The 57,266-nt window shown below is 66.0% G+C and carries 48 protein-coding genes and 1 pseudogene (1 of these 49 running past the window's edge); 29 read left to right on the top strand and 20 right to left on the bottom strand.

The window, feature by feature from the left end; translation table 11 throughout:
• Positions 1–595, bottom strand: partial view of a caspase family protein gene (locus tag I6F33_RS24410; protein ID WP_225144355.1) — the start only. Its footprint begins 1,229 nt before the window's first position; only the first 595 of its 1,824 coding nucleotides appear in the window; it begins with the start codon at positions 593–595; its stop codon lies beyond the left edge, outside the window.
• A gap of 165 nt (positions 596–760) precedes the next feature.
• Here I6F33_RS24410 and I6F33_RS24405 point away from each other — a divergent pair, with 165 nt between their 5' ends.
• From I6F33_RS24405 to I6F33_RS24395, 3 genes are all read left to right on the top strand, one after another.
• Positions 761–1,204, top strand: a complete 444-nt coding sequence (locus tag I6F33_RS24405) for an RbsD/FucU family protein (RefSeq protein ID WP_225144354.1) — start codon at positions 761–763, stop codon at positions 1,202–1,204.
• A 31-nt stretch (positions 1,205–1,235) separates the two neighbouring features.
• Positions 1,236–1,727 carry an AAA family ATPase gene (locus I6F33_RS24400; protein WP_346657211.1) on the top strand — a complete coding sequence of 164 codons (492 nt, stop codon included), beginning with the start codon at positions 1,236–1,238 and terminating at the stop codon, positions 1,725–1,727.
• Between the two features lie 85 nt (positions 1,728–1,812).
• Positions 1,813–2,172, top strand: coding sequence for a hypothetical protein (locus I6F33_RS24395; RefSeq protein WP_036015565.1), 360 nt, complete (start codon positions 1,813–1,815; stop codon positions 2,170–2,172).
• 120 nt (positions 2,173–2,292) lie between these two features.
• Here I6F33_RS24395 and I6F33_RS24390 read toward each other — a convergent pair whose 3' ends face one another.
• Positions 2,293–3,729, bottom strand: coding sequence for a hypothetical protein (locus tag I6F33_RS24390; RefSeq protein ID WP_225144352.1), 1,437 nt, complete (start codon positions 3,727–3,729; stop codon positions 2,293–2,295).
• Between the two features lie 75 nt (positions 3,730–3,804).
• On the opposite strand from I6F33_RS24390, the gene I6F33_RS24385 reads away from it, so the two are divergent.
• A complete protein-coding gene (locus I6F33_RS24385; protein ID WP_225144351.1) occupies positions 3,805–5,001 on the top strand; it encodes an MFS transporter in 1,197 nt (398 codons plus the stop codon).
• On the opposite strand, the gene dgcA is transcribed toward I6F33_RS24385, so the two are convergent.
• Positions 4,971–5,966 (bottom strand): N-acetyl-D-Glu racemase DgcA, encoded by a 996-nt coding sequence (gene dgcA, locus I6F33_RS24380; RefSeq protein WP_225144350.1) that lies wholly within the window; start codon positions 5,964–5,966, stop codon positions 4,971–4,973. The two genes, I6F33_RS24385 and dgcA, sit on opposite strands and share 31 nt — an antisense overlap.
• A 130-nt stretch (positions 5,967–6,096) precedes the next feature.
• Between dgcA and I6F33_RS24375 the strand changes: the two genes are divergently transcribed.
• From I6F33_RS24375 to I6F33_RS24365, 3 genes are read left to right on the top strand one after another with little or no spacing between them, the layout of a single operon-like run.
• Positions 6,097–7,230 (top strand): ABC transporter permease, encoded by a 1,134-nt coding sequence (locus tag I6F33_RS24375; protein WP_036015553.1) that lies wholly within the window; start codon positions 6,097–6,099, stop codon positions 7,228–7,230.
• A 2-nt stretch (positions 7,231–7,232) separates the two neighbouring features.
• On the top strand, positions 7,233–8,015 hold the full coding sequence (locus I6F33_RS24370) for an ABC transporter ATP-binding protein (RefSeq protein ID WP_036015555.1): 783 nt from the start codon (positions 7,233–7,235) through the stop codon (positions 8,013–8,015).
• A gap of 28 nt (positions 8,016–8,043) precedes the next feature.
• On the top strand, positions 8,044–8,910 hold the full coding sequence (locus I6F33_RS24365; protein ID WP_036015558.1) for an MlaD family protein: 867 nt from the start codon (positions 8,044–8,046) through the stop codon (positions 8,908–8,910).
• Positions 8,911–9,054: 144 nt separating this feature from the next.
• Here I6F33_RS24365 and I6F33_RS24360 read toward each other — a convergent pair whose 3' ends face one another.
• A complete protein-coding gene (locus I6F33_RS24360) occupies positions 9,055–14,823 on the bottom strand; it encodes a negative regulator of septation ring formation (protein ID WP_225144349.1) in 5,769 nt (1,922 codons plus the stop codon).
• A gap of 397 nt (positions 14,824–15,220) precedes the next feature.
• Here I6F33_RS24360 and I6F33_RS24355 point away from each other — a divergent pair, with 397 nt between their 5' ends.
• Positions 15,221–15,595 (top strand): Hpt domain-containing protein, encoded by a 375-nt coding sequence (locus tag I6F33_RS24355; protein WP_225144348.1) that lies wholly within the window; start codon positions 15,221–15,223, stop codon positions 15,593–15,595.
• 165 nt (positions 15,596–15,760) lie between these two features.
• A complete protein-coding gene (locus tag I6F33_RS24350) occupies positions 15,761–16,081 on the top strand; it encodes a 2Fe-2S iron-sulfur cluster-binding protein (protein WP_008143731.1) in 321 nt (106 codons plus the stop codon).
• A gap of 29 nt (positions 16,082–16,110) precedes the next feature.
• Here I6F33_RS24350 and I6F33_RS24345 read toward each other — a convergent pair whose 3' ends face one another.
• Entirely contained in the window at positions 16,111–16,578 is a 468-nt protein-coding gene (locus I6F33_RS24345) for a thioesterase family protein (protein ID WP_225144347.1), read from the bottom strand.
• A gap of 182 nt (positions 16,579–16,760) precedes the next feature.
• Between I6F33_RS24345 and I6F33_RS24340 the strand changes: the two genes are divergently transcribed.
• From I6F33_RS24340 to I6F33_RS24330, 3 genes are all read left to right on the top strand, one after another.
• Positions 16,761–17,789, top strand: a complete 1,029-nt coding sequence (locus I6F33_RS24340) for an NAD(P)/FAD-dependent oxidoreductase (RefSeq protein ID WP_036015581.1) — start codon at positions 16,761–16,763, stop codon at positions 17,787–17,789.
• Positions 17,790–17,962: 173 nt separating this feature from the next.
• A complete protein-coding gene (locus tag I6F33_RS24335) occupies positions 17,963–18,556 on the top strand; it encodes a DUF2147 domain-containing protein (RefSeq protein ID WP_225144346.1) in 594 nt (197 codons plus the stop codon).
• Between the two features lie 257 nt (positions 18,557–18,813).
• Positions 18,814–19,167: a hypothetical protein gene (locus I6F33_RS24330; protein ID WP_057028767.1), complete on the top strand. Its 354-nt coding sequence runs from the start codon at positions 18,814–18,816 to the stop codon at positions 19,165–19,167.
• Between the two features lie 56 nt (positions 19,168–19,223).
• Here the strand turns inward: I6F33_RS24330 and I6F33_RS24325 are convergent, their stop codons facing one another.
• From I6F33_RS24325 to I6F33_RS24315, 3 genes are all read right to left on the bottom strand, one after another.
• The gene (locus I6F33_RS24325) at positions 19,224–19,493 is read right to left on the bottom strand and encodes a hypothetical protein (RefSeq protein ID WP_225144345.1); all 270 of its coding nucleotides are present in this window, start codon (positions 19,491–19,493) and stop codon (positions 19,224–19,226) included.
• A 192-nt stretch (positions 19,494–19,685) separates the two neighbouring features.
• Positions 19,686–21,050 carry a cell wall metabolism sensor histidine kinase WalK gene (locus I6F33_RS24320; RefSeq protein WP_225144344.1) on the bottom strand — a complete coding sequence of 455 codons (1,365 nt, stop codon included), beginning with the start codon at positions 21,048–21,050 and terminating at the stop codon, positions 19,686–19,688.
• Positions 21,047–21,727, bottom strand: a complete 681-nt coding sequence (locus I6F33_RS24315) for a response regulator transcription factor (RefSeq protein WP_036015597.1) — start codon at positions 21,725–21,727, stop codon at positions 21,047–21,049. Before I6F33_RS24315 ends, I6F33_RS24320 begins: the two co-directional genes overlap by 4 nt.
• Positions 21,728–22,081: 354 nt before the next feature.
• On the opposite strand from I6F33_RS24315, the gene I6F33_RS24310 reads away from it, so the two are divergent.
• The gene (locus I6F33_RS24310; protein ID WP_225114190.1) at positions 22,082–22,969 is read left to right on the top strand and encodes a MipA/OmpV family protein; all 888 of its coding nucleotides are present in this window, start codon (positions 22,082–22,084) and stop codon (positions 22,967–22,969) included.
• Between the two features lie 3 nt (positions 22,970–22,972).
• Positions 22,973–23,713, top strand: coding sequence for a hypothetical protein (locus I6F33_RS24305; RefSeq protein ID WP_036015600.1), 741 nt, complete (start codon positions 22,973–22,975; stop codon positions 23,711–23,713).
• Between the two features lie 47 nt (positions 23,714–23,760).
• On the opposite strand, the gene garD is transcribed toward I6F33_RS24305, so the two are convergent.
• The 7 genes from garD to I6F33_RS24270 form a co-directional block, all read right to left on the bottom strand.
• The gene (gene garD / locus I6F33_RS24300; protein ID WP_225144343.1) at positions 23,761–25,302 is read right to left on the bottom strand and encodes a galactarate dehydratase; all 1,542 of its coding nucleotides are present in this window, start codon (positions 25,300–25,302) and stop codon (positions 23,761–23,763) included.
• 112 nt (positions 25,303–25,414) lie between these two features.
• On the bottom strand, positions 25,415–26,863 hold the full coding sequence (locus tag I6F33_RS24295) for an aldehyde dehydrogenase family protein (RefSeq protein WP_036044516.1): 1,449 nt from the start codon (positions 26,861–26,863) through the stop codon (positions 25,415–25,417).
• Positions 26,864–26,886: 23 nt separating this feature from the next.
• The gene (gene gudD / locus I6F33_RS24290) at positions 26,887–28,245 is read right to left on the bottom strand and encodes a glucarate dehydratase (RefSeq protein WP_109143165.1); all 1,359 of its coding nucleotides are present in this window, start codon (positions 28,243–28,245) and stop codon (positions 26,887–26,889) included.
• A 24-nt stretch (positions 28,246–28,269) separates the two neighbouring features.
• Positions 28,270–29,214 carry a 5-dehydro-4-deoxyglucarate dehydratase gene (gene kdgD / locus I6F33_RS24285; RefSeq protein ID WP_225144342.1) on the bottom strand — a complete coding sequence of 315 codons (945 nt, stop codon included), beginning with the start codon at positions 29,212–29,214 and terminating at the stop codon, positions 28,270–28,272.
• A 123-nt stretch (positions 29,215–29,337) separates the two neighbouring features.
• Entirely contained in the window at positions 29,338–30,243 is a 906-nt protein-coding gene (locus I6F33_RS24280) for a LysR substrate-binding domain-containing protein (protein ID WP_036015611.1), read from the bottom strand.
• Positions 30,244–30,717: 474 nt separating this feature from the next.
• Positions 30,718–32,664, bottom strand: coding sequence for a hypothetical protein (locus I6F33_RS24275; protein WP_225144341.1), 1,947 nt, complete (start codon positions 32,662–32,664; stop codon positions 30,718–30,720).
• 99 nt (positions 32,665–32,763) lie between these two features.
• Entirely contained in the window at positions 32,764–33,846 is a 1,083-nt protein-coding gene (locus I6F33_RS24270) for a YbhN family protein (RefSeq protein ID WP_225144340.1), read from the bottom strand.
• Between the two features lie 430 nt (positions 33,847–34,276).
• On the opposite strand from I6F33_RS24270, the gene I6F33_RS24265 reads away from it, so the two are divergent.
• Both I6F33_RS24265 and I6F33_RS24260 read left to right on the top strand, forming a co-directional pair.
• A complete protein-coding gene (locus I6F33_RS24265; RefSeq protein WP_036015620.1) occupies positions 34,277–34,783 on the top strand; it encodes a ferritin-like domain-containing protein in 507 nt (168 codons plus the stop codon).
• Positions 34,784–34,992: 209 nt separating this feature from the next.
• Complete coding sequence (locus tag I6F33_RS24260; RefSeq protein ID WP_225144339.1) at positions 34,993–37,392, top strand: EAL domain-containing protein; 2,400 nt, start codon at positions 34,993–34,995, stop codon at positions 37,390–37,392.
• A gap of 4 nt (positions 37,393–37,396) precedes the next feature.
• On the opposite strand, the gene I6F33_RS24255 is transcribed toward I6F33_RS24260, so the two are convergent.
• Positions 37,397–37,831, bottom strand: coding sequence for a hypothetical protein (locus I6F33_RS24255; RefSeq protein WP_225144338.1), 435 nt, complete (start codon positions 37,829–37,831; stop codon positions 37,397–37,399).
• A gap of 76 nt (positions 37,832–37,907) precedes the next feature.
• Between I6F33_RS24255 and I6F33_RS24250 the strand changes: the two genes are divergently transcribed.
• Together I6F33_RS24250 and I6F33_RS24245 are read left to right on the top strand one after the other, a co-directional pair.
• Entirely contained in the window at positions 37,908–38,489 is a 582-nt protein-coding gene (locus I6F33_RS24250) for a hypothetical protein (RefSeq protein WP_225144337.1), read from the top strand.
• A gap of 63 nt (positions 38,490–38,552) precedes the next feature.
• On the top strand, positions 38,553–39,152 hold the full coding sequence (locus tag I6F33_RS24245) for a YdcF family protein (protein ID WP_225144336.1): 600 nt from the start codon (positions 38,553–38,555) through the stop codon (positions 39,150–39,152).
• Positions 39,153–39,155: 3 nt separating this feature from the next.
• On the opposite strand, the gene I6F33_RS24240 is transcribed toward I6F33_RS24245, so the two are convergent.
• Positions 39,156–40,499, bottom strand: coding sequence for a PLP-dependent aminotransferase family protein (locus I6F33_RS24240; RefSeq protein ID WP_109143172.1), 1,344 nt, complete (start codon positions 40,497–40,499; stop codon positions 39,156–39,158).
• A gap of 185 nt (positions 40,500–40,684) precedes the next feature.
• On the opposite strand from I6F33_RS24240, the gene I6F33_RS24235 reads away from it, so the two are divergent.
• Complete coding sequence (locus I6F33_RS24235) at positions 40,685–40,915, top strand: DUF1127 domain-containing protein (RefSeq protein WP_225144335.1); 231 nt, start codon at positions 40,685–40,687, stop codon at positions 40,913–40,915.
• Positions 40,916–41,174: 259 nt separating this feature from the next.
• On the opposite strand, the gene I6F33_RS24230 is transcribed toward I6F33_RS24235, so the two are convergent.
• Both I6F33_RS24230 and I6F33_RS24225 read right to left on the bottom strand, forming a co-directional pair.
• Entirely contained in the window at positions 41,175–41,600 is a 426-nt protein-coding gene (locus I6F33_RS24230) for a universal stress protein (protein ID WP_036015633.1), read from the bottom strand.
• Positions 41,601–41,655: 55 nt separating this feature from the next.
• Complete coding sequence (locus I6F33_RS24225; protein ID WP_036015636.1) at positions 41,656–42,192, bottom strand: histidine phosphatase family protein; 537 nt, start codon at positions 42,190–42,192, stop codon at positions 41,656–41,658.
• A 93-nt stretch (positions 42,193–42,285) separates the two neighbouring features.
• Here I6F33_RS24225 and I6F33_RS24220 point away from each other — a divergent pair, with 93 nt between their 5' ends.
• The 9 genes from I6F33_RS24220 (at position 42,286) to I6F33_RS24180 (ending at position 55,957) form a co-directional block, all read left to right on the top strand.
• Entirely contained in the window at positions 42,286–43,743 is a 1,458-nt protein-coding gene (locus I6F33_RS24220; protein ID WP_225144334.1) for an FAD-binding oxidoreductase, read from the top strand.
• 87 nt (positions 43,744–43,830) lie between these two features.
• Positions 43,831–44,343 carry a peptide-methionine (R)-S-oxide reductase MsrB gene (gene msrB, locus I6F33_RS24215; RefSeq protein ID WP_036015643.1) on the top strand — a complete coding sequence of 171 codons (513 nt, stop codon included), beginning with the start codon at positions 43,831–43,833 and terminating at the stop codon, positions 44,341–44,343.
• Positions 44,344–44,635: 292 nt separating this feature from the next.
• Entirely contained in the window at positions 44,636–46,888 is a 2,253-nt protein-coding gene (locus tag I6F33_RS24210; RefSeq protein WP_225129429.1) for a flagellar hook-basal body complex protein, read from the top strand.
• 34 nt (positions 46,889–46,922) lie between these two features.
• Positions 46,923–48,806 (top strand): flagellar hook-associated protein FlgK, encoded by a 1,884-nt coding sequence (gene flgK, locus I6F33_RS24205; RefSeq protein ID WP_225144333.1) that lies wholly within the window; start codon positions 46,923–46,925, stop codon positions 48,804–48,806.
• Positions 48,807–48,827: 21 nt separating this feature from the next.
• A complete protein-coding gene (locus I6F33_RS24200) occupies positions 48,828–50,711 on the top strand; it encodes a flagellar protein (RefSeq protein WP_225144332.1) in 1,884 nt (627 codons plus the stop codon).
• A 73-nt stretch (positions 50,712–50,784) separates the two neighbouring features.
• Entirely contained in the window at positions 50,785–51,570 is a 786-nt protein-coding gene (locus I6F33_RS24195; RefSeq protein WP_225144331.1) for a hypothetical protein, read from the top strand.
• Positions 51,571–51,580: 10 nt separating this feature from the next.
• The gene (locus I6F33_RS24190; protein ID WP_225144330.1) at positions 51,581–53,209 is read left to right on the top strand and encodes a hypothetical protein; all 1,629 of its coding nucleotides are present in this window, start codon (positions 51,581–51,583) and stop codon (positions 53,207–53,209) included.
• A 1-nt stretch (position 53,210) separates the two neighbouring features.
• Positions 53,211–54,464 carry a RimK family alpha-L-glutamate ligase gene (locus I6F33_RS24185; RefSeq protein ID WP_225144329.1) on the top strand — a complete coding sequence of 418 codons (1,254 nt, stop codon included), beginning with the start codon at positions 53,211–53,213 and terminating at the stop codon, positions 54,462–54,464.
• Complete coding sequence (locus tag I6F33_RS24180) at positions 54,461–55,957, top strand: aspartate aminotransferase family protein (protein WP_225144328.1); 1,497 nt, start codon at positions 54,461–54,463, stop codon at positions 55,955–55,957. Before I6F33_RS24185 ends, I6F33_RS24180 begins: the two co-directional genes overlap by 4 nt.
• A gap of 73 nt (positions 55,958–56,030) precedes the next feature.
• On the opposite strand, the gene flbT is transcribed toward I6F33_RS24180, so the two are convergent.
• Positions 56,031–56,471 carry a flagellar biosynthesis repressor FlbT gene (flbT, locus tag I6F33_RS24175; RefSeq protein WP_036015664.1) on the bottom strand — a complete coding sequence of 147 codons (441 nt, stop codon included), beginning with the start codon at positions 56,469–56,471 and terminating at the stop codon, positions 56,031–56,033.
• A 320-nt stretch (positions 56,472–56,791) separates the two neighbouring features.
• On the opposite strand from flbT, the pseudogene I6F33_RS24170 reads away from it, so the two are divergent.
• Positions 56,792–57,266: pseudogene (locus I6F33_RS24170) on the top strand (flagellin); the annotation flags it as partial.

Below are 57,266 nucleotides of genomic sequence, written 5' to 3'. Positions count from 1 at the left end.
CGACGATCGAGCCGTTCGGCGCATCGACGATTGCCAAGCCTCGGCCGGCGTCGTTGATTTCAGGGAAAGGGTTGTTGCGGCAGGCATCGAGGATGACGATGCGCATGCGGCTCGGGATCGTCTCCAGCGTCGACATCACGTCGACGAGGCGCAGCGAATTGTTGACCAGCTCGGTCGGGCTGGAAACCTTGGCGTCGACCGGAACGAGATAGTTCTCGCCGGCGAGCTGCACGCCGTGACCGGCGTAATAGACCATCGCCACCGTGTTCGGACCGCGCGAGGCGACCTTGGCGGAGAAGTCCTGGACGACGCGGAGCATGTCGTTCTGGGTCAAGTCGGTCGCGGCGACCACTTCGAACCCGGCGGAGTTCAGGAACTGCGCCATCGACTGGGCGTCATCGTCGGGATTCGCAAGCTGCGGCGCGTTCTGGTAGTTCGCATTGCCGATCACCAGCGCCACCCGCTGCTCCGGGCCTTGCAGGGCGGTGGGGGCAGGCTGAACCGGGGCGACTTGCGCGGAAACGGGCCCGCAGGCGAAGCCGAACAGGCTTCCCAGCAGGCTCGCCGTCATGAAAAAGGGCTTTAGGCGGAACATGGCGTGCTCCTTTGGCACTCATCTCGATGCGAGATTGGTTGCGCGCAAGCTTGGCCGCGTTCGAGCCTTGCGGTCCGTGATCCCTGTCACCATGCTGGCCTCCGTGATCTGAATCACGCTCGGAACCTGCTATGGTTAGCGATCGATTGGGAGGACGTCCGCCACATGCTGAAATCGATCGATCCGATCCTCACCCCCGATTTGCTCTGGCTGCTCGCCGCGATGGGCCATGGCGACGACCTCGTGTTCGTCGACGCCAATCACCCCGCCACCCGGATCGCGCAGAGCACCTCATCGCAGCGCCTGATCCAATTGCCGGGCATGACGATGGAAACTGCCATCCGGGCCATCATGTCGGTCTATCCGCTCGACGATTTCGATCCCGATCCGGTGCGTGTGATGATGCCGGTCGACGATCCCGACCGCGTGCCCGAGGTGCAGCGCGCCGTGCTCGCGGAGATCGCACGTGCGGCTGGCCGGCCGGTCACGCCCGGCAAGCTCGCGCGTCCCGATTTCTATCGCGCGGCAGCGGCAGGCCGTGGCGTCGTGCAGGTCGGTGACAGCAGGGGCTATGGCTGCTTCCTGATCAGGAAGGGCGTGATCAGTTAGGAATATCATGAAGCATCCATCCTCACTGATCGTGTTCGGCGGCCTTCCAGGTACCGGCAAGACGACGATCGCTCGCGAACTCACCGCCAGGCTGGCGGCGACCTATCTTCGTATCGATGCGATCGAGCAGCCATTGCAGGACGCAGGTTTCATCGTCGGCGCAGCAGGCTATGCCGTTGCCAACACGCTTGCCGCCGAAAACCTCAAGCTCGGGCGCATCGTCATCGCGGACTGCGTCAATCCCGTGCTGGCAAGCCGCGCCGGATGGCGGCAGACTGCCTTGCGAACCGGCGCAGGCATCGTCGAGATTGAAGTGATTTGCAGCGAACCGGCGTTACACCGGCAGCGCGTGGAAAACCGGCTGCCCGACATTGACGGTCACAAGGTTCCAACCTGGGATGACGTCGTGAGCCTGACTTACGAGCCGTGGGATCGGGAGCACTTGGTGCTCGATACGGCCGAGAGTTCGCTCGACCATGTCCTGGACCGCGTTGAAGCGCATGTGCGCGACAAGATCGGCTAGTCGTCTTACTGGCGTTTGGTGGGACGAAACGCCTCGCACTCGAATTTGAGTGGCCTTCTCGCATCCGCCTGTCTATCGTCGATTCATGTCTCGCCTTCTGTGTCTCTTCGTTGCTGTCGTTCTGTCGCTGCTGCCCGCCGTCGCACCCGCCGAGCCCGTGCAAAAGCGCCCCAAGCCGGTCTGGAAGGGCTACGGCTTTCTGCCGGGCTATCGGCAGCCGCTCAGCAACAGCATCCCGCTCTACAAGCAGAAAGACGCCATGCGCCGCCTGTCGCGCGCCGACCGTCGCCATTGGTACATCGACCCGGTTCCGCAATATTATCGCTGGGACGGCGAGTGGCACTATTTCGGCCGCCCCGGATTCAACGGCGGCCGCTACAACGGCGGCAGCTATGGCCCGTGCTGGACGCGCACGCCGATCGGTCCGATCTGGAATTGCGGGTGAGGCGCTGACGTCGCCTACGCGTCATTGCGAGCGCAGCGAAGCAATCCAGAATCCTCCGCGGAGACAGCCTGGATCGCTTCGCTGCGCTCGCAATGACGGTGTGGGGGGAGTGCGCGCCCCTTACGAAAAGAACGCGATCTTCTCGGCCTGGGTCATGCGGCGGATCGGGGCGAGCGGGTCGTTGGCCGGTGCGCGGGGTTTTTGCAAGATGCCGCTGGCGAGGATGGTGGCGCCGAGCGAGGCGTCGGACATGGACGCGGACATGGACGCGGGCAGGGGCGAGGGCATCGGCAGCGTCGCGGTCGGGGCTGCCGCCAATGATGCTGCGGCCGCCACGGCGGGCGCCTGCTGCTCCATCACTTCGGCGGCGGCTTCCGCGATGGCGTCGGTGAGGCGCGCGAGCGAGTCCAGCGCGATCGGCGCGTCCGCGGCGGGCTCTTCGGCGATGGCTGCGAGGACAGGCTCGGCTGCGACCGGCTCCGGCTGTTCGGTAGCAATGGACGCCACGACATCCGAGGGCGCGGGCTCCGGCGTCGCGGCTGCCATCTCCACCGGCTCGATGATCTCGTCAAACTCGGGATCGGGCGCGGCCATCTCCATCGCGATGGCCTCGAGGATGGCTTCGTCCTCGGCCTCGGCTGCGGCGTCGAGCGAGAACTCCTCGCTTGCTTCCGTCAAGGCCTCCGGCTGAGCGGCCGGCTCTTCAAACGCGACGGCTTCGAGCTCGGCATCATCAGGCGCGAGGTTTTCGAGCGCCGCGCTTTCGGCAGGGATTTGGCTTTCGGCCGCGATCCCCTGTGCGGCAGCCGCGTCCATGGCCTGCTCGGCGATGGCGGAGGTTTCAGCGACGGCCGCTGCTTCGACGGCCGCATCGAGTTCCGGAGCTGCCGCGATCTCTTCGCGCGTCTCCGTAAAAGCCACGGATGCATCGCCCGCCATCGCCGCCATCTCGACGGGCGAGGCTTCTGCGACTGATGACGGCGCCTCCTGTGCCGGAGCAGGCGCGGCCTGCGGCGTTGCGTCGCCGTCGAGCTGCTCGACTCGATCCTTCAGCAGATCGAACGCGGCTTTGAGCTCGATGCGGGGATCGAGGGTCGAGATCTGCCCGCAGGCGGCCTCGATCGAGGCGAGCTGCGAATCAATGAGGTCGCAGATTCGCCCGTCGGCGCCGATCTCGCGCCAGCGCCAGGAGATCTCCTTGATGATGCGTACCCCGCGCGGGATCGGCGCGAGACTCGCCTCGATCGCGCCGGGATCGACCGCGGCGAGCGCGATCGTCTCGGCCTCGCGGATGGCGCGGCGGATCTCGACCAGCGCCTCGGGCAAGCGGTCCTCGACGACCGGTTGCCGCTGTGCCGCAAGGGTTTCCTCGATTTTGGCGACCGCATCCAGCACCATGCTTGTGTCGGCATTGCGGTTGCGCTTGGCATATTCGCCGAGGAACCAGCGGCCGCGCGCGGTCTCCATGAAGGCTTCGCGGATCGCGTCGTAATCCTGCTCGTTCGGCGCGGCCGCGCGGGCAGACATGGGCGAGAGGGCGAATGCTTCGTTGGCCATGACAATCTCGTCGCGCAAATCAGTGCGCGTTACTGTAACGATCACCACGATATCGACCGAATCGCAATTGGTTTGATGCAGTCCGAATCACAAATCCCCATCGCGGCAGCGACGAAGCGGCGATTCGCCGTGAGCCTCGCCGTGTTCTATTCGGCCTTTTTTGCGGTCCTGGGCACGCATGTGCCGTTCTTCCCGGTCTGGCTGAAGGCGATCGGCATCGACGCTGTCTGGATCGGCATCATCGCCGCGCTGCCGGCGATCACGCGCTTCACCACGCTGCCGCAAGTGACCGCTTTTGCCGAAAAGCGGCAGGCCATTCGCGCCGCCATCATGGTGTCGGCGCTGGCCACCGCGATCGGATTTACGATGGTCGGCCTGCAGCAGCAGCCGCTGGCGCTGTTCCTGATCTATGCGCTGACCTGCATGGTGTGGACGCCGACGATGCCGCTGACTGATGCCTATGCGTTGCGCGGTGTCGCTCGCTACGGGCTCGATTACGGACCCCTGCGGCTGTGGGGGGCGGCGGCGTTTGCCGCCGGCTCGCTCGCCTGCGGCTATCTCGTCGACGTCATCGCTCCGCGCGACCTGATCTGGGTCATCGTGGCCTGGGCCGTCGTCGCGGTCGCAGCCAGCCTGCTGCTGCAGCCGCTCGACGATCTCAGGCGGAGGACGCCGGAGCGGCATGCCGGCAAGCCGCTGCTGCGCGATGCAGACTTCTGGGCCGTGATCGCGTCGGCGGCGCTGATCCAGAGCAGCCACATCGCCTTCTACACCTTCTCGGCCATCAACTGGCAGCTGCAAGGCATCAGCGGGCTGACCATCGCGGTGCTGTGGACGCTCGGCATCATGGCAGAGATCGTCGTGTTCGCGCTGTCGCCGCGCTTCTCGCTGCAGCCGTCCACGCTGATGGCGATCGGCGGCGTGGTCGCCGTGCTGCGCTGGATCGTCACCGCGAGCGAGCCGCCGCTCGTGCTGCTCGCGATCGCCCAGCTCGGCCACGGCTTCAGCTTCGGCCTGACCATCGTCGGCACCATGAACCTTTTGGCGCAGCGCGTGTCTTCGCATGAGATCGCGCGCGGGCAGGGCTATTACGCCGCCTGCAACGGGCTCCTGGGGGCGGCGACGTCGATCGCATCAGGCGCGATCTACGCCCGCATCGGCGACAATGTCTATTACGTCATGGCGGCGATGGCCGCTGCCGGTGCCATTCTGATCTGGTCGGCGCGGCATCGCCTCACGGCTCAGCCCCAGAGCGAAACATCCGGCGGGTAGACCAGGCTGCCGTCATAACGCAGGCCGTGGTCGCGGTCGCGCGCCAGCAGCAAGGGGCCGTCGAGATCGACGAAGCGCGCCTGGGGCGTCACCAGCATCGCCGGCGCCATCGACAGCGAGCTCGCGACCATGCAGCCGATCATGATCTCGAAGCCGAGCGCCCGGGCAGCATCGGCCATGGCCAGCGCCTCGGTGAGGCCGCCCGTCTTGTCGAGCTTGATGTTCACGGCGTCGTAGCGTTCGCGCAAGGGCGCAAGCGAAGAGCGGTCATGCACGCTCTCGTCGGCGCAGACCGCGAGGGGGCGCTTGATGCGCGCCAGCGCTTCGTCGCGGCCTGCCGGCAGCGGCTGCTCCACCAGGGTGACGCCCGAAGCGGCGCAGGCGGCGAGATTGGCCTCCAGATCGGCCTCGGTCCATGCCTCGTTGGCATCGACGATCAGCTCGGCCTCAGGGGCGGCCTTGCGCACGGCCGCGATGCGCTCCGGATCGCCGTCGCCGCCGAGCTTGATCTTGAGCAGCGGACGGTGCGCCGCTTTGGCGGTCGCGGCGGCCATGGCCTCGGGGGTCGCTAACGAGATCGTGTAAGCCGTGGTGCGCTCTTCCGGGGCCGGGCGGCCCAGCAGGTTCCAGGCGCGCAAGCCCGCCGCCTTGGCCTCGAGGTCGATCAGGGCGCAATCCAAGGCGTTGCGGGCCGCACCTGATGGCATTGCGGCCTGCAGGGTCTCTCGCGTCAGCCCGCCCGCGACGGCCTCCTGCATGGCCTGGATCGCGGCCAGCGTCGCCTCCGGCGTCTCGCCGTAGCGGGGATAGGGCACGCATTCGCCGCGGCCGGTCAGGCCGCCCCGGCTGACCTCCGCCACGACCGTGACGGCCTCGGTTTTGGCGCCCCGACTGATGGTAAAACTGCCGGCGATCGGGAAGCGCTCGATTCGCGCCGCCAAAGCTGCAAATTTCATGGAAGTCATTTTGAACTCTGGCGAAATCTGAACCTGCTAGTTACCTCTAGCAACTAACATTAACCCTTGGGGATACCTTCTCTGGGTAAGGGCGCGTGCGCAATCATCTGATTTTCTCCGCCCCGGCACGGGAGCGGACATGAGTGGCGATCCGAAGCTGGAACGGATTGCCAAGGGCAACGCCCTGGCACTGTGCGCCACCGGCACCTGGACCGCGAGCTTTGCGCCGGTCCTGGAGCGGATGGTCGCCGACGCCGAGAAGCTTGCAGACACCCCGCAAAGCATCTTCATCGACGTCTCCGAGGTCGCCAAGCTCGACACGTTCGGCGCCTGGCTGATCGAGCGGCTGCGCCGCAGCCTGACCAAGGGACCCGTCGAGGCCCAGATCGCGGGCCTCTCCGCCAATTATTCCAGCCTCGTGGACGAGGTGCGGCGGGTCAGGGCGACGGCCATGGTCGACAGCGACCCGATCACCATCTCCGGCATGCTGGAGCAGATCGGACGGGCCGTGGCCGGCGTCGCCGGCACGGTGGCGGGCCTCGTCGACATGCTGGGCGCCGTGCTCGCGGCGTGGTTTCGCGTCCTGATCCATCCGCGCTCGTTCCGCCTGACCTCGACCGTGCACCACATGGAGCAGGTCTGCTGGCGCGCGGTGCCGATCATCGTGCTGATCACCTTCCTGATCGGCTGCATCATCGCGCAGCAAGGCATCTTCCATTTCCGCCGCTTCGGCGCCGACATCTTCGTGGTCGACATGCTCGGGGTGCTGGTGCTGCGCGAGATCGGCGTGCTCCTGGTCGCGATCATGGTCGCGGGCCGTTCGGGCAGCGCCTACACCGCCGAGCTCGGCTCGATGAAGATGCGCGAGGAGATCGACGCGCTGCGCACCATGGGGTTCGATCCGATCGAGGTCCTGGTGCTGCCGCGCATGATGGCGCTGGTGCTGGCGCTGCCGATCCTCGCATTCCTCGGCGCCATGGCCGCGCTCTATGGCGGCGGTCTGGTGGCCTGGCTCTATGGCGGCGTCCAGCCCGAGGCCTTCCTGCTGCGCCTGCGCGACGCCATCTCGATCGACCATTTCATCGTCGGCATCGTCAAGGCGCCGGTGATGGCCGCCGTGATCGGCATCGTCGCCTGCGTCGAAGGGCTCGCCGTGCAGGGCAGCGCGGAATCGCTGGGTCAGCACACCACCGCGTCGGTGGTGAAGGGCATCTTCTTCGTCATCGTCATGGACGGCATCTTCGCCATCTTCTTCGCCTCGATCGGGATGTGACGATGGCAAGAGAAACTCAAAGCGAGATCCAGGACCCGATCATCCGCGTCCGCGGCATCACCGTGCAGTTTGGCTCAACGCGCGTGCTGGACGGGCTCAACCTCGACGTCAAGCGCGGCGAGATTTTGGGATTTGTCGGCCCCTCGGGCGCGGGCAAGTCGGTGCTGACGCGCACCATCATCGGCCTCGTGCCGAAGGTCGCGGGCTCCATCGAAGTGTTCGGCGTTGACCTCGATTCATCGAGCGCGTCGCAGCGGCGCAATGTCGAGCGGCGCTGGGGCGTCCTGTTCCAGCAGGGCGCGCTGTTCTCCTCGCTGACCGTGCGGCAGAACATCCAGTTTCCGATGCGCGAATATCTGCGCGTTTCGCAGCGGCTGATGGACGAGATCACCATGGCCAAGCTCACCATGGTCGGCCTCAAGCCCGAGGTCGCCGAGCGTTTCCCGTCCGAGCTCTCCGGCGGCATGATCAAGCGCGTGGCGCTGGCGCGTGCGTTGTCGCTCGATCCCGACCTCGTCTTTCTGGACGAGCCGACCTCCGGCCTCGATCCGATCGGCGCGGGCGACTTCGACGAGCTGGTTCGGACCCTGCAGCGCACTTTGGGGCTGACGGTTTTCATGGTAACCCACGACCTCGACAGCCTATACACAGCATGTGACCGCATCGCCGTTTTAGGGAACGGTAAGATCATTGCGGCAGGGTCGATCGCCGACATGCAGGCCTCGCAGCATCCCTGGCTGAGGCAGTATTTTCATGGCAAGCGCGCCCGCGCGGTCATGGGTTGAGAGCTGGGTTGAGTAGCCGGAGCACCTGATGGAAACGCGGGCGAACTACATTTTGATCGGCTCGTTCACGCTGGCGGTGATCGCCGCCGCGATCGGCTTCGTGCTGTGGTTTCAGTCGCTGCACACGACCAAGCAGCGCAGCCCCTTGCGCGTCGTGTTCGAGGGCCCGGCGGCGGGCCTGCGCAACGGCGGCAGCGTCAATTTCAACGGTATCAGGGTGGGCGAGGTGGTCTCGGTGAAGCTGGACAACCCGCGGCGGGTTGTCGCACTCGCCATGATCGAGAATAACGCCCCGATCCGCAAGGACACCCTGGTCGGCCTCGAATTCCAGGGTCTCACCGGCGTTGCGGCGATCTCGCTGAAGGGCGGCGAGGAGGCCGCGCCGGCTCCGCCGCTCGACCAGGACGGCATCCCGACGCTCACGGCCGACCCCAACAAGCTCCAGGATGTCACCGAGGCGATCCGCGCCACGCTGCAGAACGTCAACAAGATCGTCGCCGACAATCAGGAATCGGTGAAGAACTCGCTGAAGAACCTCGAGACCTTTACCAACTCGCTGGCGCGCAATTCCGAAAAGATCGACGCCGTGATGGCCAAGGTCGACGGCGTCATGCTCAAGGCCGACAATCTCATGCTCGGCCTCAACACGCTGGCCGGCGGCAAGGATGGCGGCGAGCTGTTCCAGGCGGTGAAGTCGATCCGCGAGCTAGCCGAAGATTTCGACAAGCGCTCGGGCGCTCTGATGGCCGACGGCCGCCGCACCCTCGGCGACATTAGCCGCGCCGTGAACAATTTCGACCGCAACCCGACCCGCGTCCTGTTCGGCGCCAGCAACTCGTCGCAGCCCGCCCCGCCGCCCGAGCCGCCGAAGCCTGCGGCAGCGCCGAGGCGGTAGGCGGTAGGAAAGCGCGAATGGGGGAGTGGCGAATAGCGAGTAGCGTATACAGCCTTCCTCACGGATCGATCCCAAACAAAAACGGAGCCCGCGAGGGCTCCGTTTTCATTCGCTATTCGCTATTCGCCATTGGCGAGCTTCCGCTCACCCCAGCCGGCCCGCCGCGTGCGCGAGCAGGGTGTAGACCAGGCCCGTCTCCGAGATCAGGTGGCTGCGCAGCTCCTGCGGGCCGCGGCCGTCGCGGGCGACTTCGTCGAGCAGGCGCTCGAACTCGGCGACGTAGCGGTCGACCGTGCCCTTGAAGTTGCGGTCGGCGCGGTACTTGCGGGCGACCTCGTCGAAGGCCTTCTGGCCGGCGGGCGTGTACAGGCGCTTGGTGAAGGCCTTGTTCTCGCCGCGCTGGTAGCGGTCCCACATCTCGGCGGCGAGGTTGCGGTCCATCAGCCGGCCGATGTCGAGTGACAGCGATTCCAGCGGATTGCTGCTGGCCTGCGGCGCCTGCGGCTGCGGCGCGGGTGCCGCGCGGCCACGCGGAGCCTGACCGGCCGGTGCGCCCTGATTGGCGTCGGTGCGGTTGAGCAGGTCCGACAGCCAGCCGTCACGGCCCTGGTCGTTGCCACCGGGCGCGACCGGCGGCGCTTCGGTGCGGCGCCCGGCCGGCATGCCGAGGTCCGGCGGCGGCAGCGTCGAGGCGCTGCCGATGTCGCGCATGCGGGTCTCGGGAGCCCGGCCGCCGACGGCGGCCAGCACCGGCTCTTCCTGGCGTTGCACGCTGGCGCGGCCCGCCGTGGTGACGTCGAGCCCGCGGCCGTGCTGGGCCACGATGCGGTTGAGCTCGGCGAGCGCCTCGATCTGGTCGACGATCACCTTGCGCATCTGCGCCGTGCTCTCGGCGGCCTCCTGCGGCATCTCGAGTACGCCGCGGCGCAGCTCGTTGCGGGTGGCTTCGAGCTCGTTGTGCATCTCCAAAGCCATCTGCTTCATGCTGGCGACGAGGTTGGTGAACTTCTCGGTCGACTGCTTGAACATCGTATCCGCCTCGTCCGTGGTCTGGCGGTAGATGTCGTGCATGGCCTCGATGGTCTGCCGGTGCTCCTCTTCAGACGCCGCGCGCACCGCCTCGAACTGGCGGGTGATCGCGGCCGAGCCGGCGCCGGCGGTCTCGGCGACGACGCGGGCGATGTCGCGGGCGCGCTCTTCGGCCGCGGCAAGCGATTCATCGAGCAGGCCGGTGAAGCGCGACAGCCGCTGGTCGAGATCGGCCGTGCGCAGGTCGATCGTGGTGACGAGCGATTCCAGTGCCTGCTTGCGTTCGGCGAGCGAGGCAGTGGTGTTCTTGTTGCTCTGCTCGACGACCTGCGCGGCCTCGACCAGCGCCTGGCCATGCTTGTCGAACTGGGTCGACAGCTCGCCGAGATCCTGCAGCGCCTTCGTGGTCTTGCTGTTGAAGACGTTGAGCTGCTCTTCCAGGTTCTGCGTCGCCGCGCCGTTGCGCGAGGTGACGTCGTTCATCGCCGAGACGAAGTCGGCGACGCGGGTCACCAGCGCCCGCTCAAGCGAGTTGAGGTTGTCGTGCGCACCGGTCAGCACCTCCTGGAGCAGGATGTTGCCTTCGCGCAGGCGCTCGAACAGGGCGACCGTGTCGGTGCGCAGGATCTTGCTGGTCTCCTGCATCTCCGTCACGGCCGCGATCGAGACCTGGCGCGACTGGTCGATCGCGGAACGCGAGGCCTGCTCGAGGTCCTTGAGCGACTTGCCGACGGCGCTGGTGGCGACCTCGCTCGCCGCGTTGATGGTGCGGGCGACTTCCGAGCCGTTGCCCATCATGGTCTGCGAGAAGGCCTGGCCGCGCGTCTCGATCGACTTCAGCGCGTCGGAGGTGACGCGGTCGATGTCGAGCGTGAGCTGGCTGGTCTTGGAGCCAATCGCGTCGACCAGTGCGCCGCGCTTGGCGTCGATCATGTTCGACAGACGGTCGGCCTGCTGCTGCACGTAGGTGACGATCTCGTCGGTCTTGCCGGTCATGGCCTGGCCGAAGCTGGAGCTGGCGGCGAGCACCGAGCGCTCGACGTCGGCCGAGCTCGACTTGACGCGCGAGCTCGCCTCGTTGGAGGCGGAGATCAGCGCGTTCTGGGCGTTGAGCGCGCTGGTCTGGATGTCGTTGGTCGCGTTGGCGGCGGCTGCGCTCAGCGTGCGCTCGATCTCGGTCGAGATCGTGCGGATCTGGCTCGCGGCGTCGGCCGAGGTCGAGGTCAGCGAGATCTGGGCTTCACGCGCGCTGTTGAGGATGGTCGAGGCGGTGTCGGCGCCGACCGCGGTCAGCGTGCGCTCGATGTCCGTCGTCAGCGACTTGATCTGGCCCGCCGCATCGGTCGAGGCGGAGATCAGCGTGCCCTGGGCCTCGCGCACGCCGCTGGTGAGCGCCTCGATGGTGGCGCCGCCGGCTGTCGCCAGCGCGCGCTGCATCTCGGCCGCGAGCGAACGGACCTGGCTGGTTTGTTCTGCGGAGACAGCAAGAAGGGTGCTCTGGGCGTCGCGGGCGCTGGTGGTGATCGTCTCGGCGGTGGTCTGGCCGACCTGAGAGAGCGAGCGATGCACTTCGGCCGCGAGCGACTTGACCTGGCTCGCCGCGTCCGAGGACGCCGTCACCAGCGTGCTCTGGGCCTCGCGGGCGCCGCTCATGATGGTCTCGGCCGTCGAGGTGCCCGCCATCGTCAGCGAGCGCTGCACGTCCGAGGACAGCGCCTTGATCTGGTTTGCGGTCTCGGTCGAGGCCGCGATCAGCGTGCTCTGCGCATCGCGGGCGCCGGCGGTGATCGACTCCGCCGTGGCGGTGCCGGCCATCGACAGCGAGCGCTGCACGTCGGCGGTGAGCGTCTTGACCTGGCTCGCCGCATCCGAGGACGCGGTGACGAGGGTGGTCTGCACCTCGCGGGCGCCGGCCAGGATCGAGGCTGCGGTGGCGGAGCCCGCCGCCGACAGCGTGCGCTCGACGTCGGCCGCGAGCCCCTTGATCTGGGTGGAGGCTTCGCCCGAGGCCGCGACCAGCGTCGACTGCGCTTCGCGCGCGCTGGTCAGGATCGAGTTCGCCGCACCGGTGCCGACTGCGGTCAGCGCCTGCTCGACCTCGGCCGAGGTCATCTTGAGCTGGGCGTTGACATCGGAGGAGACCGTCAGCAGCGACTGCTGGGCGGTGCGCGCGCCGGTCTGGATGGTCTCGCTGGTGTTGACGACGAGGTTGGTGAGCGAGCGCTCGGCGTCCTCGACATGCGAGCGGATCGCGGTCGAGATCATCTCGGCGCGGGACATCATGTCCTCGCTGGCCTGGCGTCCGCTGCTTTCGATGCGGCCGGCCACGGCCTCGACGCGGGAGCCGAGCAGATCCTCGAACTGAGCCACGCGCACGTCGATGTCGCTGGCGACCGAGCCGACCTTGGTCTCGATGGCCTGCTGGATCTCCTGGAAGCGTGCCGTGACCGTGTCGGTCAGATGCGTGCTGCGGCCGTCGATGATCTCGGTGACGCCGGTGATGCGGCGGTCGACCGCCTCGATCGCCTGCGCGGTGCCGTCGGTGAGCGTCGAGGTGAGCAGAGTCAGGCGCGTGTCGATCGACTGCACGGCCTGCGATGCGCCGTTGGTCACGGCGGTGGTCAGGTAGGTGAGGCGGGAGTCGATGGATTCGAGCGCCTGCGTCGCGCCACCCGTGAGTGTGGTCGTGAGGTGGGTCAGGCGGGTGTCGATCGACTGGATGGTCTGCGATGCACCGTCGGTCAGCGAGCTCGTGAGGTGGTTGAGGCGCGCATCGATGGTTTCAATGGCCTGCGAGGCACCGTCGGTGAGCGAGCTCGTGAGGTGATTGAGCCTTGCATCGATTGTTTCGATGGCCTGCGACGCCCCGCCGGTCAGCGACGTCGTGAGGTAGGTGAGGCGGGAGTCGATAGACTGGATCGCCTGCGCGGCACCGTCGGTCAGCGACGTCGCCAGCGTGTTGATGCGTCCGTCGATGGTCTCGGTCATCGACTTCGCGCGGCTGTCGAACGACAGCTCGAGCGCGGCGACGCGGCCGACGAGCTGCTCGTCGAAGGTCCTGATGTGGCCTTGGATGGTGCCGTCGAGGCTGGCGATCTTGCCGTTCAGCGAGGCGTCGATATTGCCGACGCGTTCGCCGATCGTGGTCTCGAACTGCACGAGGCGCTGGTCGAGCACCGCCGTGATCTGGCCGCCGTTCGACGTGAAGCGGGTGTCGAAATCGTCGACATAGGTCTTCAGTGTCTCGGCGATGTCCTGCGTGCGCTGGCCCATGCGCTCGACGATCTCGCCGCCGAAGGTCTTCACGGTGCGGTCGAATTCGGAGATGTGGCGGGTGATCAGCGCGCCCAGCGTGCCGGAATCGCGGGCGAACTTCTCGACCAGCTCGGTGCCCTGGTTCCTCACCAGCTCGTCGAACGCGCTCATCTGCAGCGACAGCGAATCGTGCGCGGTCTCGGTCTGGCTGACGACCTTGGCGACCAGGGCGTTGACGGTGGCGTCGAGCGCCTCGCTGGCCTTGTCGCCGCTCGTCATGATCTGGCCGGCGAGGCGGTTGCCGGCGTCGTCGATCTTGGCGGAGATGTCGTTGGACCGCAGCTCGAGCTCGAGCAGCAGCGAGTCCGACGAGTTCTTCAAGGAATCGTGCACCTGCTCGGTGCGCTCGGAGATGCCGTCGACGATCGCGGCGGAACGCTGCTCGAACTCGCCGGTGATGCGGTCGATGCGCTCGTTCAGCATCTCGTGGACGCGGTCGGCGAGGTCGACGAACTCGTCGTGGACGTGGCCGGTCTTGAAGTTGAGGCTGGTGGTCAGCCGCTCGCTGGCGTCGAGCACGGCGCGCGTGGTCTCGTTGCTGGCCTCCTCGAGACGGTCGAGCAGGTCGCCGCCGCGCTCGCCGAGAGCCAGGATCATGTTGTCGCCGGCATTGCTCAGCGCCTGGGTGATGTGGGCGCCGCGCTCTTCCAGAGCGCCGGTGATCGACTTGGCCACCTCGTCGACGCGGGAGGCGATCGCGTCCGAGATCAGCGCGATGTCGTGGCGCAGGTCGATCTGCACGCCGGAAATGGCGCTGCGAACCTGCTCGGCCTGGCCGACCAGGTTGTCGCGCTGATGCGCGATGTCCTGGAGCAAAGCGCGGATGCGCACCTCGTTGTCGGAATAGGCGCGTTCGAGCGCGGCGACCTCATTGGCGACCAGCGTCTCGAGCTCACCGGCGCGCGCGATCGCACGCTCGATGCCGTCGCCCATCGCCGCGACCTCGCGGCGGATGGCCTGGCCGACGGTGACCATGGAATCGGAGGCCGAGCCTTCCGGCTCTGAGAAGCGGATCGCGACCTGCGCCATCGCCTGCGCGATCATGCGCATTTCCTGGCCGCGCCAGACGAGGCTCGCGAGGAAGTAGAACAGCATGACCGGTGCGAAGAACATCGCGACGAGGCCGGCGATCACGAGCACGCCGCCGCTCTGGCCCATGGCGGCCTGGATCGAGGGCAGGAAGCCGAAGGTCAGCGCAGCGCATGCGGCGAGCCAGATGCCGGCGAAGATGGTGGCGAAGGTGTAGACGCTGCGGGCAGGGCGGCCCTTCTGCAGCGCCTGGAGCAGCTGGCCGATGGTCTCGCGATCGTCGTTGGCGGCGCGGCGCGCGGTGCGCGGCTCCTCGACCGGGTCGAACACGGTCGAGCGCTCGTTGGCGGCGGGGCGCGGCTCGAAGCTCGGCTCGTCGAAGGCCGGAGGCGCGGCCGGCGGCACCGGGGGCGCCGTTTCGTTGCGCATTGCGGCGTTGCGGCTGGTATCGGCCGCGGTGTCGCTGATGTTCAGAGCTTCCTGGATTGCAGAAAGCGCAACTTCTGTAGGGTCTTTGACCTTTTTCGGAGTGTTCGCCATGTTCAGTCCGAGCCCTCGTTACTTGTACGCGTCCCCCCGCGAGCCCTGCGCGCGACGCAAGCCCACAGACCGGATCATGCCGCTTGCGCGGATCTCCGAGCCGTCCCCACCCGGACGACTTGTCCGCCAATTTCTGCAACATCCTATTGGCAGAGCGTCGCGAATGAAATGCCCGCGATTAAGACATTCTTAATCATCGTTAACAGGATCGCGCCGTAACGCCTTTAGCAATCAACGCAATTCTCAACCGGACTCGGCCAATTGCGGCAACTTTTCGTCAATAAACCGGCGGATCTGCGTCAAATCCCCCAAACATTTCGTTAACCATTTCCATGCTTGGGTGAGGGGAATCTGACCGCCGGACCGGCGGCCGTCGCGCGAAGCCGGGGCCTGCGCCATGACGCCTGAACTGCAAGGGATGGACTGGATGCCTTCGCCCCCGCTTGCGCCCATCGACAGCCCGCTCGACCTCGATCACCTCTCTCGAATGACGCTCGGCGACGCTGAGCTGGAGCAGGAAGTGCTGGCCATGTTCGCGGAGCAGGCGGCCCGTCTGCTCGCGGCGATGACCGCATTGCCGGCCGAGACCGGCACGCTTGCGCACAAGCTCAAGGGTTCGGCGCGCGGGATCGGCGCCTTGGCGGTCGCTGATGCCGCTGCCAGCCTGGAGACTGCGATCCGGACCGGCCATGGCCGGCCCCACGCCTTCGCCGCGCTGAAAGAGGCGGTGGCCGAGGCCCGCGCTGCCATCGCGGCGATGCTGAAGCGTTGAGCCGATACGTCCGGAGCCGGGCTCTAGTCGCTTGTTTTGACGCGTTTTCTTCCCGCAAAGCGGGAATCATTTGGCTTCAAAACGCTATGGCGCCGGGCTGACCGACCCGTTATAGGACAGCCGGGACCCTCCTTCATTCAAAGCACCGCGGCAGCACGAGCACACATGGCCAAGATTCACTTTGTCGACCACAAGGGCGAAACCCGCACGGTGGAAATCGAGAACGGCGCAACCGTGATGGAAGCTGCGATCCGCAACAGCATTCCCGGCATCGAGGCCGAATGCGGCGGCGCCTGCGCCTGCGCAACCTGCCATGTCTATGTCGACGAAGCCTGGCGCGAGAAGGTCGGCAGCCCGACGCCGATGGAAGAGGACATGCTCGACTTCGGCTTCGACGTGCGCCCGAATTCGCGCCTGTCTTGCCAGATCAAGGTCTCCGACGAGCTCGACGGCCTCGTCGTGGCGACGCCCGAGCGCCAGGCCTGATCCGTCTCCAAGCAGACTGTCCAAGTCGACTAGGTGCTCGGCGGCGCGACCTCGATGCCGCGCTTGTGCCAGGGTCTGAGCTTCTCGATCACCTCTGCGGTCAGCGGCGCCGGTCGGCGCGTCGCCTCGTCAAGCAGGACGCCGACCGACGTCGCCGACGCAATGCACGTGCCGTTCGAGAACACGACCTGCTCGAATGTCACCGACGTTCGCCCGAGCTTGACCACGCCGAGGCCGAGCTCGATCGAGCCGGGCCAGTGCAGCTCGGCGCGAAAATGCATGTCGAGCCGCGCCATGATCCAGGCGAGCCCCGGCGGGGTCAGCCCGTATTCGGGAAGCTTCATCAGCGTGACACGGCCGGTCTCGAAATATGTGGCATAGACCGCGTTGTTGACGTGCTGGTTCGGGTCTAGGTCGCCGAACCGGACGTTGTCGCTGAGGCGAAACGGAAAGTCCTCAAGGCGCGGGGTCGTGTCGAGGCGGGCTGGCGCGTTCACCGATTGATCTCCGTCATATCCATCCTCGTTACAGCCCAGTTATTTTGGCCCGGCAAGTGGGCGCGGCTGCGGGGCGATCCCGCTTTTATGCCTTTCCTGTTCCATCCCCGTTGGCTAGACAGGCAGGGTCACCTCTGCCCAACGGGCGCCGTCCAACCGATAACGATCGATAAAGAGACGACATGAGCGACGTGATCAAAACCGATGTGCTGATTATTGGGGCCGGGCCGTGTGGTCTGTTCGCCGCCTTCGAGCTCGGCCTTCTCGACATGAAGGCGCATTTCGTCGACATCCTCGACAAGGTCGGCGGCCAGTGTGCCGAGCTCTATCCGGAAAAGCCGATTTACGACATTCCCGGCATTCCCCAGGTTTCGGGGCAGGGGCTGACCGACGCGCTGATGGAGCAGATCAAGCCGTTTCATCCGACCTTCCATCTCGGCGAGATGGTCGAGACCGTGGAGAAGATCGGCGATCCCTTGTTTCGCTGCACCACGGATGCCGGCAAGGTGTTCGAATGCAAGGTGGTGGTGATCGCGGCCGGCGGCGGCTCGTTCCAGCCCAAGCGCCCGCCGGTACCGGGTATCGAGGCCTATGAAGGCACCTCGGTGCATTACGCCGTGCGCAAGATGGAGACGTTCCGCGACAAGAGCGTGCTGATCGTCGGCGGCGGCGATTCCGCGCTCGACTGGACGCTCAATCTGCATCCGATTGCGAAGCGCATCACGCTGCTGCATCGGCGCGACGAGTTTCGCGCCGCGCCCCATAGTGTCGAGCAGATGCGCGCGCTGGTTGCCGGCGGCAAGATGGATCTGCGGCTCGGCCAGGTCACCGCGCTCTCCGGCGCTGACGGAAAGCTCACCGGCGCGACCGTCAAGGGCAACGACAACAGCGTCACCGAAATCGCCTGCGACACCATGCTGCCGTTCTTCGGGCTGACCATGAAGCTCGGCCCGGTCGCGAATTGGGGCATCGCGCTGGAGAACAATCTGGTGCCGGTGGAGACGTCCGCGTTCGAGACCAATGTGCCGGGCATCTTCGCGATCGGCGACATCAACACCTATCCCGGCAAGATCAAGTTGATCCTGTGCGGCTTCCACGAGGGCGCGCTGATGTCGCAAAAAGCCCATCGTTATGTCTATCCGGAGAAGCGGCTCGTGTTCCAGTACACGACCTCGTCCTCCAGCCTGCAAAAGAAGCTCGGTGTCAACTGACGGAAGCGTTCGGGGCGGCGATGCCCCATGTTTCTGGTGCTGGAACCGTTCGTGAAATCGCCGTAGTCTGCGGCCATTCCGGTCATAGGCTTGGCCAAGTTTTTGGCTTAGCACAGTTTGGCTCTGCGAAGTCTTGGCTCAGCAAAGGTGATTGGCTCAGCAAGGTGATCATAATGCGGACTCTCGTTTCCAGCTTTCGGCTGCTCTCCTTCCTGGCGCTCGCATTGTCGCTCGCGATCGTGACGCCGTGCGCGGCGCAGACCGCCGAGCCCACGGCGGCGGGCCTCTGGCAGAAGGTCGAAGACGGCAGGACGGTCGGATGGTTCCTCTTCATCGATCGCAACGGCGTCTTCGAAGGCGTAATCGCAAAGACCTTCCCGCGGCCAACCGACGACCCGAACGAGGTCTGCTCCAAGTGCACCGACGATCGCAAGAACGCTCGGGTGCTCGGCATCTCCTTCGTCCGCGACATGAAGCGCGAAGGATTGAAGTACGAGGGCGGCAACGTGCTTAATCCGCGCGACGGCCAGATCTGGAAGGCCAACATGCGGGTCAGCCCCGACGGTCAGACCCTGACGTTGCGCGGCTATCTCGGCATCGCGCTGCTCGGCAAGGACGAGACCTGGACGCGCCTGCCCGATGCCAACATCGCGCAGGTCGATCCTGCCATCGTCGCAAAATACTTGCCCGCGCAGGCTGCTGCCGCCAAGCAACCGGCGGCCGCGGCGAAGAAGGGCGGCGCGATGATGGCGCCGGCAAAGCAGTAAGGGCGCAAGCCGCGCGCTGCGCGGTCTCAATGGTCCTAGCGCAGCGTCTCCAGCCTGTGCGGCCACCTTCGCCGAAGGGCGAACGTGCCTCGGGCGCCCTCCAGTAGTTCCCCGGAATGCGCGCTGGCGCTGGATTTGCATAGCTGTCGGCAAAGCTGCTGGGGGAGCGAGTCGCCGTCTCCACGCCTGCCGCGCACCATGCGGAAGGCGGATGGCAGCGTTTGCCCCGCGGTGATCACTTCGACCGCGGAGACCACATGAAACCTGCAAGACAGTGTGCCGCCGTGCTGCTGGGGCTGGCGGTTCTGACGCATGCGGCGCTGGCGCGCGACGACGGCCGCTTCGCCAACTCGCCCCTGAAACCCTGGTTCGAGAGTTTGCGTAGCGAGTTCGGGCTATGCTGCTCGGATGCGGACGGCTACGTCATCGCCGACGTCGATTGGGAGTCCGATCGCGGTCGCTACCGCGTGCGCATCGACGACGAGTGGGTCGTGGTGCCTGACGGCGCCGTGATCACCGTCCCGAACAAGATCGGCCGCACCATGGTGTGGAAGCACTATATCGACGGCCATCCGCGCGTGCGTTGCTTCATGCCGGGCAGCATGACATAGAGGCGCGTGGCATTCCGGCCGGCGCGGAGCGCCGAACCGGAGCGACAACGCCAAGCTTAGCGCGCCTGGTTGTTCGAACCCGCGCTCGCGAGCTGCTTGATCCGCGGCGACAGTACGGACACCTGCACGGGCGAGGCCGGCATGCCAGCGACGATCATCGCGGGGCTCGCAGACTGCTCCTCGACGCCGGCGCCGCCGAGCACCTGCACTTGCGTTGTCGTGATCGGAAACGACGTCACTTCATAGGAGGGAAGTTCGCTGGCGAACGCGGCGGCCGAGCTCGCAATCATGGCGCCGGCAACGGCAATCATCGAGAGAACACGCATGGGAGAATCTCCGTGGAAGATGTCAATCGGAGGTTTGGTCGCCGCGATGGCAGAACAGGTTCGCCCGTGCGCGAACATTCCCCTTGTCTTCGGCGCAGATATTGATTGCGTGATGCGAAGGGACGAAACGCGGAAGACGTTTTCCGCGCCAATGTTTCCGGACGGTTTCGCGAAAAGCGCCGATGCGCCCGTTCAATGCTCTTGCAGATTGAGCTGCGCAGATCTCGCCGGCCCCGCGGCCGCGGCAAAGCGCAGGCGCATCGTCGTGCCGTAGCCGGGCGCGGAAGCGACGACCAGCTCCCCGCCATGCGCCGCCATGATCTCGCGGACGATCGACAGGCCGAGACCGGCGCCTGCACCTGCGGCGTTGCCGGTCTGAAACGGCTCGGTCAGCCTGTGTTCGGCGCCGTCGGGCAGGCCCGCGCCATCATCGCGAATAGCCACGCCATCGCAGCCGATCGTGGCGACGATGCGCCGCGCGCCATGGGCGTGGATGAGCGCGTTGCCGACGAGATTGGCAAGTGCACTTCGGATCGCAGCGTCTACGCCCTGCACCACGAAGGGACCTCTTCCCTCGTGCTCGAGCGCAAGCTCGATGCCGGCGTCCAGCGCCGACGGGCTGAAATCGGCCAGCACGTCCAGCGTGATCTGGGCAAGATCGATCGGCCGCTTCTCGATCGCATGATTTTGCAATCGCGCCAGGTCCAGCATCGCGGAGACCAGCGAGGTCAGCCGGCGGACGTCGCGCACCAGCTCGGCCTTCAGGGCCGGCTCGGGCACGTCCTCGATCTTGGCGCGCAGCAGCGTCAGCGGCGTGCGAAGCTGATGGGCGGCATTGCCGAGGAAGCGGCGCTGCATCCTGATATAGGCGTCGATCTCGCCGAAAGCGCGGTTCAGCGCCTCGACCAGCGGCTTCAACTCGCGAGGGACCTCGGACAGCGATATCAAACCTTGCGGCGCCGAGGGGTCGATCGCGAGCGCGCGACGCGCCACCCGCTCGATGCTACGAGAGACGAAACGTGCGGCAAGCGCTGAACCGATGGCGACGGTCGCGGCAAAGGCCAGCGCCACCAAGGCGATCGAAAAGACCCTGCGGAGGAGAAAAGTCCTTGCAATCCGGCCAAAGCGAACCTGAGGCTCGCCGACCATCATCGCGAGCCGCAACGGGCCCCGTTGTACGGCGGAAAGACAGAAGGTGCTCTTCTGGTCGAGCGTGCTGAAAACGGACGAGCCGATGGGCCCGTGGTAGGGCAGCACGAAGGGAAGGGGAGGCCGGTGTTCGCTGCCGTACTCGCTGAGCAGGTCGCCCGCGGACACCACGTACCAGAGGTTTGGGCTGTCCAGCTTCAATTCCTCGAGCGCAGGAGTCGAGCGTATTATCAGTCTTTGCCCTTCGATCACCGTCGCGCGATCGAGAACGGCCGCTACGACCTGGCACGCCCTGAACTCGCGCTCCTCCGTCGGGTAACGCCATATGAAGAGGCCAAGCATGATCAGGAAGATCGTGGTGGCGGCGATACCGAGCGAGAACGCAAAGGTTCGGGCGATTGACTTCATCGCGGCGTTGCCAGCCGCAGGATGTAGCCGATGCCCCGCATGCTGCGGATCTCGACGTCGCCGCCGAGTTCGGCCAGTTTCTTGCGCAAGCGCGAGACCTGCGCCTCGAGCGTGTTGGACTCGATCTCGTCGTCGAAGCCGTAGATCTCCTCGATCAGGGCGGCGCGGGTGATGACGCGGTCGCGCCGCATCAGCAGCGCCCCCAGGATCAGCGCCTCGCGCCGGCGCAGCAGGATCCTGGTGTCGGCGACTACCGCCTCGTTGCTGCCGAGGTGCAACTCGACGTTGCCGAGCGACAGCACCGATGGGGCCAGCAGCCGAGGCCGGCGCAGCACCGCGCGCACGCGCGCAAGCAGCTCCTGCGGCTCGAACGGCTTGCCGAGATAATCGTCGGCCCCGCCATTGAGCCCTTCGACGACATCCTCCTTGGCGTCCTTGGACGTCAGCATGATGATTGCGGGCCGCTCCGCCGATTGGCTCAGGGCCGTGACCACCTGGAGCGCATCTCCGTCGGGTAGCATCCGGTCGACGATCGCCAGATCATACTTGAAATTGTTCAGTGCCTGGCGGGCATCGGCGATCGAGCCGACGAGGTCGACGATGCCGTGCAATTGCCCGAGCAGCCGGCTGACATAGGCGCCGATCTGTGGTTCGTCTTCGATCACGAGGGAGCGCACGCGGGTCGTCCTTGACTCTGCTGGGGCAACAAAACCCTGACCGTGACGCTCCCTGGCCGAATTCTGGCGCTTCGGCTCGTGCGCGAGGGTTCCCATAAAGGCGGCGAGCTTGGCGAATAAAAGGCAGGACCGAGTGAGTTCGCGGGTATGGCTCGTCACGTTTTTGAGGGCGTGATCGCGGCGGTGCAATGTTGGGGCAATGTTGATCCGGCGGGCGTGCCTGCCAGCGCCGGACATGGCCCTGGAAACATCTGATCGCACCTTGCAATCTTCGGGCAATTTAGCCGGACCAGATGCTGTGGCTCCTAACCACAACAGTCGACTCGGCCTGCAAGGCCGGTCCGGGGCCCCGCAATGAATGATTTCGAAGAAGCCGCTCTCCGCCTCACGGCGATTGTGCGGCGGACGACCGCCTGTCTCGCCGCACTCGGTGCGATTATGGCGACTGCGCCATCAGTCTCGGCGCAGACCGCCTTCACGCTGCCAGCGCCGCCATTGGAGCTGCCGATGCTGCCCTCGCCGTCGGGCAACTGGACCGTCATGGTCGGCATCGGCGGCGAATACAAGCCCGAGTTCGTCGGATCGAACAACGGAAGGTTTGCTCCGGTCCCGATCTTCTCCATCCGCCGCGCCGGATCAGTCGACCAGTTTCGCGGACCGCGCGACAGCACCAGCATCGCGCTGCTCGACATCGGCCATTTTCGCGCCGGCCCCGCGTTCAAATACGTCGCCTCAAGGAAGGCCGACAAATATGCCGAGCTGACCGGCCTTGGCAATGTCGACGCCGCCTATGAGCTCGGCGGCTTCGTGGAGTATTATCCGGTCGACTGGCTGCGCCTGCGCAGCGAGTTGCGCCAGGGCATGGGCGGCCATACCGGCACCGTCGCGGATGTATCTGCCGACGTCATCGTGCCGCTGATTCAAAGGCTGACGATCTCGGCCGGCCCGCGCTTCACCTGGAAGAGCACCAATGCCACTGCGCCGTATTTCGGCGTCGATGCCGTGCAGGCGCTGGCATCGGGGCTTCCGAGATACGATGCCAGAGGCGGTGCGCACTCGGTCGGTTTCGGCAGCCAGATCTCCTACCGCATCAACCCGCAGTGGGAGGTCCACGCCTATGTCGAGTACCAGAAGCTGCTCGGCGATGTCGCGGACAGCCCGCTGGTGAAGCTGCGGGGATCCTCTAACCAGACCACCGTCGGTCTCGGTGCGTCCTATTCGTTCGATTTCAGGATCCGATAGACCATGCGCGGCAAGATCATCCTAACTCTCGCCTGCGCGATCGCCAGCGTCGCGCTCGGTGCCGCCGCGGCGTTCGAGACGCGTGCCAGCCGGCTCCAGGCGATCAAGACCGTCGGTATCATCTCGGCGATCGGCGAGGAGATCAGCCTGACGCGAGCCGGCCTGACCGGGCTCGACAACGCCGCGCAGACCGCCTCGATCGGCGCATGGGGGCTGGACGAGCTGATCGTCCAGCAGGCAACGAAGCTGCTGAGCGGACGGTTTCATGTGCAGCCGGTGAGCTACCGGCGCGCGGCCTTCGCCGCGATCAGGGATTCGGCGGTCGCGCCGGTCAATCTGCTGCGGAGCGACCCGTTCAAGGAGCTGGTTCGCAGCGATGTCACGCCGCAGGGACTGGACGCATATATCGTCATCACCCGGGCGAGATCGAAGCTTGGAAACGGCCGCAACGTCGAGGGCGTCGGGTTCGCCGAATATCGGACGCTGCTTGCGGATTACGGACTGATCCACGCCTTGTACGAGGTTCGCATCATCGAGGGCAAGTCGTTCGACGTGATCGAGAAGAGGGTGGCCGCGCCGCTCGACAACACTGGCACGGTGCGGATCGCCGGCCCGAGCGGACCGATCGAAGCGACGTTCGAGGACGCGGGTTCGAGCGAACGGCTGCGTGCGGCGATCGCGAACCTCATCGTCCGAAGCCTGCCGCTCACGCTGGGCGACATGCACTTGATCGAGGGACAGTGACGGTTCTGTTTTGACGCGAACCGGGACCCACTTCGCTCGGAAACGCTTTAGGTCACCGGCGCGGGATTGAACAGCGTGAGGTCGTTGTGGATGCCCCAGCGGTCCGACCAGGGTTTGGTTCGGCCGCTGGCAACATCGAGGATCAGGCGGAACAGGTCCCAGCCGGTCTCCTGGATGGTCTTCTCGCCGGTTGCGATCTTGCCGGCGTCGAAGTCGATCAGGTCTTTCCAGCGCCGCGCGAGCTCGCTGCGCGTCGCGACCTTGATCACCGGTGCTGCCGCGAGGCCATAGGGCGTGCCACGGCCGGTGGTGAAAACTTGCAACGTCATGCCCGAGGCGAGCTGCAGCGTGCCGCAGATGAAGTCGGAGGCCGGCGTCGCGGCGAACAGCATGCCCTTCTGCGTCGCCTTCTCGCCGGGCGAGAGCACGCCGGTGATCGCGCTCGAGCCGGACTTGACGATCGAGCCGAGCGATTTCTCCACGATGTTGGCAAGGCCGCCCTTCTTGTTGCCGGGCGTGGTGTTGGCGCTGCGGTCGGCGCCGCCGCGGGCGAGATAGGAATCGTACCAAGCCATCTCGCGCACCAGCGCGCGGCCGACGTCCTCGTTGATGGCGCGGCGGGTGAGCAGCTGGATCGCGTCGCGCACTTCAGTCACTTCCGAGAACATCACGGTGGCGCCGGCGCGCACCAGGAGGTCCGCGGCGAAGCCGACGGCGGGATTGGCAGTGACGCCGGAGAAGGCATCGCTGCCGCCGCATTGCAGGCCGATCACAAGGTCGGACGCCGGGCAGGTCTCGCGCTTGCGGGTGTTGAGCACTTTGAGCCGCGCCTCGGCCTGGGTCATGATCGCCTCGACGATCGCACCAAAGCCGTCGAAAGCCTCGTCCTGCATGCGGATGATCGCGTCACCCACGCCTTCCGGCACCAGGCGTTCGGGTGCGAGCTTCTCGCAGCCGAGGCCGACAACGAGGATCTCGCCGCCGAAATTCGGGTTGAGCGCGAGGTTCTGCAGGGTGCGGATCGGCACCACCGCGTCGGGCGCGGTGATGGCGACGCCGCAGCCATAGGCGTGCGTCAGCGGCACGACGTCATCCACGTTCGGATATTTCGGCAGCAGCTCGGCGCGGATGCGCTTCACCGCATATTCCATCGTGCCTTTGACGCATTGCACGGAGGAGGAGATGCCGAGGATGTTCTTGGTGCCGACCGAACCGTCCGGATTGCGGTAGCCCTCGAAGGTGAAGCCTTCGAGCGGCGGCAGCGGTGCGGGGACGGCGGTCGAGATTTCGAGCTTGTCGAGGGCAGGGGCCTCCGGCATGCGGATGCGCGCCTCGTCCACCCATTCGCCGGCCAGGATCGGCGACAGCGCGTAGCCGATGATCTCGCCGTAGCGGACGATCGGTTCGCCTTCCGCGATGTCGACCAGCGCGGTCTTGTGTCCCTGCGGCACGAAGGCGCGCAACGTCAGGCCGCTGGCAAAGCGCGCGCCGGCGGGGAGCCCGAAATCATTGACCACGATCGCGACATTGTCGCGCTCGTTGAGCTTGATGTAGCGGGGCTGCTCTTTCGCTGCGACGTCCTGGTCCATCTGCGCTGCCTCAGAAGTCGTAGGGTGGGCAAAGGCGCAACGCGCCGTGCCCACCGTCCTCACACCGAGCGTAAGTGGTGGGCACGCTTCGCTTTGCCCACCCTACGATATCTCAGCCCGGATTGGTGTAAGCCGTCTTCACCGTGGTGTAGAACTCGCGCGCGTAGGAGCCCTGCTCACGGGCGCCGTAGCTCGAGCCCTTCCGGCCACCGAACGGCACGTGATAGTCGACGCCGGCAGTCGGCAGATTGACCATCACCATGCCGGACTCGCTATTGCGCTTGTAATGCGATGCGTATTTCAGGCTGGTGGTGCAGATGCCGGAGGCGAGGCCGAACTCGGTGTCGTTGGAGATGGCGAGCGCCTCTTCGTAATTCTTCGCACGAATGACGGCGGCGACCGGGCCAAAAATCTCCTCACGCGCGATGCGCATGTTGTTGTTGGCTTCGGTGAACAGCGCCGGCTGGAGATAGTGGCCGGGATTCTCGCGCTTTAGCAGCTCGCCGCCGAAGGCGAGCTTGGCGCCTTCGTCCTGGCCGATCTTGATGTAGCGGAGGTCCTGGTCGAGCTGGTTCTGGTCGACCACCGGGCCGATATGCACGCCGGCCTTGAGCGCATCGTCGACCGACAGGCTGTTCAGGCGCTCGGCCATGGCGGCGACGAAGCGGTCGTGGATGCCCTCGGTGACGATCAGGCGGGACGAGGCGGTGCAGCGCTGGCCGGTCGAGAAATAAGCGCCGTTGACGGCGACCTCGACGGCAGTCTTGAGGTCGGCGTCGTCGAGCACGACCAGCGGGTTCTTGCCGCCCATCTCGAGCTGGAACTTCTTCATGGGGTTCGAGAGCACGCAGGCCTGCGCGATCTTGCGTCCCGTCTGCACCGAGCCGGTGAAGGAGATCGCGGCGACGTCCGGATGCTCGAGCAGGGTCTGGCCGACCACCGAGCCGGAGCCGACGACGAGGTTGAACACGCCCGCGGGAATGCCGGAGCGGGTGATGATCTCGGACAGCGCATGCGCCGAGCCGGGCACCAGCTCGGCCGGCTTGAACACCACGGTGTTGCCGTAGCAGAGCGCAGGCGCGATCTTCCAGGCGGGGATCGCGATCGGGAAATTCCAGGGCGTGATCATGCCGACGACGCCGACCGGCTCACGGGTGAGCTCGACGTCGAGGCCGGGACGCACCGAGGCGCCCTTCTCGCCGATCAGGCGCAGCGCTTCGCCGGCGAAGAACGCGAAGATCTGGCCGGCGCGGGCGACCTCGCCGATGCCTTCGGGGAGGGTCTTGCCTTCCTCGCGCGCGAGTAGGCGGCCGAGCTCTTCCTTACGGGCGAGGATTTCAGTCGAGATCTTGTTGAGCGCGTCGTAGCGCGCCTGCGGGGTCGACTGCGCCCAGGCGGGGAAGGCGGCCTTCGCGGCGGCGATCGCCTTCTCGGTCTGCGCCTTGTCGGCCTTGGCGTATTCGCCGACGAGATCGTTGGTGTTGGAGGGATTGATGTTCCTGGTGACGCCGGAGCCGTCGACCCATTCGCCGCCGATGAAGTTCTTCAGGATCGCTGTCATCTTTTTCCTCCAGGGGAACGTTTCTAACGCACGAGGCAGGGACGCTTGTCGTCAAACGTCCAGCCGGGGATCAAGTCCTGCATGGCCATAGCGTCATCCCGCCCCCCAAGTCCATGCTTCTTGTAGAGCTCGTGCGCGGCCTCGATGGCGGGGCGGTCGATCTCGATGCCGAGGCCCGGGCGGTCCGGGACGGCGATCTTGCCACCCTTGATCTGGAGCGGCTCCTTCGTCAGCGCTTGACCGTCCTGCCAGATCCAGTGGGTGTCGATCGCGGTGACCTTGCCGGGGGCGGCGGCGCCGACATGGGTGAACATGGCAAGCGAAATGTCGAAATGGTTGTTGGAGTGCGAGCCCCAGGTCAGGCCGTTGTCACGGCAGGTCTGGGCCACGCGCACCGAGCCTTGCATGGTCCAGAAATGGGGATCGGCCAAAGGGATGTCCACGGCCCCGAGCCGCAGCGCATGGGAGAGCTGCCGCCAGTCCGTGGCGATCATGTTGGTGGCGGTCGGCAGGCCGGTGGCGCGGCGGAACTCGGCCATGATCTCGCGGCCGGAGAAGCCGGCCTCGGCGCCGCAGGGGTCCTCGGCATAAGCGAGGATGCCATGCATGCCCTTGCAGAGGCTGATCGCCTCATCGAGCGACCAGGCGCCGTTGGGGTCCAGCGTGACGCGCGCGCTGGGGAAGCGTTTTGCGATTGCGGTAACCGCCTCGATCTCCTGCTCGCCGCGGAGCACGCCGCCCTTGAGCTTGAAGTCGGCGAAGCCGTAATGGTCGTGGGTCGCCTCCGCAAGCCGCACCACGGCCTCTGGCGTCATCGCCTCCTGGTGGCGGAGGTTGAACCAGTCGGGCTTGGCGGTCTCGCCAGTGACGTAGTCGAGCTTCGACTTACGGCGGTCGCCAACGAAGAAGAGATAGCCGAGCGTCTCGACGCTGGTGCGCTGCTGGCCTTCGCCAAGCAGTGCTGCGACGGGCAGTCCGAGATGCTGGCCGAGCAGGTCGAGCAGCGCGGATTCGATCGCGGTGACCGCATGGATCATCACGCGAAGATCAAAGGTCTGCTTGCCGCGTCCGCCGACGTCGCGGTCGGCGAAGGCGGTACGGATATCGGCGAGGATGTTGTTCATCGCGCCGACCGTCTTTCCGATCACGAGGTCGCGCGCGTCCTGGAGCGTCTGCCAGATCTTCTGCCCGCCCGGCACCTCGCCGACGCCGGTGTGGCCGGCATTGTCGGTGAGGATGACGATGTTGCGGGTGAAGAACGGCGCATGCGCGCCGCTGAGGTTGAGGAGCATGCTGTCGCGGCCCGCGACCGGGATCACCTGCATCGCCGTGATAACAGGTGCTCCGGCGACTGACGCGCCGGAAATCTCAGTCTGGGCCATCGCAGGCTCCTCCCTGTCGTCTTGCTATTCTGCAGCCTGTTGTGACGATCGTGCGGCGGGCAGCTTCTGCACCAGTGCGGTTAGCTCCGCCATCTCCTGCTCGGTGAGATCAGTCAGCGGCGGACGGACGGGGCCGGAATCGCGGCCGATCACCTTCATGCCGGCCTTGATGATCGAGACCGCGTAACCCTTCTTGCGGTTGCGGATCGCGATCAGCGGCAGGATGAAATCCTTCAGGCCGGCCTGGATCGTGGCGTGGTCGCGCTTGCGCACCGCGGCGTAGAAGTTGGTGGCGAATTCCGGCACGAAGTTGAACACGGCCGAGGAATAGGTCGTCACGCCCATGTCGAGATAGGGCAGCGCGAAGGTCTCGGCGGTCGGAAGGCCGCCGACATAGGTGAGGCGGTCGCCGAGCTTGGTGTAGACGCGGGTCATCAGCTCGATGTCGCCGATGCCGTCCTTGTAGCCGACCAGGTTCGGGCAGCGCTCGGCAAGGCGCGCGAGCGTGTCCGGCTGGAGGATGGCGTTGTCACGGTTATAGACCATGACGCCGATCTTCACGGCGGCGCAGACCGCCTCGACATGGGCGGCAAGGCCTTCCTGCTCGGAATGGGTGAGGTAGGGCGGCAGCAGCAGGAGGCCGTCGGCGCCGGCCTTTTCCGCACCGATCGCGATCTCGCGGGCGATCGCGGTGCCGTAGCCGGTGCCGGCGAGCACGGGCACGCGGCCCTTGGTCTCGTCGACGGCGACCTTCACGACCTGCGGAACTTCTGATGGCGTCAGCGAGAAGAACTCGCCGGTGCCGCCCGCGGCGAAGAGACCTGCGACGTCATAACCGCACAGCCAGTCCATGTTGGCGCGATAGGTCGCCTCGTCGAAGGAGTAGTCCGCCCTGAACGGCGTGACGGGGAAGGACAGGAGGCCCGATCCGATCTTCTGGGCCATTTCCTGCGGGGTCATCTTGCTCATGGGCGCTCCCTTCTCGTGTTGCGGAGGACGCAAGCAGAGGCCGCACGTCCATGCGCCGTGGTTTAGGAGACCGTTCGATGCGCGTCCAAGCCAAAGCCTATATCGACCGATGCGGATTGAGCATCAATCCTCCGCCACCTCCGCGGAGGACAATTCGCCGGCGATCTTGACGAGCGCCGACAGCAGCGGGTTCTCGTCCTCGCGCCGCCACACCATGAACAGCTCGACCGGAACGCGCGTGCGCAGCTTCAGCGGACGCAGGCGGACGTCGGAGATCTTCAGGCTCGCCGCCGCCGCCGGCACGATGGCGAGGCCGAGGCCGGCGCGCACCATCGCGAGGATCGAGTGGATCTGGCTGAGATGCTGGACGTAGCGCGGCAGCACGTCGGCGCGGGTGAACAGCGCCACCAGGAGATCGTGGAAGTAGCGGCTCTCATAGGGCGAGTACATCACGAAGGGCTGGTCGTCGAAATCCTTGATGGTGATGCCGTCGGCATTCGCCAGCGGATGCTTCTTCGGGATCGCCGCGAGCAGCGGCTCGGCGACGACGCGGCGGCTGGCAAGCTCGGGCCGTGCGATCGGCGGCCGCAGCAGGCCGGCATCGATCTGGCCAGAAGTCAGAGCCTCGAACTGATCGCCCGATACCATCTCCTTCAGAGAGAAATCGACCTCCGGCAGCTTGGCGCGGCAGGCGGCGATGAGTTCGGGCAGGAAGCCATAGGCCGCGGCCGCGGTGAAGCCGACCTTCAGCGAGCCGGTCTTGCCGAGCGCGATGCGGCGGGCCACCTGCGAAGCGCTTTCGGCAAGCTTGAGGATGCGTCGCGCCTCCGGCAGGAAGCTGCGCCCGGCCGGGGTGAGGCGCACCGAGCGGCTGGTGCGCTCCAAGAGCGGCGCGTCGATGATGTGCTCGAGCACCTGGATCTGCCGGGACAGCGGCGGCTGCGTCATGTTGAGCCGCACGGCGGCGCGGCCGAAGTGCAATTCCTCCGCCACCGTGACGAAACAGCGGAGCTGGTTGAGGTCGAACATCGATACATGCCTTAGATGAATAAGGCGTTTCCCCGGCACTTCTAGCATCGATCACCCCCAAAACAAAGACGGCGGCCTTGTGGGCCGCCGTTGAGTTGCCTGGTCAAGCTCCCATGGGAGCCCTCAGGAGGAACAGGCTGACGCGAGACCGCCTTACGTCCGCTGCGGACGCCACTACGCTCATCACGCGCCACTCTTAGGCCTCGGCCGTTTGCCCGACACGAGTCCTAGAGGTGCGCGCGGCGAAGTGTCCAAGTTCAAGGCAGTATCGATCGATGCTGTTTTTGGATCGATGGAACGGCGAAGTGGGGGATGATCGGTGTTGGGAAACCCTATCAAACCACCGCTGTCATTCCCCGCGAAGGCGGGGAATCCAGTACGCAGCGGCGTCTCGATTCAATCACTGCTGTCACGGAGTACTGGATCGCCCGGTCAAGCCTGGCGATGACGGTGAGTGTGTGGAGACAGCGCGCGCTATTGCTGCGCGCTGGGCAGCAGCTGCGGCAGCAGTCCGCGCGTCACGTTCGGCGGCACGGCGTCGAGTCCGAGCACGGCGCTCGCCGCCGGCAGCGCCGCGTCGGCCATCGCGGCATGGCCCTCGGCGCTCGGATGCACCGCGCCGCCATAGACGGCGGAGAGCACGCCCCAGGCCGCATCGTGGATGTCGGTCGGCTGGCTCGCCGCCGGCAGGCCCTGCGGATAGGTCATCGCGGCGAAATAGCTGTCATTGGCGTCGCGGATCCAGCGCGCGCGGGGCAGGTAGGCGCGGTACTCCGAGGCGCCGCGGCCGCACAGCATCGGCTGGCTCGCCGCGCTGACGATGTCGGGATCGAAGCTCTGGCCGTTCGCGGCAAAGCAGCTGCGGTCGAATTCGGGATCGTTGCCGGAACGGGCGCAGAAGCCGTGCTCGGCGAACGCGGCCTGGTGCGCATCGACGAAGGTCATGCGGTCGGCTTCGGGATCGCGGCACAGCGCACCGCGGGTGCAGGTGGCGAGCCCCTTCAGCTGCGGCAGGAATTCGCTGTCGACGAAGGCGGAGACGCGGGAAAGGCGCTGCGGATCGGCATTGAAGGACGGGTGGATGTCAAAGCCGGCCCGGCCGCCGCGGCAGGGCGCGCCGCCGTCGGCGAGCGCAGGATTGGCATAGGAGACATAGACCACGTGCGAGAGGTCGCCGCCGACCAGCGGCTTCAGCGCCTCGCGCAGCTTGACGAAATTCTGCGGCAGCTCGCGCTGGAGCGCATCGCGGGAATCGTCGACGCTCGCCAACACGCCGGAGCGGCGGAACAGCGCGCGCTCGGTCGCGGTTTCGACGATGACGTCGGCGACGAGACCGGAGAAATAGACGTCGTTGGCACCGACCGAGAGCAGCACGAGGTCGAGCGTGCGATCGGGCTGGCGCTTCTTCGCCGCAGTGACGGCTTCCCGCAGCTCGGCGACTTGCGCGTTCACGCTGGTGTTGCAGACGCCGGTCTTGCCGGGCGGGCATTCGCGGGCGCGCTGCGAGCCGAGCAGCCCGTCGCCGATGCTGGCGCCGGTGCAGGCGAGCGGCAGGAAGGTCACGGCGATGTGGGTGTAGCGCACCGCGAGCGCCAGCGCGGTGCGCGCCTGATAGCTGTAGAGCGATCGATGGCACGGCGCATTGAACCAGAGCGCGCTGTAGCGTTGCCAGTTGGCGAGCGTATCCGGCGCCTCGCAGGCGCGGCCGCCCTTGAAGCCGTGGCGGCTCGGCCGGTAGTACTGCGCACCGGCGGTGCCGAGATAGGAGCGGAAGCAGAATCCTTCGTCCGACAGCGCCAGCGGCCGGTCCGGATTGCCTTCGCCGGAGGCGATGCTGTCGCCGAGACCTGCGATGAAGATGTCGCGGACCTGAATCTCGGTCTGGACCCGCTGGGTCGGATCGGAGCCGGCCGAGACATCGACGGTCGCAACCGTCGGCTTGCCGTAGCGGACGCGCAAATTGATCGGCTCGGCGCAGTCGAAGGTCGAGCTCTGCGGCCCGTCGCCGTCATCGAACGACCAGGCGCAGGTGGCGCCGACCGGCACCGCGCCGGTCAGGCGCACCGTCACGGGATGGTCGATCGGCGTGATGTAGTTCTCTTTGACATTATCGCGGGTGCAGGGCTGGTTGACCCGGCCCTGCAGGTCGATGCAGAGCCGGTTGACCATGTTGCGGGCCCAGCCGCGGCCCTCGCTCTGGAGCTCCAGGGACTGTTCGGCGGCCAGAATGCTGCGGTTGCGCGCGTTCTCGACATGGAGCAGGAAGTCGCGCTCCTCGCGGAATAGCCGGAAGCGGTTACGCACCTCCCAGCTGATCTGCATGGTGCCGGCGTCCTGCGCGGCGGCGCGCTCGGGCAAAGCAAGGATGCCGGCAAGCAGCACGGCGCCGGCCGAGAGGGTGCGAAGGAATACGGAAATCATGGCCCGCGTCTTCAACGGCAAAGTTGAGGCGGAAATAAGAGAGGATTGTGCCGCGGCCTGCAACCCTTGCCCGACGATTGCGGAGGTGGCGTCGGCGGCTCAGCGCTTGCTGGCCCGCCGTAGCAGCCGTTCGCGCTCCATCGGCGTCACCTCCTTGGGCAGGTTGGCCTGCGCGCAGGCTTCCGCCAGCCGCCGCCGCTCCTGCCACGGCGCGACCACATTCGTCCAAAGCTCGCGCGTGCCCATGATGGAGATGGCAAGGCCGAACGGGATCACGAAATAGAGAATACGGAACACCAGCAGCGTGGCCAGAAGCTCCTCGCGGCCGAACTGGGGCAGCGCCACGAGCATGGCGGCATCGAACACGCCGATCGAGCCCGGCGCGTGGCTGGCAAAGCCGATCAGGGTCGCCAGGATGAACACGACCGCGAGCGACATGAAGTCGATCGGCGGGTTGGCCGGCATCAAGAGGTACATTGCCGTGGCGCAGAAGCCGAGATCAACGACGCCGATCAGGATCTGCACCAAGGTCAGCGGCGCCGAGGGCAGCACCACCTTCCAGCCCTTCTGGCCGAGCTCACGGCGCTTCTCGCCCATGCAGAGCCAGACCAGATACGCGCCGATCGATGCGAGACCGCCGAGGGCGATCAACCGGTTGAGCGAGGAGGGCAGCTGATCCATCGAGGAGGCCGCGTCCGGATGGATGGCCATGCCGATCGAGAGCACGAAGATGTTACCGAGCCAGAAGGTCAGGCCGGACAGGAAGCAGATCTTCGCGACGTCGATCGCGTTCAGTCCGTAGTCCGAATAGATCCGGAAACGGATCGCGCCGCCGGTGAAGACCGTGGCGCCGATGTTGTGCCCGATCGAATAGGACGTGAAGCTGGACAGCGCCGCGATGCGATAGGGCACGTGCTTCTTGCCGATCGTTCGCAGCGCAAAATAGTCGTAGAAGGTCAGCGTACAGAACGCGAAGAAGACGCAGATCGCCGCCAGCCCGATGTTGCCGCGGGGAATCTCCGTCAACGCGGTCAGGATGACCCCGGTATCGATGCCCTTGAGCGTCCGCACCAGCGTGGTGATCGCAAACCCGATGATGAAGATGCTCGCGGCGACGCCGAGCCGTCGCCAGCCGATCCATCTATTGAAGCCGCGTTTCAGCGCGGGCAGCAGTCCGTGCATTCATCCTCCCGGCGGGGGGCAAGACCGACCGGGCCAGACATTGGCCGGTCGGGTGCGATCACGGCCAAAAGGCAGGCATCGATCGCTAGGCATGATCCAGCTCATTTAAGGCAAAATCAGCGGCTTGTGCAGCCCTTGACAACAATAGGTTCTGCGTTCGGCGGGCAACTTTGTCATACGCGGTTCATATCGGCGGCGCGTTAAGCATATGAGTCGCGAAACCAGGCTCCATCCGCGCGCTCACCGTGCCGATACGATCTCAGATCCCGGCGCCGTCCGCATTGTTCCAACGCAGAGCCGTATCGGCGTTTTTGGAACGTCGATGCCGCGTGGTCGTTAGCCTCCATCAGCAATCGAACATGGCGGAATACGCGGCTTTTTCGTGCAAGCCGGCGCCTCCGTGTTCCCAAGACCCGAGAGGATCGGAACGATGGGACTGTTCACAAAAGACATCAAGACCATGAACGACCTGTTCGTACATCAGCTCCAGGACATCTATTACGCCGAGCAGCAGCTCACCAAGGCGCTGCCGAAGATGGCGACCAAGGCCACTGATCCGCAGCTGAAACAGGGCTTTTTGACGCACCTCGAGGAAACCAAGCAGCACGTTGCGCGGCTCGAGGAGGTCTTCAAGATGCACGGCGTCCCCGTGAAGGCGGTCGACTGCCCGGCCATCGACGGCATCATCGAGGAAGCCGACGAGACCGCCGGCGAAGTCGCCGACAAGGCGGTGCTCGACGCGGCCCTGATCAATGCGGCGCAGGCCGCGGAGCATTACGAGATCGTCCGCTACGGCAGCCTGATCGCCTGGGCCAAGCAGCTCGGCCGCAACGATTGTGCGGCGGTGCTCGCCAAGACGCTCGAGGAGGAGAAGGCGACCGACCAGAAGCTGACGACACTCGCCGAGAGCAAGGTGAATCTGCGCGCGGCGAGCTGAGTAGAGGAAACTACGAGCGCCGCGCGACGGTCCGCGCGGTGTGCTTGTTCGCTTCCCGCTGCCGTGGTGCTGCTTCGGTGCGCCGTCGCCAGGATCAGCAATGTGAGCGAACTCGCTCATCTTCCATTCACCACTTCCGGAGCAGGTTTGTAGCCGGTTACCGATCGTCCACCACTGTCGGCTCAAGTGCGGGTCGATAGGGGCCGGCAATGTATCAAGTTCTCTACTGTCTCACCGACGAGCATGACTGGCGACTGGTGGCCCTTGGGGGCGCGGTGTGCCTGCTCGCCAGCGCCGCGGCGATCAGCCTGTTTCAGCGCGCACGCGCGACGCACGGAGCCGGGCGCCTGGCCTGGATCGCCCTGGATGCGGCCGTGAGCGGATGCGGCATCTGGGCGACGCATTTCATCGCGATGCTGGCCTACGGCCCGGGAAGCGCCGGCGCCTACAACATCCCGGTGACAATTCTGTCGCTGATGCTTGCGATCTCCTTGACCTTCGTGGGCCTCAGCATCGCCGTGGCGTCCTCGCGCCCGGTGTGGATCGTCGTCGGCGGCGCCATCGTCGGCCTTGGTGTCGCGGCGATGCATTACACCGGCATGGCGGCGCTGGAGATGCCGGCACGGCTGGATTGGATCGGGAGCACGGTTGCCGCCTCGGTGCTGTTCGGAATCGTCTTCGCAGCGCTCGCGCTGTTCGTCGCCGCGCGAGGTGACGGCATTCGGCATGCGCTGAGCGCGACTGCTCTGTTGACGCTCGCGATCGTTGCCCATCATTTCACCGCGATGGGCGCGGTGCTGTTGACGCCGGACCCGACGATCGCGATCAGCGGGCTCTCGGTCCCGCCGGCCTCGCTGTCGTTCCTGACTGCCGGCGCCGCCGTCGCGATCATCGCGATTGCGCTCGTGGCCGCGCTGCTCGACCGCCGCGCCAAAGGCGAACTGGGCCGCCAGCAGATCGTGCTCGACAGCGCGCTGGAGAACATGTCGCAGGGGCTGTGCATGTTCGACGCGGAAGGCAAGATCATCCTGTTCAACGAGCGCTATGCCGCGATGCTCCGTCGAACCGACGTGCCGCTCGCCGGCCGCTTGCTGGTCGACGTGCTCAGGGAAGAGCAGGCCAAGGGCCAATGGCAGGGCGACGCCGATGAATTCTTCGCCCGCCTCGTCGCCGACGCGCGCGAGGGCCGCACCACGACCGACGTCGTCAACCGGTTCGGCCGCTCCATCCGGGTCGTCAACCAGCCGATGCAGGGCGGCGGCTGGGTCGCGACCTTCGAGGACATCACCGAATGGCTGGAGGCGCAGGCCAAGATCTCGCACATGGCGCGACATGACGCGCTGACCAGCCTGCCGAACCGCGTGCTGTTCCACGAACAGCTCGAGCAGGGGCTGCGCCAGACCAAGTCGGGCGACCAGCTCGCGGTGCTTTGCCTCGATCTCGATCACTTCAAGGACATCAACGACTCGCTCGGCCATCCCATCGGCGATGCGCTGCTCAAGGAGGTCGGCCGCAGGCTCGAGGCCACCGTCGGCGAACAGGACACCGTGGCGCGGCTCGGCGGCGACGAGTTCGCGGTGGTCCAGATCGGACGCTCCGAGGAGATCGCCGCGCGATCGCTTGCCGGACGCCTCGTCGAGGTGATCTCGGCGCCTTACCAGATCGACGACCATCAGATCGTGATCGGCGTCTCGATCGGCATCTCGCTGTCGCCGCAGGACGGTAGCAATCCGGACGAGCTGCTCAAGAACGCGGATCTTGCGCTCTATCGCGCCAAGGCGGATGGCCGCGGCACCTACCGCTTCTTCGAGACCGGCATGGATGCGCGTGCGCAGGCGCGGCGCCTTCTGGAAATGGATCTGCGCGCGGCGCTGCAACGCGACGAGTTTGAGGTCTATTACCAGCCGATCCGCGAGGTCGCCAGCGGTCGCGTCGTCGCCTTCGAGGCGCTGCTACGCTGGAACCATCCGCAGCGCGGACTGATCGCGCCCATCAGCTTCATCCCGCTGGCCGAGGAGACCGGGCTCATCGTTCAGCTCGGCGAGTTCGTGCTGCGCTCCGCCTGTGCCGACGCGGCCACCTGGCCCGACGATGTCGATGTCGCCGTCAATTTGTCGCCTGTGCAGTTCAAGAGCCCGAACCTGATCGCGGGTGTGACCGAGGCGTTGGCCGCCTCGGGACTTGGTGCGCGCCGCCTCGAGCTCGAGATCACCGAATCCGTTCTGCTCCAGAACAGCGAGGCGACGCTGACGACCTTGCACGAGCTGCGCGCCATGGGCGTGCGGATCTCGCTCGATGATTTCGGCACCGGCTATTCGTCGCTGAGCTATCTGCGCAGCTTCCCGTTCGACAAAATCAAGATCGACCGTTCCTTCGTGTCGGAGCTGGCGACGCGCGAGGATTCCATGGCAATCATTCGCGCCGTGACCGGCCTCGGCCGCAGCCTCGGCATCGTCACCACGGCGGAGGGCGTCGAGAACGACGCGCAGCTCGAGCTGCTCCGGCGCGAGGGCTGCACCCAGGCGCAGGGTTATCTGTTCAGCAAGCCGCGGCCCGCCTCGGATGTCGCGATCATGCTGGAACGGCCGCGGCTGCGCGCGTCGGCTTGAGAGGTCAGCTTCGGCGCAGCGCAAAATGCGCGCCGCAGAACGCCATCACGGCGCCGAGACACAGGGCGGCAAGCCCGGCGAGCACGCCCGAGACGGTCGGGATCGGGCTCGGCGCCGACGCCGCCTGACCCGCTCCCGCAAGCAGCAGCACGCCGACCGCGATCAGGAATTGCCGCATCCGCTGCGGGATCTGTCCGGAGACGGCGCTCTGCATCAGGCTCGCCGTGAAATAGCCGCCGGAGAAGCCGACGGTGGCGATCAGCCACCAAGCGATGGCGGCGCCCGCCGGAATGAAATCATGCGTGTCGGAGCGCCAGAGGCGGCCGAGATCGAGACCGTAGCGCGCGCCCAGCATGTGCACCGCGAGCGCCAGCAACACACCGGAGATCATCGCGGCGCCGAGAATCAGGCGGCGCGGAAAAAAGGTCGTCTCAGCCATGCCTCGCTTGTAGGATGGCCGGGGGCGATCGCGCAAGCCGATCGCCCAAGCGATCGCCCATGGGTTCGTTGACGACATGCCGGGAGCGGAAGCGGGTTCGACCACGAGCTATGCCTACAAGGCCTCGCTGATCGGCTCGGCGCATCGCTTCGAGTTGACGGAGCAGGGGCTGTCCTGGCACATCGCCGGCCGCTCCGGCCTGTGGCGCTATGACGAGATTTCGGCGATCCGGCTGTCGTTCCGCCCGGTGTCGATGCAGCAGCACCGCTTCCGCGCCGATATCAGCCGCACGGGCGGCGGCCGCATCGCGATCCTGTCGACGAGCTGGCAGACCGCGGCGCTGATGGCGCCGCAGGACAACGGTTTTCGCGATTTCCTGATCGAGCTGCATGCGCGGATGGCCAAAGCCGGCAGCCGCGCCGAATTGACCGCGGGCCTCGGCCGCAAAACCTATGCGGCGGTGCTGGTGTTCCTGGCCGTGCTCGCTGTGGCAATGGCGGGGCTGTTGATCCGCGCGCTTCTGACCGGCGAGCTCGCGGGCGTGCTGTTCATCCTCGGCTTCGCCGCGCTGTTCGCCTGGCAGGTCGGCGGCTTCGTGCGGCGCAACCGGCCGCAGAGCTACAGTTTCGATCGCGTGCCGAAGGCCCTGCTGCCCTAGGTGCAATCGGCCGCAATCAAATGTGACTTCGCGTCCCGCCGTCTGCGTCGCATCCTTGTGGTCATGTCAGCCATGGATCGCAGCACCCGTCTGCCGACGGCAGACGAGATCGCCAGAATCAACCGCACGCATCTGATCGAGACGCCGCTCCGGCCAGCCGACTTGCTGTTCGTGTTCGGCACCCGCGAGGACGCTGGCTTGCGTGCCGACACCGCCGCAAGGCTGTGGCGCGAGGGCCTGTTTCGCCGGTCGATTGTCAGCGGCGGTGTGACGCCGGGCTCGGAGCAATCCGAGTGCAGCATTATCAAGGCCGCGATGGTTGCCGCGGGCGTTCCGGCGGACCTTATCCTCGAGGAGCACCGCGCGATGAACACCGGCGAGAACGTCATCTTCTCGCTTCCGATCATCGATGCGGCCATCGGGCTGCAGAATATCCGCAGCGTGATCTGTCTCGGCAACACCTGGACCGCGCGGCGCTACCCGATGACGCTGCATCGGCATTGGCCGGGGGTCGAGAAGATGCTGCTCACCGTCGACAGTTTCACGACACCACGTGCGCTCTGGCATACCGACGCCGAATTTCGCCGCCGCATGCTGCACGAATGGGACAAGATCGAGCCTTGCAAGGCGAGGGGCTTTATCGCGGACTGGTCGGAAGTCTGAGCCCTACTCCGTCGAATCGAAATCGTCCTCCTTGGTGCCGAGCAGCGAGACGATGGTGCGCAGGCCGGAATCGAGCTGCTCGGGCGAGGGCGGGGCCAGCGCGAGCCGCACCGCGTTCGGCGCGTGACCGTGCGCGATCGCAAAGGTCGAGGACGGCGTCAGCGCGATGCCGCGCCTTGCTGCTGCGGCGACGAAGGTCTGCGAGCGCCAGTGCGGTGGCAGCGTCAGCCAGAGATGATAGGAGCGCGGATCGGCGGCGAGCTGGTAGCCGGAGAGCAGCCTAGCGGCGGTCTGCTGTCGGCGCGCGGCATCGATGCGTTTCAGCCGGGTCAGCTCGGCGACGGTGCCGTCGGCCATCAGCCGCTGCCCGGCCGCGAGCGCATGGCCGGAGGCGATCCAGCCGCCGGTCCGCACCGCGCTCATCACACTCTCGCGCAGATGCGGCGGCGCGACGAGGATGCCGAGCGCGAGCCCCGGTGCGACCTTCTTGGACAGGCTGTCGAGCACGATGCAGCGGTGGGGCCCGAGCGCCGCCAGTGGCGTGTCGTCGGCGAGGAAGCCGTAGACGGCGTCCTCGATGATGGTGAGATCGAGCTTCTCGGCGACGCGCATGATGTCGGCGCGCCGCGTCGCGTTCATGGTGACGCCGAGCGGGTTCTGGATGATGGGCTGCAGATACAGCGCCGACAGATGCGCCTCGCGATGGGCCTTCTGGATGGCGTCGGGCCGCGCGCCGAACTCGTCCATGGGGATCGGGACCAGCGTCACACCGAGCCGCGCGGCGATGCTCTTGACGTAAGGGTAGGTCAGCGCCTCGACGCCGCAGCGGCCGCCGGTGGGCACCAGCGCGGCAAGCGCGGCCGCGAGCGATTGCTTGCCGTTGGCGGTGAAGAAGATCTGCTCGGGCTGCGGCGAAAAATCCTTGCGTGCGAGATAGGCAGCGGCGGCAACGCGGGCGCTCTTGGTGCCGGTGCTGGTCGAAACGCGCAGCGCGGATTCCAGCGCGTCGATGCGCTCGAGCCCCGCGAGGCTCTTGGCGATCATCGCCCATTGCTGCGGCAATAGCGGGTAATTGACCTCGAGATTGATGCGCGCGTCGGCCGGCTCGCGCATGGTCTCGACTTCACGCCTGACGTCGCCGGAGATGAACGTGCCGCGCCCGACCTCGCCGACCACGAGGCCGCGGCGGAGCAATTCCGTATAAACCCGGCTCGCGGTCGAGACCGCGATGCCACGGTCATAGGCAAAATTGCGCTGCGGCGGCAGCCGGTCGCCGGGTCTTAACGTGCCGTTAGTGATATCGGCCGCAATGGCATCGGCGAGCTTCACGTACTCGAACTTGGACATATTGCACCGAGAGCAATGTTTTGCTTGCTCCGAGGAGTGTACTGGAGCATTTAAGTTCCATCAAGTTCCGCGATGGGCCGAGGAGAGCGAGAGCAATCCGACGGCAAATGAGGTGCAGGCGCCAACAAGCGTCCGCGCCAACGGCACCTGCTTCGCCGCGCGGGACGATAGGCCGGAGAAGAAGAATGACCACGATCTCGCAAACTGCCGGGCGGACCTTACGCCCATCCTCATCGGTTTTCAGTGCCCTAGCCCTGCGCCTCACCGCGCTGTTCGACCGCCTGGAGCGCCGCTCCGCCGTCAAGACCCTGAACGAGCTCGACGACCGTGCCCTGCGCGACATCGGCATCACGCGCAGCCAGATCGAGGATGCCGTGTACGGACAGTTCAAGACCGAGCTGTCGCGGTATCTGTGATACTCGCGTGTCCCGGACGCGCTGCAGCGTGAAACACTGCTGCGCAGAGCCGGGATCCAGCGGATCGCACTCGCTGACGCATGGGCCTCGGCTCTGCAGCGCATCACTTCGTGCTGCGCAGCGTCCGGGGCACGGAAGCGCGAGTGTGGCACGCAGCTGCCTCTACGTCATTGCGAGCGCAGCGAAGCAATCCAGGCTGTTGCCGCGGAAAGAGTCTGGATTGCTTCGCTTCGCTCGCAATGACGGAGTCTGCTGCCCTTCAATGCCTCACCACCAGCACCGAGCACTTGGCGTAGCGCACGACGTGGCCGGCATTGGAGCCGAGGAAATAGGTGCGCATCGCCGGCCGATGCGAGGTCATCACGATCAAATCGGCCTTCACGTGCACGGCTTCCTCCAGGATCTCGTGATAGATGCCGCCCTGGCGCACCACGCTGGAGATGCGGGACGGCTCGATGCCGGATTCGCGCGCGACGATGGCGAGGGCCTCTTCCGAGGTCTGGCGCTGCTGCTCGTCGAAATCGGCCGGGACGTACTCGGCCAGCATCACCGGCGTCATCGGCAGCACGTTGAGCAGGCGCACGGTGCCGCTCCAGGTCTGCGACAAAGTCGCCGCGGTCGCGATCGCCGGCTTGGCGAGATCGGTGTCGGCGAGATCGATGGGCACGAGGATGGACTTGAACATCTGCGCCTCCCTGTGAACCAGGCTGAACCAACCGGTCGAGACGGCGCCCGCGCGTCTAGCCCGATCGAAGCAGCTTGGGGCTGACGAACAGCACCAGCTTGCCGCGGCGGTAGGCCACGTCATCCCAATCCTTGACGTCAAAGTCGAAGATCGCAAGCCCCGCTGTGGGCAGGTTGTCGCCGAGGGTCTTGGCGCCATCGGGATCGCCGCCGCCGATCAGCATGAGCGCGACCTCGTGCATGCCGGGATTGTGGCCGATCAGCAGCAGCCGCTTCGGATCGGCCGGGGCGGTTGCGGTGCGAATGGTGTCCAGGATCTGCGCGGGATCGGCGCCATAGAGTTCCGGCAGGACCTCGACCTGCGGCGCCGGGACGCGGTCCTTCATCGCCTCCCAGGCGATGTCCCAGGTCTGACGGGCCCGCACGGCGTGGGAGACCAATACGGTATCGGGGAAGGGCGGATGGGCCGCGATCCAGTCTCCCATCCGCGCGGCATCCTTGTGGCCGCGGTCGTCGAGCCGGCGGTCCTGGTCACGGCCGCTCGGTGCGTCGGTCTCGGTCTTGGCGTGACGCAGCAGCATCAAACGGCGCATGGCATTCTCGAATCGTTCCACGTCCAGGATAATCTACAGGCGCCGGTTGAGGACAAGGTGACAAGGGCCCGCACAGTCCTCTAAGAAAACTGCATGAGCGAGACTTTCACAAGCGTGTCCCAGGAAGAAGCCGGCTTTCGCGACCGCGTGCGGCTGTCGTTCGATCTCGATGCCGACATTTGTGTGATCGGGGCGGGCCTGGCCGGGCTTACCGTGGCGCTGGAGGGGGCCCGGCTCGGGGCCAGCGTCGCGGTGCTCGAGGGTCGGCATATCGGCTGGAACGCCTCCGGCAACCAGCTCGGCACCGTGATGCCGGGCTTTGCGCTGCCGCTCACGGACCTGATCGAGCGCATCGGCTTGGAGGACGCCCGCGAATTGTGGACCCTGTCGAAGCAGGGCGCCGAGTTCGTCCGGGCCAACGCCAGCGAAGAGAGCATGCCGGGGATCGGCGTCAGCGACGGCGTGCTGGAGGTCTCCAACGTCGATGCCGGCGACCGGCTGATCAGCCAGCTGCAGATGCTGAACGAGGATTTCGATACCGAGGTCGAAGGCTGGCAGGTCGATCGCGTGCGCGAGGCGCTCAAGACCGATCATTACTTCCACGGCGTGTATTATCCGAAAGCGTTCCAGGTCGACGGCCGGAAATACGTGCACGGCCTTGCGGCGCTGGCACGGCGGGCAGGCGCCCGCATCTTCGAGGACACGCCGGTCGTCAGCATCGATCATTCCGGCATCCGCAAGCGCATCGTCACGCCCTCGGCGCGGCTGCGGGCGAGCCACATCGTGCTCGCCGGCAACATTCATCTCGGCGCCCCCTCCAAGCGCCTGTCGGAGACGTTGCTGCCGGTCTGGCGCTATGCCGGCGTGACCGCGCCGCTCGGCGAGCGCCTGCACGAGATCATCGCCTTCAAGGGATCGGTGATGGATTCCGACGGTGTCGATCATTTCCGGCTTGTCGACGGCGACCGGCTGATGTGGGAGAGCCCGGAGACCACCTGGGCCGCGCGTCCGCAGCGCTTCGCCGGCGCCATCAAGCGGCGGATCCGGACGATCTTTCCCGAGCTCGGCAATGTCGATATCACCGACATCTTCGGCGGCGCCACCGGCCAGACCGTGCACGGCATGCCGCAGATCGGCCAGCTGCGCAAAGGCTTGTGGGTGGCGAGCGGGTTCGGCCGCCAGGGCATGAACACCTCCGCCATGGCCGGACAGATGATCGCGCGCAGCATTTTGCGGGGCGATGAGCGCTGGAAGCTGTTCTCGCCGTTCGAACTGGTCTGGGCGGGCGGCGCCACGGGGCGCGTCGCCGGCCAGCTGGTCGGGATCTGGGGCAGGGCGAGCTCCGCCGCCGCAGGTGCGCTCGCCCGCTATCGCGAGCGCGCGAGGGTCAAGGACAGGCAACGCGAGGCCCGCCTCGCCGAAGCCAACCGCGCCGCCGGCACCGGTCCGCGCCGAGCGCCGCCCGGCGTGCGACCCCGGCCGGCGCCACCGCCGAAAGCCGCGGTCGGCGCTGCGGAACCGGTCGTGCACGAGGACCGCGTCTCGCAATAAGTTGAGCGAAATTCCGCTCCGACGTGTAACTTCGGCCGGCAGAAGCCCGTATCTCAGGGCGTGGACTTCCCGCGCACGGAGAATGACATGCTTGACCGCCGCATCCTGCTCACGACTGTCGCCGGCCTGTTCGGCCTTTCCGCCTTGCGCTGGCTGAGAGGAACACCTGCCGAGGCCGGCGAGAAGGCCGCGCAAAAGTTCGAGATCACCAAGACGGAAGCCGAATGGCGCGCCCAGCTCACGCCGCAGCAATATGAGATCCTGCGCAATCACGGCACCGAGCGGCCCGGCTCCAGCCCGCTGCTGAAGGAGAAGCGCAAGGGCATCTTCGCCTGCGCCGGCTGCGACCTGCCGCTGTTTACGTCGGAGACCAAGTTCGAGAGCGGCACGGGCTGGCCGAGCTTCTATGCGCCGATCGAAGGCAATGTCGGCAAGACCGAGGACCGCAGCTACGGCATGGTCCGCACCGAGGTGCATTGCCGGCGCTGCGGCGGCCATCTCGGCCATGTCTTCGACGACGGCCCGAAGCCAACCGGATTGCGCTATTGCATCGACGGTTTCGGCTTGGTCTTCCACCCCGCGGCGGCGTCGGCGACGTAGGATCTTTCTCCCTGTCATTCCGGGGCGGTCCGCAGGGCCGAACCGGGAATCTCGAGGTTCTCAGGTGCGCAATTGCGCACTTGGATTCGATGCTTCGCACCGCCCTCTAACGACAGGATGCCCCGGCAATTGTTGCCGGTCCCGGCAAATGTGCCCCGGTCGTGAGACCGGGGCTTTTTCATTAAGTCATTGATTTCCTGAAGATATCCGTGTTGGCATAGGCCTTGCGACGTCTCTTTCCGATTGCGGCCATGGTCGACCGGCCGCCGAGATCGGATTTGGAGACAAAGTTATGGGTATCTTCGATGCAATGAACACCTCGGTGGGTGGCCTGCAGGCGCAGTCCTTCGCGCTGCAGAACATTTCCGGCAACATCGCGAACTCATCCACCACCGGTTACAAGGGCATCGGCACCAGCTTCGTCGACCTCATTCCGGACTCCTCGGTCCCGAGCAAGCAGGTGGCAGGCGGCGTGCAGGCCAACGCCAAGGCTACCATCACGACGCAGGGCACGATCTCGTCCTCCAGCGTCGCCACCAACATGGCGATCACCGGCGACGGCTTCTTCTCGATCCAGAAGGCGAGCGGCGTCGTTGACAACGTGCCTGTCTTCACCGGGGTGACCTACTATACGCGGCGCGGCGACTTCCAGCTCAATGCCAACGGCAACCTGGTCAACGGCGCCGGCTATTATTTGATGGGCGTCACCGTCGACCCGAAGACCGGCAACCCGACCGGCAGCGTGGCGAACGTCCTGCAATTCCAGAACAACTTCATTCCGGCGCAGGCGACGACCTCGATCCAGTACGCGGCGAACCTGCCGACCCAGCCCAACACGGTGGCGAAAACCACGGCATCGACCGGCACCTTGCTCGCCGCCGGCGGCCTGAACCCGTCCGATTTCGCCGCCAACCCGCTGCCGGTCGGCACGCCGCCGGCGCCCTATGCCAACGCGACCGTCTCGGGCGCGGCCGCAACCGGCAACATCCGCTCGGCTTATTCGTCAACGACGGCCACCGGCACGGTTGCGCTCCAGAACAATTCTTCGGCGGTCGCCTCGACGACCACGTCGCTCGACAATACCGCCGGCACGCATCTGGCCTCCAGCATCCTCACCGCGCTGAGCGGCCAGACGCTGACAATCAACGGCAACACCATCACCTTCAACGGCGGCACCACGGTCTCGACCGTCGGCAGCAACACCACGATCGGTCTCGGTGCGGGCACGACGGCGACGGTGGCCGACATCCTGAACGCGATCCAGACGGCCGGCGGTGCCGGCGTCACCGCTTCGCTCTCGGTCAGCGGCAATATCCAGATCGCGACCGGCACCGGCACCGACGTCGCGATCGGCAGCGGCACGGCCGCCACCGCGCTCGGCATCAGCAGCGTGACGCGTGGCGGCAACGTGCTGTCCTCGCCTGCAATCTCCGGCGCGACGGTGCTGAGCGGCTCGGCCACCGCCGGCGGTGCCCAGGTGCTCACGTCGGGCTTTTCCCCCGGCGACACCATCACCGTCAACGGTCAGACACTGACCTTCATGGCCTCGGGCGCCTCGGGTGCGAACCAGATCAACGTCACCGACAACGTCACGACCCTGCTCGGCAAGATCGATGCGCTCTCCGGCGCCTCGGGATCGTCGGTCAGCAGCGGCGGCGTGATCACGCTGAACACCGGCACCGTCTCCAACCTGACGGTCTCCAGCTCCAACAGCGCGGCCTTCTCCGCGCTCGGCTTCACCTCGACCATCACCAGGAATCGCGAGGGTGGCGGCACGGCCGGCACCGGCGGCGTGATCGGCAACGACATCGCCACCTTCACCAAGGAATCGATCAGCGGCGGCGCGGTGACCGCCTACAACGCCGCCGGTACGCCGGTGAACCTGCAATTGCGCTGGGCCAAGACCGACAGTGCCTCGCTGGGCGCGGGTCATTCCGACAGCTGGAACCTGTTCTACCAGACCGACCCGAACGCGACCGGCACGACGGTCGGATGGGTCAATACCGGCCAGACCTTCACCTTTGCCGCCGACGGCTCGCTGACCTCGCCGAGCGGCTCGGGCATCACCATCAACAACGTCACCGTCAGCGGCCAGTCGCTTGGCTCCGTCGCCTTCAACATCTCCTCCGGAGGCCTGACGCAATATGCCAGCACCAGCGGCGCGGTGACGATCAACACCATCACCCAGAACGGCTACGCCGCCGGTCAGCTCCGATCGGTCGCCGTCAACAACAACGGCGTGGTGGTCGGCACCTTCTCCAACGGCCAGAACCTCAACCTCGCGCAGGTGCAGCTGTCGCATTTCAACGGCACCAATTATCTGAAGGCGATGGACGGCGGCGCCTATGCCGCGACCGAACAATCGGGTGACGCCATCGACGGCGCTTCGGGCACCATCAGCGGCTCGTCGCTGGAGGGATCCAACACCGACATCGCCGACGAATTCACCAAGCTGATCGTGACCCAGCAGGCCTATTCGGCCAACACCAAGGTGATCACGACGGCAAACTCGATGGTGCAGGATCTCCTCAACGTGTTGCGCTGATCGGCGCGTGACGTAACAAAGGCGGGCCAGTGATATGGGTTTGAGTTCAGCCCTCGCCAGTGCGATGAGCGGTCTGCGTGCCAACCAGGCCGCGCTCTCGATCGTCTCCTCGAACGTCGCCAATGCGCAGACGCCGGGTTACGTCGTCCAGACGCCGAACCAGATCGAGGTCACCACCGGCGAGTTCGGCGCGACGGCGATGACGACCGGCGTCAGCCGCCTGCTCGACACCTACGTGCAGAACCAGCTACGGACCGAGACCGGCGGCGGCGGCTACGCCGACCAGATGGCCAATATCCTGAAGCAGCTTCAGAATGTCTACGGCACGCCCGGCAATTCCGGCACGCTCGAAAGCGCGCTGAACAAGTTCACCACGGCGCTGCAGGCGCTGTCGACCAGCTCGGGTGCGTCGTCGGCGCAGACCGTCGCGCTCGGGGCGGCCCAGGCGCTCGCGACGCAGCTCAACGTCACCACCAAGGGCATCCAGTCGCTGCGCTCCAACGTCGAACAGGATCTCGGCAATTCGGCGCAGGCCGCCAATGCGGCCATGAAGCAGATCGCCGACATCAACACCAGGCTCCAGGGCCTGTCGGCCAACGATCCTTCGGCTGCAACGCTGATGGACCAGCGCGACCAAGCCATCAACACGCTGTCGAAATATGTCGACATCCGCGTCACCACCGACAATTCGAACCAGGCCAACATCTACACCACGACCGGCATTCAGCTGGTCGGCGCCGGGCTCGCCTCCGAATTCTCCTTTGCCTCCGCCGGCGCGCTGTCGGCAACGTCGCTCTACAACATCGACCCGGCCAAGTCCGGCGTCGGCGCGTTCAACATCAAGCTGCCGAACGGTTCGCAAGTCGACGTCGTCGCCAACAACGTGGTGTCGTCCGGCCAGATCGCGGCCGACCTGAAGCTGCGCGACGACATTTTGGTGCAGGCGCAGAACCAGATCGACCAGCTCGCCGCCACGATGGCGAGCGCGCTGTCCGATAAGACCACGGCGGGCAGTACGGTCACCGGCCCGCCGGCCGGCTTCGATCTCGAGCTCGCCGGTGCGCTGCCGGGCAACACGGTCAACATCACCTATACGGACACGGCGACCAACACGCAGCGCCAGATCACGCTCGTCAACGTGACCGACCCAGCCGCGCTGCCGCTCCAGAACGCGACCAACGCCAACCCGATGCGAATCGGCGTCGACTTCGCTGGCGGCATGGGCGCGATCGCCTCTGCGCTGAACACCGCGCTGTCGGGCACGCATCTGTCGTTCTCCGCCGCCCCGTCGCCGGCGACCGCCACGACGCTGCGGGTGACCGACGACAACACCGGGCTTGCCAAGGTCGGTTCGGCCTCGACCACCAAGACGATTTCATCGTTGACCTCGGGCAATCCGCAGCTGCCGCTGTTCACCGACGGCGGGCAGGCGCTCTACACCGGCGCGATCACGGCGTCGGGCTCGCAGATGACCGGTCTTGCCGGGCGCATCGCCGTGAACACGCAGCTCGTGACCGATCCGACCCGGATGTCGGTCTACAATACCTCGCCGGTGACGCCCGCAGGCGACACCACGCGTTCGGACTATCTCTACTCGCAGCTCACCAGTGCAGTGTTTTCCTATTCGCCGCAGAGCGGCCTCGGCTCGGCTAGCCAGCCCTTCACCGGCAGCGTCTCGAACTTTCTCCAGCAGTTCCTGAGCGTGCAGGCCAACGCCGCGACCCAGGCGACCCAGCTTCAGCAAGGCCAGAGCGTCGTGGTCTCGACGCTCCAGGCCAAGTTCGACTCGACCTCCAAGGTCAACCTGGACTCGGAGATGTCGAACCTGATCCAGCTTCAGAATGCCTATGCCGCCAACGCCCATGTCATGTCGGTGGTGCAGACCATGATGAACACGTTGATCCAGGCTCAATTGTAAACAGTAACAGGGCTTCGAAAGATGGCGATCAGCAGCATCAACTATTCTTCGTCGATCCTCGGCGCGCAGATCCGCAACATCAATCAGCAGCTCACCGACTTGTCGACGCAGCTTGCGACCGGCAAGCTGTCGCAGAACTATTCCGGCATGGGGACGAACGAGGGCTTTGCGATCGCCGGCCGCGCGCAGCTCTCCAACATCGCCGGCTATACCGACACGATCACCAACGTCAATGTCAGCATCAACCTCGCCAACACCGCGCTGCAATCGCTGACCAAGATCCGCAGCACGGTGCAGACCGGCTCGGCCTCTACCGCGCAGGACCTCAACGTCAACGGCCAGACGATTGCCCAGAACACCGCCGCCGCCCAGTTCGGCTCGATGGTCGGTGTCCTCAACACGCAGACCGGCAGCCGCTATCTGTTCTCCGGAACGGCCGTCAATACCCAGTCGGTCGCCGATGCCGGCGACATCATCAACGGCACCACGACGCAGGCCGGCTTCAAGACCGTCATGGCCGAGCGCCAGGCCGCGGACTTAGGGGCCAGCGGCATGGGCCGCCTGGTGCAGACGCAGCCGACGGCGAGCTCCGTGCAGGTGTCGGAGGACGTCGCCGGATCGCCGTTCGGCCTCAAGATCAAGGCGGTGTCCTCGACGCTGACCGGGGCGACCGTCACCGGCCCGAGCGGCTCGCCGGTGTCATTCTCGGTCGATCTCAACGGCGTCAATCCGAACAACGGCGACAAGCTCAGCATTCAGTTCACCCTGCCGGACGGCACGACCGAGCAGATCGACCTGACGGCGTCCTCGGCGACGCCGACGCCGCTCGGCAGCTTCGCGATCGATGCGAGCACGCCCGTCAACCCGAACAATACCGCTGCGAATCTCAACACGGCGCTGAACACCGCGATTCAGAAGCTCGCCAACACCTCGCTGGTGGCGGCATCGGCGATCGTTGCGGGCGACAACTTCTTCAACACCGCGAGCTCCGCGATCGGCACCCCCGTCAACAACCAGGCGGCGCCGGCGGCCCCGGTCACCGGCGCGACGGCGCTGTCGGGCGCGAGCCCCTCGGACTCGATCTCGCCGGGCTTCGTCGCGGGCGATACCATCACCGTCAAAGGGACCACGCTGACCTTCGTGGCCTCGGGCGCGACCGGCAACCAGCTCAATGTCACCGACAGCATCCAGACCCTGCTGAGCAAAGTCGACGCGATCACCGGGAGCTCGAAGCCTTCGACGGTCCATGGCGGCTCGATCACGATCAACACCGACGATGCGGCGAGCCTCAACATCACGACGTCGAACACCGGCGCGCTGAGCGCGCTCGGGTTCAGCTCGACGCCGGTGACCGCCACGCAGCCGCCGCTGCGCGTCGGCTCCTCGCCTGCGAGCTCGGCGACCACGCTGGTGAACGGCTCGGCCACCTCCGTGAAGTGGTACCTTGGCAATGACGGGCCGGGCTCGCCGCGCTCGACGGCCATGGCGCGGGTCGACGATGCCGTGACGGTGCAGTACGGCGCCCAGGCGAACGAGGATGCGATCCGCCGCCAATTGCAGGCGATCGCGGTGTTCGGCACCTTCTCGACCTCGCCGACCGGGCAATATTCGGGCGGGCAGGTCTCGGCGCTGAGCCTGCGGGTGACCCAGGCGCTGACCCAGCAGCCCGGACAGCAGCGCATCGAGGACATCCAGACCGACATCGCGATGGCCCAGAACACGATGAAGGACGCGAGCACGCGCCAGACCCAGGCCAAGGCGCAGCTCCAGACCATCATTGACCAGGCGGAATCGGCTTCGCCCGACCAGGTCGCGAGCGAGATCCTGGCGCTGCAGAACGCCTTGCAGGCGTCCTACCAGGTGACGTCGAACCTGGCGCAGCTCTCGCTCGTCAAGTTCCTGTAAGGAAGCGTTAAGACGCCGTTAACCATGCCTGTTTACCTCTTGGTGAGGATTGCAAGCGGGGGCGGAGCGGTCGATGTCGGACAAGTTGCAGCTGGTGGTGGCGACGCCTTGCTTCGGCGGGCAGGTGTCGAGCATCTATGCGAGCTCGATCTTCGCGTTGCAGCGGGCCGTGCACGGCATGTCCAATCTCGAGCTCAAGGTTCTCTTGCGCGACGGCGACGCGCTGATCACACGTGCGCGGGCCAACCTGGCCGCGATGTTCCTGGACGATCCGAAGGCGACGCATTTCCTGTTCATCGATGCCGATATCGGCTTCAAGCCGGAGCAGGTGTTCCGCCTGATCGAATGCGGCGCGGACGTCGTCGCCGGCTGCTATCCGATCAAGCGGGTCAACTGGGACAAGGCAGCGCGGGCGATCCAGTCGGGGCGGGCCGACGTGCCGGCCGCCTCGCTCGACTACGTGCTCGAGATCGAGGACCCCGACCGCATCGTGGTGGTCAACGGATTCACCCGCGTGCGCTATGCAGGCACCGGCTTCCTGATGATCCGGCGTCACGTGCTGGAGGCGATGTGCCGCCACCCCGACTACGCGAACCTCCAGTTCTTCCGCGAACATTCCCATGATGCGCTGGCGGCGAGCCGGAACCGGTTCGCGCTGTTCGAATGCATGATCGATCCGGCGACCGGCACCTATCTGTCCGAGGACTTCGCCTTCTGCAAGCGCTGGACCGATATCGGCGGCGAGATCTGGGCCGACATTCAGAGCCCGCTCGACCACGTCGGGCCGTCGGTGTTCCACGGCGACATCGCCTCGCAATTCGCAGCCGTGCCTGCAGCGGCGGCCGATGCCGCGGCGTGAGCCTTTCGGGATGAGCGGCGGCCCATCCCCTCGGCCCGAGATGCAACGCGCCGCCGACGGCGGCTCGCGTTATCGCCTGCGCGACCTCTTCACGCCGCTCGACACGCTGCTCGTTTCCGGCGGAGATCCGCGCCTGGCGCTCGATCCCACCGGCCGCGCCAACGCCTATGGCTGCCCGGCTTCGCCGGAGCCGGAGGTGTGGAATTTCGCCTCCTCGACCGCCTCGACGATCTCGCAGGCGGCCTATGACCGCGCCGCGCTGGCGCGTGAAGAGCTGATGCACAAGTGCCTGCTCGACGAGGTCGAGCTCGCTTTCGATGCACGCTGCGAAGATATGCGCGACGAGCTGCGCGGTCATCTCCAGCTCTCGCCGCGCGTCGACGTGGTGTTCTCGCCGTCCGGCACGGACTCCCAGCTCCATGCCCTGTTCCTGGCGCGCACGATGCTCGGCGCGCGGCCGGTGACGATCGTGGTCGGCGCCGACCAGACCGGCAGCGGCACGGCCCATACCGCGCGTGGACATCATTTCAGCACCCTGACCGCGAGCGGCTTTGCGGTTCGCAAGGACGGCGCGGTCGCGGGGCTGGCCGGCGCCAGCATCTCGCTGCCGTTGCGCGCGCCGGGGACCGGGATCGCGATGCGCACGGATGCCGATGAAGCGGTGCTGCATGCGGTCGAGGCCACGATCGCGCAAGGCGCGCCCGTGCTGCTCCAGATCATGGATTCCTCGAAGCTCGGATGGCGTGCGCCGAGCGCGGCCTGCCTCGACGAGATCGCGCGGCGCTGGCCGCGCAAGGTCCAGATCGTCGTCGACGCCTGCCAGGCCCGGCTCGGCCGCCGCCGGCTGCGCTCCTATCTCGACCGCGGCTATATGGTGCTGATCACCGGCTCCAAATTCTTCGGCGGACCTGCCTTCAGCGGCGCACTGCTGGTGCCGAATGGCCTGTCGCGGTCGCTCGATCGCGTCGAGGGGATCGCATCTGGAATCCGTGACTACGCCGGCCGCTGCGATTGGCCGATGGCCTGGACGGCGCTGCGTTCGCGCTTCGAGCGCCGTCCGAATTTCGGTCAATGGCTGCGCTGGGAGGCGGCGCTGGCCGAGATCGGCAGTTACTACGGCGTGCCCGGGGCCTTCCGCGCCAAGATGCTCGCCGAGCTCGCTGCCGGCATCGACAGCATGATCGCATTGTCGCCGTCGTTGCACGCTGTTTCGGCCGCGACCCACGTGGCCGGCATCGACGACGAGGAATTCGCGCAATCGACCATCTTTCCGTTCACGCTGCTGCGCGACGGCAAGCCGGTTTGTGTTGCCGAGACCGCTTCTGTTCATCGCGCGTTGGCGCGTGACGTCAGCCAAGAGATCAACGGCAGCACGGAGGACCGTCAGGTCGCCGCGCAGCGCTGCCTGATCGGCCAGCCGGTGCGGCTGGAGCGGCAGGGCGAGACGCCGCAGGCCGTGCTGCGCTTCTGCGTCGGCGCGCGGCTCGTGACTGAGGCCTGGTCGCCGGACAGGGCGGAGGCGCAGCGCAACGTGCAGCACCTTCTCGACCAGATCGCCCACGTCCTGGTGAAGATCGAGCTGCTGCTCGCCGGTGGCGCAGCGGCGGCCGTGCCGGTAAAGTCCGCGTTCGAGGTGTGAGATGCAGCATCCGGTTTCCGCGCCGATCGGCCTGACCGCGGCGAACTATGCCGACCGCATCGGCTTTGCGCAGCTGACGCGCCGGGCCTTCGAAGGCGTCGATCTGCATCCGTTGCGCGATCATCTCGTCGCGCGCATCGCGGCGGGGACCGCGCTGGCGGGTGAGGGGCTGGACCTGTCGTTGATCACCCAGCTGCTGGGTGACAAGGATCGGGGGCTTGCGATCCAGTCCGAGGTGCTGGCCTTCCATCAATTGTTCCGAACGCCCGGCGCAGGCCCGAAGCCGGGCTTGCGCCTGCTCGCGCTTGCAGCCGACATCGACATGGGCGGCAACACGCCGATCGATTTCCTGCTCGAAGGCTCCGATGTCGAGCTGTTGACGCTCTATGTGATCAGGGGCGTCGGGTTGCCCGAGACCTTGCCGGAGCACGACGTGGCCATCGTGGTCGCGTCCGATTCCGAGGAATGCCGTGAGGCGCTCGCGCTGATCGATGAGGCCGCGCCGCACTGGCCGCGGCCGCTGCTCAATCGCCCCGATCGCATCGGCAATCTCGATCGTGACAAGCTGTATCGGCTGCTGACGGATGTGCCCGGCCTCGACATTCCCGCGACCATCCACGCAACGCGCGCGCAATTGTCGGACCTCGCGCAGGCGCGGATCGCATGCGAGGACATCGCAGGCGAATTGCACTTTCCGATGATCGCACGGCCGCGCGGCTCGCATGCCGGCGTCGGGCTCGCGAAGCTCGACGATGCGGCGGCTCTGGCGGCCTATCTCGCCGAACGGAAAGAGCAGGACTTCTTCGTCGCACGCTTCGTCGATTATGTGAGCCCCGACGGGCTCTACCGCAAATATCGCCTCGCCATGGTCGACGGCAAGCCGTACGCGTGCCACATGGCGATCGCCGACCGTTGGGACATCTGGTATCTCAACGCCTACATGGCCTTCAGCGAGGAGAAGCGGGCCGAAGAAGCCGTCTTCATGCGCGACTTCGATCATGCTTTCGGCGAGCGCCACAGAAACGCGATCGAAGAGATGAGCCGGCGCGTCGGCCTCGATTATTTCATCGTCGATTGCGCCGAGAACGCGAACGGCGAGCTTCTTGTGTTCGAGGCCGACAACACCGCCGTCGTGCACAACATGGATTCGCCGGTCGTGTTTCCGTACAAGCCGCCGCAGATGCGCAAGATCTTTTCCGCGTTCACGGCGATGCTGTTGCGGCATGCGAAGACGGGCGCGGAGAGCGCAGCATGAACGAGATCATCCGCAATACGCAAAGCTCCGTCGCGAATACCCCGCTAGATCCGCAGGACTGGAGCGAGTTTCGCGCGCTGGCCCACCGCATGCTGGACGAGACGATCGACGGCATTGCCAACGTTCGGGCGCGCCCCGTCTGGCGGCCGATTCCCGATGACGTGCGCGCGGCCTTCAGGGCGGACGTGCCGCGCGAGGCGAGCGACCTCGCGGAGGTCTATCGCGAATTCTCCGAGCATGTTGCGCCCTATGCGACCGGCAACGTCCATCCCGGCTTCATGGGCTGGGTGCATGGCGGCGGCACCGTCGTCGGCATGCTCGCAGAGATGCTCGCCGCCGGCCTCAACGCCAATCTCGGCGGACGCGACCACATGCCGATCGAGGTGGAGCGCCAGATCGTCGACTGGATAAGCCGCCTGTTCCTCTTTCCCGAGAGCGCAAGCGGCATCTTCGTCACGGGCACGTCGATGGCCAATCTGATGGCCGTGCTGGTGGCACGCACCACCGCGCTCGGCACGCTGGCGCGGCAGCACGGCATCGGCAATGACGGTGCGCTGCTCACGGCCTATACGTCGCAGGCAGCGCATGGCTGCATCTCGAGGGCGATGGACATTGCCGGGCTCGGCACCGATGCACTGCGCAAGATCGCAGTCGATGCCGATCATCGCATCGACGTTGCCGCATTGCGCGCACAGATCGCCGTCGATCGCGAGGTCGGCTTCAAGCCTTTCCTAGTGGTCGCATCCGCCGGTACGGTCGATATCGGGGCGATCGACGACCTCAGGGCGATCGCTGCGTTGTGCCGCGAGGAAGGAATCTGGTTTCACGTCGACGGCGCTTTCGGTGCGCTCGCAATCCTGTCGCCGGAGCTTGCGCCGCTGCTCGGCGGCATCGAGCTTGCGGATTCAATCGCACTCGACTTCCACAAATGGGGGCAGGTGCCGTATGACGCTGGCTTCCTGCTGGTGCGCGACGGCGAGCAGCATCGGCAGGCCTTCGCGCAGCCGGCGGCCTATCTGAGCCGCGAGGCGAGGGGGCTTGCGGCGGGCGCGGTCTGGCCCTGCGATCTCGGCCCTGATCTGTCGCGCGGCTTTCGTGCGCTGAAGACGTGGTTCACGCTGAAGACGTTCGGCACCGACCGGCTGGGCCGGGCAATCGCACGAAGCTGCGCGCTCGCCAAATATCTGGAGGCGCGTGTGCTGGCCGAACCACGGCTGGAATTGCTGGCACCGGTCAATCTCAACATCGTCTGCTTCCGCTATCGCAGCGGCGATGCGGTCAATCGCGAGATCGTCGCCGACGTCCAGGAGTCCGGCATCGCTGCGCCATCGAGCACGACACTGGACGGAAAGTTCGCGATCCGCGCCGCGATCGTCAATCACCGCACCGAGGAGGCGGACATCGATGCGCTGATCGCAGCCGTGCTGCAGTTCGGTGGACAGCGGAGCGGCGGAGTGATCGAGGTCGACGCGCCACCGCTCGTAGCGCAATAACTTGACGAACGTCTGAAACGACAACGGCCCCGGAGGCGATCCGGGGCCGTTGTCGTTGGCGCGAACGCCTGTATCAGGCGGCGGTGCTGACGTCGTCCTTGTCGGCTGCCGCCTTGGGATGAGTGGCCTCGAACTGGTTGCGCAGCTTCTCTTCATAGGCGATCAGCTTGCGGGCTTCCTTCAGCGCCCGATAGAGGTCGCCGTTCAGGATGTTGTTGTTGATGCCTTCGATGATCGGCCAGGAGCTCGGCACCGCGGTGACGATGTCCCGCACCAGGTTGAAATAGGTGCCGTGCTGGGTCTGCGGATCCGGGGAGATGTACATGAGCTGGACCGCCAGATAGACGAGCTTGGCGGGTGTGTCGGCGGTCTCCGGCGTGAGGATGTCGCGCTCGCGCAGGATCGGCACGTTCTCGCCATCGATCAGGAGGCGGGCCCGCTGGTCCGTGTTGGTGATCACGGAATTGCCGACGATGATGCGTTCGTGCGGTTTGAGCTCGACCTTGAGGGCCATTCCTGTTCTCCATCAACGCTTTCGTAACCGAGCGTTCGTTGCGGCCTATCAGGACGTGATTCTCGCTCGCAACTAGTTAACGAGCTGTAAATTTGAGCCATCCCCGCCAAAAAGCTCAATGCTTTCAAGGACAGGATTGGCGCGGTGGTGCTGCTAGGCGCGTCGCTTCCGAGGCCGAATCACGTGTGACCGGGCAAAAGCGCGGGTTTCATTTCATGTTTCGTTAGAGGTCTCGGCGGCACGGTCCGCCGTCGCTGGGTCCATCGCGATCCAAGCAGACGTGTAACAGTAGCGTCGTTTACCAGAAAGGTAACAGAGTCATGTCCGGTATCGTTCTTTCCGCATCGGTTCGTCAGAACCTGCTCTCTCTCCAGTCCACCGCTGACCTCCTCGCCACCACGCAGAACCGTCTGTCGACCGGCAAGAGCGTCAACTCGGCACTGGACAATCCCACCAACTTCTTCACCGCACAGTCGCTCGACAACCGCGCCAGCGACATCAACAACCTGCTCGATGGCATCGCCAACGGCGTGCAGGTGCTGCAGGCCGCCAACACCGGCATCACCTCGCTGCAGAAGCTGATCGACTCTGCCAAGTCGATCGCCAACCAGGCGCTGCAGACCACCGTCGGCTACTCCACCAAGTCCAACGTCTCCACCACCATCTCGGGTGCGACGGCGGCCGACCTGCGCGGCACGACGTCCTATGCCAGCGCGACCGCGAGCAGCAACGTGCTCTACAACGGCACCGCCGGCGGTACGACGGCCGCGAGCGGCACCACGACGCTCGGCGCTA

The sequence above is a fragment of the Bradyrhizobium sp. BRP20 genome (genome assembly GCF_020194215.1).
In the GTDB taxonomy this organism is placed as follows: domain Bacteria; phylum Pseudomonadota; class Alphaproteobacteria; order Rhizobiales; family Xanthobacteraceae; genus Bradyrhizobium; species Bradyrhizobium yuanmingense.
Note: the sequence above shows the minus strand (reverse complement) of the source record. Positions and strands in the feature narration are given on the sequence as shown.

Coding starts and splice junctions, on each gene's coding strand:
- I6F33_RS24405 (WP_225144354.1), top strand. CDS start 761: ATGCTGAAATCGATCGATCCGATCCTCACCCCCGATTTGCTCTGGCTG.
- I6F33_RS24395 (WP_036015565.1), top strand. CDS start 1,813: ATGTCTCGCCTTCTGTGTCTCTTCGTTGCTGTCGTTCTGTCGCTGCTG.
- I6F33_RS24390 (WP_225144352.1), bottom strand. CDS start 3,729: ATGGCCAACGAAGCATTCGCCCTCTCGCCCATGTCTGCCCGCGCGGCC.
- I6F33_RS24385 (WP_225144351.1), top strand. CDS start 3,805: ATGCAGTCCGAATCACAAATCCCCATCGCGGCAGCGACGAAGCGGCGA.
- dgcA (WP_225144350.1), bottom strand. CDS start 5,966: ATGACTTCCATGAAATTTGCAGCTTTGGCGGCGCGAATCGAGCGCTTC.
- I6F33_RS24375 (WP_036015553.1), top strand. CDS start 6,097: ATGAGTGGCGATCCGAAGCTGGAACGGATTGCCAAGGGCAACGCCCTG.
- I6F33_RS24370 (WP_036015555.1), top strand. CDS start 7,233: ATGGCAAGAGAAACTCAAAGCGAGATCCAGGACCCGATCATCCGCGTC.
- I6F33_RS24365 (WP_036015558.1), top strand. CDS start 8,044: ATGGAAACGCGGGCGAACTACATTTTGATCGGCTCGTTCACGCTGGCG.
- I6F33_RS24360 (WP_225144349.1), bottom strand. CDS start 14,823: ATGGCGAACACTCCGAAAAAGGTCAAAGACCCTACAGAAGTTGCGCTT.
- I6F33_RS24355 (WP_225144348.1), top strand. CDS start 15,221: ATGACGCCTGAACTGCAAGGGATGGACTGGATGCCTTCGCCCCCGCTT.
- I6F33_RS24350 (WP_008143731.1), top strand. CDS start 15,761: ATGGCCAAGATTCACTTTGTCGACCACAAGGGCGAAACCCGCACGGTG.
- I6F33_RS24340 (WP_036015581.1), top strand. CDS start 16,761: ATGAGCGACGTGATCAAAACCGATGTGCTGATTATTGGGGCCGGGCCG.
- I6F33_RS24335 (WP_225144346.1), top strand. CDS start 17,963: ATGCGGACTCTCGTTTCCAGCTTTCGGCTGCTCTCCTTCCTGGCGCTC.
- I6F33_RS24330 (WP_057028767.1), top strand. CDS start 18,814: ATGAAACCTGCAAGACAGTGTGCCGCCGTGCTGCTGGGGCTGGCGGTT.
- I6F33_RS24325 (WP_225144345.1), bottom strand. CDS start 19,493: ATGCGTGTTCTCTCGATGATTGCCGTTGCCGGCGCCATGATTGCGAGC.
- I6F33_RS24320 (WP_225144344.1), bottom strand. CDS start 21,050: ATGAAGTCAATCGCCCGAACCTTTGCGTTCTCGCTCGGTATCGCCGCC.
- I6F33_RS24310 (WP_225114190.1), top strand. CDS start 22,082: ATGAATGATTTCGAAGAAGCCGCTCTCCGCCTCACGGCGATTGTGCGG.
- I6F33_RS24305 (WP_036015600.1), top strand. CDS start 22,973: ATGCGCGGCAAGATCATCCTAACTCTCGCCTGCGCGATCGCCAGCGTC.
- garD (WP_225144343.1), bottom strand. CDS start 25,302: ATGGACCAGGACGTCGCAGCGAAAGAGCAGCCCCGCTACATCAAGCTC.
- I6F33_RS24295 (WP_036044516.1), bottom strand. CDS start 26,863: ATGACAGCGATCCTGAAGAACTTCATCGGCGGCGAATGGGTCGACGGC.
- gudD (WP_109143165.1), bottom strand. CDS start 28,245: ATGGCCCAGACTGAGATTTCCGGCGCGTCAGTCGCCGGAGCACCTGTT.
- kdgD (WP_225144342.1), bottom strand. CDS start 29,214: ATGAGCAAGATGACCCCGCAGGAAATGGCCCAGAAGATCGGATCGGGC.
- I6F33_RS24280 (WP_036015611.1), bottom strand. CDS start 30,243: ATGTTCGACCTCAACCAGCTCCGCTGTTTCGTCACGGTGGCGGAGGAA.
- I6F33_RS24275 (WP_225144341.1), bottom strand. CDS start 32,664: ATGATTTCCGTATTCCTTCGCACCCTCTCGGCCGGCGCCGTGCTGCTT.
- I6F33_RS24270 (WP_225144340.1), bottom strand. CDS start 33,846: ATGCACGGACTGCTGCCCGCGCTGAAACGCGGCTTCAATAGATGGATC.
- I6F33_RS24265 (WP_036015620.1), top strand. CDS start 34,277: ATGGGACTGTTCACAAAAGACATCAAGACCATGAACGACCTGTTCGTA.
- I6F33_RS24260 (WP_225144339.1), top strand. CDS start 34,993: ATGTATCAAGTTCTCTACTGTCTCACCGACGAGCATGACTGGCGACTG.
- I6F33_RS24255 (WP_225144338.1), bottom strand. CDS start 37,831: ATGGCTGAGACGACCTTTTTTCCGCGCCGCCTGATTCTCGGCGCCGCG.
- I6F33_RS24250 (WP_225144337.1), top strand. CDS start 37,908: ATGCCGGGAGCGGAAGCGGGTTCGACCACGAGCTATGCCTACAAGGCC.
- I6F33_RS24245 (WP_225144336.1), top strand. CDS start 38,553: ATGTCAGCCATGGATCGCAGCACCCGTCTGCCGACGGCAGACGAGATC.
- I6F33_RS24240 (WP_109143172.1), bottom strand. CDS start 40,499: ATGTCCAAGTTCGAGTACGTGAAGCTCGCCGATGCCATTGCGGCCGAT.
- I6F33_RS24235 (WP_225144335.1), top strand. CDS start 40,685: ATGACCACGATCTCGCAAACTGCCGGGCGGACCTTACGCCCATCCTCA.
- I6F33_RS24230 (WP_036015633.1), bottom strand. CDS start 41,600: ATGTTCAAGTCCATCCTCGTGCCCATCGATCTCGCCGACACCGATCTC.
- I6F33_RS24225 (WP_036015636.1), bottom strand. CDS start 42,192: ATGCGCCGTTTGATGCTGCTGCGTCACGCCAAGACCGAGACCGACGCA.
- I6F33_RS24220 (WP_225144334.1), top strand. CDS start 42,286: ATGAGCGAGACTTTCACAAGCGTGTCCCAGGAAGAAGCCGGCTTTCGC.
- msrB (WP_036015643.1), top strand. CDS start 43,831: ATGCTTGACCGCCGCATCCTGCTCACGACTGTCGCCGGCCTGTTCGGC.
- I6F33_RS24210 (WP_225129429.1), top strand. CDS start 44,636: ATGGGTATCTTCGATGCAATGAACACCTCGGTGGGTGGCCTGCAGGCG.
- flgK (WP_225144333.1), top strand. CDS start 46,923: ATGGGTTTGAGTTCAGCCCTCGCCAGTGCGATGAGCGGTCTGCGTGCC.
- I6F33_RS24200 (WP_225144332.1), top strand. CDS start 48,828: ATGGCGATCAGCAGCATCAACTATTCTTCGTCGATCCTCGGCGCGCAG.
- I6F33_RS24195 (WP_225144331.1), top strand. CDS start 50,785: ATGTCGGACAAGTTGCAGCTGGTGGTGGCGACGCCTTGCTTCGGCGGG.
- I6F33_RS24190 (WP_225144330.1), top strand. CDS start 51,581: ATGAGCGGCGGCCCATCCCCTCGGCCCGAGATGCAACGCGCCGCCGAC.
- I6F33_RS24185 (WP_225144329.1), top strand. CDS start 53,211: ATGCAGCATCCGGTTTCCGCGCCGATCGGCCTGACCGCGGCGAACTAT.
- I6F33_RS24180 (WP_225144328.1), top strand. CDS start 54,461: ATGAACGAGATCATCCGCAATACGCAAAGCTCCGTCGCGAATACCCCG.
- flbT (WP_036015664.1), bottom strand. CDS start 56,471: ATGGCCCTCAAGGTCGAGCTCAAACCGCACGAACGCATCATCGTCGGC.